55 protein-coding genes (2 of these 55 only partly in view) are annotated in these 56564 nt (G+C 63.3%); 27 read left to right on the top strand and 28 right to left on the bottom strand.

All coding sequences use genetic code 11. The features are described 5' to 3' along the window. A protein-coding gene (locus G9C89_RS02530; RefSeq protein WP_172144841.1) for a GlxA family transcriptional regulator crosses the window boundary here: on the top strand, window positions 1-125 show its 3' portion. The gene continues 781 nt to the left of window position 1, outside the view; only the last 125 of its 906 coding nucleotides appear in the window; its start codon lies off the left edge, out of view; it ends in the stop codon at window positions 123-125. A gap of 21 nt (window positions 126-146) precedes the next feature. Here the strand turns inward: G9C89_RS02530 and zapE are convergent, their stop codons facing one another. The 3 genes from zapE to G9C89_RS02515 all read right to left on the bottom strand — a co-directional run bounded on the left by zapE (window position 147) and on the right by G9C89_RS02515 (window position 3433). After that, complete coding sequence (zapE, locus tag G9C89_RS02525; RefSeq protein ID WP_172144114.1) at window positions 147-1241, bottom strand: cell division protein ZapE; 1095 nt, start codon at window positions 1239-1241, stop codon at window positions 147-149. Between the two features lie 187 nt (window positions 1242-1428). Then, the gene (locus tag G9C89_RS02520; RefSeq protein WP_172144112.1) at window positions 1429-2775 is read right to left on the bottom strand and encodes a tryptophan--tRNA ligase; all 1347 of its coding nucleotides are present in this window, start codon (window positions 2773-2775) and stop codon (window positions 1429-1431) included. Window positions 2776-2797: 22 nt separating this feature from the next. Next, entirely contained in the window at window positions 2798-3433 is a 636-nt protein-coding gene (locus G9C89_RS02515) for an alpha/beta hydrolase (RefSeq protein ID WP_172144110.1), read from the bottom strand. A 136-nt stretch (window positions 3434-3569) separates the two neighbouring features. On the opposite strand from G9C89_RS02515, the gene G9C89_RS02510 reads away from it, so the two are divergent. Beyond that, window positions 3570-4010 carry a YhcB family protein gene (locus G9C89_RS02510; RefSeq protein WP_172144108.1) on the top strand — a complete coding sequence of 147 codons (441 nt, stop codon included), beginning with the start codon at window positions 3570-3572 and terminating at the stop codon, window positions 4008-4010. 227 nt (window positions 4011-4237) lie between these two features. On the opposite strand, the gene cysN is transcribed toward G9C89_RS02510, so the two are convergent. From cysN to G9C89_RS02495, 3 genes are all read right to left on the bottom strand, one after another. Continuing rightward, window positions 4238-6139: a sulfate adenylyltransferase subunit CysN gene (cysN, locus tag G9C89_RS02505; RefSeq protein ID WP_172144106.1), complete on the bottom strand. Its 1902-nt coding sequence runs from the start codon at window positions 6137-6139 to the stop codon at window positions 4238-4240. A gap of 1 nt (window position 6140) precedes the next feature. Then, complete coding sequence (gene cysD / locus G9C89_RS02500) at window positions 6141-7058, bottom strand: sulfate adenylyltransferase subunit CysD (protein WP_172144104.1); 918 nt, start codon at window positions 7056-7058, stop codon at window positions 6141-6143. 143 nt (window positions 7059-7201) lie between these two features. Further along, window positions 7202-7960 (bottom strand): Nif3-like dinuclear metal center hexameric protein, encoded by a 759-nt coding sequence (locus G9C89_RS02495; protein WP_172144102.1) that lies wholly within the window; start codon window positions 7958-7960, stop codon window positions 7202-7204. Window positions 7961-8070: 110 nt separating this feature from the next. On the opposite strand from G9C89_RS02495, the gene algW reads away from it, so the two are divergent. The 3 genes from algW (at window position 8071) to G9C89_RS02480 (ending at window position 12141) form a co-directional block, all read left to right on the top strand. Further along, entirely contained in the window at window positions 8071-9213 is a 1143-nt protein-coding gene (algW, locus tag G9C89_RS02490; protein ID WP_172144092.1) for a Do family serine endopeptidase AlgW, read from the top strand. A gap of 82 nt (window positions 9214-9295) precedes the next feature. Then, the gene (locus G9C89_RS02485; RefSeq protein ID WP_315852747.1) at window positions 9296-11401 is read left to right on the top strand and encodes a TonB-dependent siderophore receptor; all 2106 of its coding nucleotides are present in this window, start codon (window positions 9296-9298) and stop codon (window positions 11399-11401) included. Window positions 11402-11424: 23 nt separating this feature from the next. After that, window positions 11425-12141, top strand: a complete 717-nt coding sequence (locus tag G9C89_RS02480; RefSeq protein ID WP_172144090.1) for a DUF4198 domain-containing protein — start codon at window positions 11425-11427, stop codon at window positions 12139-12141. 59 nt (window positions 12142-12200) lie between these two features. Here G9C89_RS02480 and hisC read toward each other — a convergent pair whose 3' ends face one another. From hisC to G9C89_RS02430, 10 genes are all read right to left on the bottom strand, one after another. Next, window positions 12201-13253, bottom strand: a complete 1053-nt coding sequence (hisC, locus tag G9C89_RS02475; protein ID WP_172144088.1) for a histidinol-phosphate transaminase — start codon at window positions 13251-13253, stop codon at window positions 12201-12203. 87 nt (window positions 13254-13340) lie between these two features. Then, a complete protein-coding gene (gene hisD, locus G9C89_RS02470; RefSeq protein ID WP_172144086.1) occupies window positions 13341-14651 on the bottom strand; it encodes a histidinol dehydrogenase in 1311 nt (436 codons plus the stop codon). 123 nt (window positions 14652-14774) lie between these two features. Beyond that, the gene (hisG, locus tag G9C89_RS02465) at window positions 14775-15410 is read right to left on the bottom strand and encodes an ATP phosphoribosyltransferase (protein ID WP_172144084.1); all 636 of its coding nucleotides are present in this window, start codon (window positions 15408-15410) and stop codon (window positions 14775-14777) included. A 78-nt stretch (window positions 15411-15488) separates the two neighbouring features. After that, window positions 15489-16754, bottom strand: coding sequence for a UDP-N-acetylglucosamine 1-carboxyvinyltransferase (murA, locus tag G9C89_RS02460; protein WP_172144081.1), 1266 nt, complete (start codon window positions 16752-16754; stop codon window positions 15489-15491). A 12-nt stretch (window positions 16755-16766) separates the two neighbouring features. Then, window positions 16767-17006: a BolA family protein gene (locus tag G9C89_RS02455; RefSeq protein ID WP_172144079.1), complete on the bottom strand. Its 240-nt coding sequence runs from the start codon at window positions 17004-17006 to the stop codon at window positions 16767-16769. Window positions 17007-17189: 183 nt separating this feature from the next. Next, window positions 17190-17498, bottom strand: coding sequence for an STAS domain-containing protein (locus G9C89_RS02450; RefSeq protein WP_172144077.1), 309 nt, complete (start codon window positions 17496-17498; stop codon window positions 17190-17192). After that, complete coding sequence (locus G9C89_RS02445) at window positions 17495-18127, bottom strand: MlaC/ttg2D family ABC transporter substrate-binding protein (RefSeq protein ID WP_172144075.1); 633 nt, start codon at window positions 18125-18127, stop codon at window positions 17495-17497. Before G9C89_RS02445 ends, G9C89_RS02450 begins: the two co-directional genes overlap by 4 nt. Window positions 18128-18138: 11 nt before the next feature. Next, window positions 18139-18612, bottom strand: coding sequence for an outer membrane lipid asymmetry maintenance protein MlaD (gene mlaD / locus G9C89_RS02440; protein WP_172144073.1), 474 nt, complete (start codon window positions 18610-18612; stop codon window positions 18139-18141). After that, on the bottom strand, window positions 18612-19409 hold the full coding sequence (mlaE, locus tag G9C89_RS02435; RefSeq protein ID WP_172144071.1) for a lipid asymmetry maintenance ABC transporter permease subunit MlaE: 798 nt from the start codon (window positions 19407-19409) through the stop codon (window positions 18612-18614). Before mlaE ends, mlaD begins: the two co-directional genes overlap by 1 nt. Continuing rightward, window positions 19409-20218 carry an ATP-binding cassette domain-containing protein gene (locus G9C89_RS02430; protein WP_172144069.1) on the bottom strand — a complete coding sequence of 270 codons (810 nt, stop codon included), beginning with the start codon at window positions 20216-20218 and terminating at the stop codon, window positions 19409-19411. The genes mlaE and G9C89_RS02430 overlap by 1 nt, the downstream gene beginning before the upstream one ends. Before the next feature lie 282 nt (window positions 20219-20500). Here G9C89_RS02430 and G9C89_RS02425 point away from each other — a divergent pair, with 282 nt between their 5' ends. The 10 genes from G9C89_RS02425 to G9C89_RS02380 all read left to right on the top strand — a co-directional run bounded on the left by G9C89_RS02425 (window position 20501) and on the right by G9C89_RS02380 (window position 27628). Continuing rightward, entirely contained in the window at window positions 20501-21475 is a 975-nt protein-coding gene (locus G9C89_RS02425) for a KpsF/GutQ family sugar-phosphate isomerase (protein ID WP_172144060.1), read from the top strand. 14 nt (window positions 21476-21489) lie between these two features. Further along, the gene (locus G9C89_RS02420; RefSeq protein WP_390623758.1) at window positions 21490-22014 is read left to right on the top strand and encodes a KdsC family phosphatase; all 525 of its coding nucleotides are present in this window, start codon (window positions 21490-21492) and stop codon (window positions 22012-22014) included. 9 nt (window positions 22015-22023) lie between these two features. Next, window positions 22024-22593, top strand: a complete 570-nt coding sequence (lptC, locus tag G9C89_RS02415; RefSeq protein ID WP_172144056.1) for an LPS export ABC transporter periplasmic protein LptC — start codon at window positions 22024-22026, stop codon at window positions 22591-22593. Beyond that, complete coding sequence (gene lptA / locus G9C89_RS02410) at window positions 22580-23122, top strand: lipopolysaccharide transport periplasmic protein LptA (RefSeq protein ID WP_172144054.1); 543 nt, start codon at window positions 22580-22582, stop codon at window positions 23120-23122. The genes lptC and lptA overlap by 14 nt, the downstream gene beginning before the upstream one ends. 2 nt (window positions 23123-23124) lie before the next feature. Continuing rightward, window positions 23125-23850, top strand: a complete 726-nt coding sequence (lptB, locus tag G9C89_RS02405) for an LPS export ABC transporter ATP-binding protein (protein WP_172144052.1) — start codon at window positions 23125-23127, stop codon at window positions 23848-23850. A 133-nt stretch (window positions 23851-23983) separates the two neighbouring features. Beyond that, complete coding sequence (locus G9C89_RS02400; protein ID WP_172144049.1) at window positions 23984-25492, top strand: RNA polymerase factor sigma-54; 1509 nt, start codon at window positions 23984-23986, stop codon at window positions 25490-25492. Window positions 25493-25684: 192 nt separating this feature from the next. Further along, the gene (gene hpf / locus G9C89_RS02395; RefSeq protein WP_172144047.1) at window positions 25685-25993 is read left to right on the top strand and encodes a ribosome hibernation-promoting factor, HPF/YfiA family; all 309 of its coding nucleotides are present in this window, start codon (window positions 25685-25687) and stop codon (window positions 25991-25993) included. Between the two features lie 15 nt (window positions 25994-26008). Then, the gene (gene ptsN / locus G9C89_RS02390; RefSeq protein WP_172144044.1) at window positions 26009-26482 is read left to right on the top strand and encodes a PTS IIA-like nitrogen regulatory protein PtsN; all 474 of its coding nucleotides are present in this window, start codon (window positions 26009-26011) and stop codon (window positions 26480-26482) included. A gap of 2 nt (window positions 26483-26484) precedes the next feature. Further along, the gene (rapZ, locus tag G9C89_RS02385) at window positions 26485-27342 is read left to right on the top strand and encodes an RNase adapter RapZ (protein ID WP_172144042.1); all 858 of its coding nucleotides are present in this window, start codon (window positions 26485-26487) and stop codon (window positions 27340-27342) included. 13 nt (window positions 27343-27355) lie between these two features. After that, window positions 27356-27628 carry an HPr family phosphocarrier protein gene (locus G9C89_RS02380; protein ID WP_172144040.1) on the top strand — a complete coding sequence of 91 codons (273 nt, stop codon included), beginning with the start codon at window positions 27356-27358 and terminating at the stop codon, window positions 27626-27628. A gap of 91 nt (window positions 27629-27719) precedes the next feature. On the opposite strand, the gene pmbA is transcribed toward G9C89_RS02380, so the two are convergent. Then, the gene (pmbA, locus tag G9C89_RS02375; protein WP_172144036.1) at window positions 27720-29066 is read right to left on the bottom strand and encodes a metalloprotease PmbA; all 1347 of its coding nucleotides are present in this window, start codon (window positions 29064-29066) and stop codon (window positions 27720-27722) included. A 103-nt stretch (window positions 29067-29169) separates the two neighbouring features. On the opposite strand from pmbA, the gene yjgA reads away from it, so the two are divergent. After that, window positions 29170-29688 carry a ribosome biogenesis factor YjgA gene (gene yjgA / locus G9C89_RS02370; protein ID WP_172144034.1) on the top strand — a complete coding sequence of 173 codons (519 nt, stop codon included), beginning with the start codon at window positions 29170-29172 and terminating at the stop codon, window positions 29686-29688. A 55-nt stretch (window positions 29689-29743) separates the two neighbouring features. Here the strand turns inward: yjgA and tldD are convergent, their stop codons facing one another. The 8 genes from tldD to mreB all read right to left on the bottom strand — a co-directional run bounded on the left by tldD (window position 29744) and on the right by mreB (window position 40797). After that, a complete protein-coding gene (gene tldD, locus G9C89_RS02365; protein ID WP_172144032.1) occupies window positions 29744-31186 on the bottom strand; it encodes a metalloprotease TldD in 1443 nt (480 codons plus the stop codon). 16 nt (window positions 31187-31202) lie between these two features. Further along, window positions 31203-32057 (bottom strand): carbon-nitrogen hydrolase family protein, encoded by an 855-nt coding sequence (locus G9C89_RS02360; RefSeq protein WP_172144030.1) that lies wholly within the window; start codon window positions 32055-32057, stop codon window positions 31203-31205. 92 nt (window positions 32058-32149) lie between these two features. After that, complete coding sequence (locus G9C89_RS02355; RefSeq protein ID WP_172144028.1) at window positions 32150-35992, bottom strand: YhdP family protein; 3843 nt, start codon at window positions 35990-35992, stop codon at window positions 32150-32152. Between the two features lie 31 nt (window positions 35993-36023). Beyond that, window positions 36024-37481: a ribonuclease G gene (rng, locus tag G9C89_RS02350; RefSeq protein WP_172144026.1), complete on the bottom strand. Its 1458-nt coding sequence runs from the start codon at window positions 37479-37481 to the stop codon at window positions 36024-36026. Between the two features lie 55 nt (window positions 37482-37536). Next, complete coding sequence (locus G9C89_RS02345; RefSeq protein ID WP_172144024.1) at window positions 37537-38157, bottom strand: Maf family protein; 621 nt, start codon at window positions 38155-38157, stop codon at window positions 37537-37539. 41 nt (window positions 38158-38198) lie between these two features. Beyond that, complete coding sequence (gene mreD, locus G9C89_RS02340; RefSeq protein ID WP_172144022.1) at window positions 38199-38687, bottom strand: rod shape-determining protein MreD; 489 nt, start codon at window positions 38685-38687, stop codon at window positions 38199-38201. Continuing rightward, entirely contained in the window at window positions 38684-39634 is a 951-nt protein-coding gene (mreC, locus tag G9C89_RS02335) for a rod shape-determining protein MreC (RefSeq protein WP_390623748.1), read from the bottom strand. Before mreC ends, mreD begins: the two co-directional genes overlap by 4 nt. Before the next feature lie 125 nt (window positions 39635-39759). Beyond that, on the bottom strand, window positions 39760-40797 hold the full coding sequence (gene mreB, locus G9C89_RS02330) for a rod shape-determining protein MreB (protein ID WP_079203152.1): 1038 nt from the start codon (window positions 40795-40797) through the stop codon (window positions 39760-39762). A gap of 301 nt (window positions 40798-41098) precedes the next feature. Between mreB and gatC the strand changes: the two genes are divergently transcribed. The 6 genes from gatC to G9C89_RS02300 all read left to right on the top strand — a co-directional run bounded on the left by gatC (window position 41099) and on the right by G9C89_RS02300 (window position 46923). Continuing rightward, window positions 41099-41386, top strand: a complete 288-nt coding sequence (gatC, locus tag G9C89_RS02325; protein WP_172144020.1) for an Asp-tRNA(Asn)/Glu-tRNA(Gln) amidotransferase subunit GatC — start codon at window positions 41099-41101, stop codon at window positions 41384-41386. Then, on the top strand, window positions 41383-42837 hold the full coding sequence (gatA, locus tag G9C89_RS02320) for an Asp-tRNA(Asn)/Glu-tRNA(Gln) amidotransferase subunit GatA (RefSeq protein ID WP_172144017.1): 1455 nt from the start codon (window positions 41383-41385) through the stop codon (window positions 42835-42837). The genes gatC and gatA overlap by 4 nt, the downstream gene beginning before the upstream one ends. Window positions 42838-42946: 109 nt before the next feature. Next, complete coding sequence (gene gatB, locus G9C89_RS02315; RefSeq protein WP_256674101.1) at window positions 42947-44410, top strand: Asp-tRNA(Asn)/Glu-tRNA(Gln) amidotransferase subunit GatB; 1464 nt, start codon at window positions 42947-42949, stop codon at window positions 44408-44410. 60 nt (window positions 44411-44470) lie between these two features. Further along, on the top strand, window positions 44471-44920 hold the full coding sequence (locus G9C89_RS02310; RefSeq protein ID WP_172144013.1) for a septal ring lytic transglycosylase RlpA family protein: 450 nt from the start codon (window positions 44471-44473) through the stop codon (window positions 44918-44920). Window positions 44921-45074: 154 nt separating this feature from the next. After that, a complete protein-coding gene (locus G9C89_RS02305) occupies window positions 45075-46169 on the top strand; it encodes a calcium/sodium antiporter (protein ID WP_172144011.1) in 1095 nt (364 codons plus the stop codon). 160 nt (window positions 46170-46329) lie between these two features. After that, a complete protein-coding gene (locus tag G9C89_RS02300; RefSeq protein ID WP_172144000.1) occupies window positions 46330-46923 on the top strand; it encodes a carboxymuconolactone decarboxylase family protein in 594 nt (197 codons plus the stop codon). Window positions 46924-47131: 208 nt separating this feature from the next. Here the strand turns inward: G9C89_RS02300 and G9C89_RS02295 are convergent, their stop codons facing one another. The 3 genes from G9C89_RS02295 to G9C89_RS02285 all read right to left on the bottom strand — a co-directional run bounded on the left by G9C89_RS02295 (window position 47132) and on the right by G9C89_RS02285 (window position 50206). Continuing rightward, window positions 47132-48073 (bottom strand): AEC family transporter, encoded by a 942-nt coding sequence (locus tag G9C89_RS02295; protein ID WP_172143998.1) that lies wholly within the window; start codon window positions 48071-48073, stop codon window positions 47132-47134. A gap of 305 nt (window positions 48074-48378) precedes the next feature. Then, on the bottom strand, window positions 48379-48939 hold the full coding sequence (locus G9C89_RS02290) for a response regulator transcription factor (protein WP_172143996.1): 561 nt from the start codon (window positions 48937-48939) through the stop codon (window positions 48379-48381). A 13-nt stretch (window positions 48940-48952) separates the two neighbouring features. Beyond that, the gene (locus G9C89_RS02285) at window positions 48953-50206 is read right to left on the bottom strand and encodes an ATP-binding protein (RefSeq protein ID WP_172143994.1); all 1254 of its coding nucleotides are present in this window, start codon (window positions 50204-50206) and stop codon (window positions 48953-48955) included. Between the two features lie 289 nt (window positions 50207-50495). Here G9C89_RS02285 and G9C89_RS02280 point away from each other — a divergent pair, with 289 nt between their 5' ends. From G9C89_RS02280 to G9C89_RS02260, 5 genes are all read left to right on the top strand, one after another. Then, window positions 50496-51209 carry an SIMPL domain-containing protein gene (locus tag G9C89_RS02280; RefSeq protein ID WP_172143992.1) on the top strand — a complete coding sequence of 238 codons (714 nt, stop codon included), beginning with the start codon at window positions 50496-50498 and terminating at the stop codon, window positions 51207-51209. A 212-nt stretch (window positions 51210-51421) separates the two neighbouring features. Beyond that, window positions 51422-53020 (top strand): ABC transporter substrate-binding protein, encoded by a 1599-nt coding sequence (locus G9C89_RS02275; protein ID WP_172143982.1) that lies wholly within the window; start codon window positions 51422-51424, stop codon window positions 53018-53020. Between the two features lie 110 nt (window positions 53021-53130). Beyond that, window positions 53131-54741: an ABC transporter substrate-binding protein gene (locus tag G9C89_RS02270; protein ID WP_172143980.1), complete on the top strand. Its 1611-nt coding sequence runs from the start codon at window positions 53131-53133 to the stop codon at window positions 54739-54741. 137 nt (window positions 54742-54878) lie between these two features. Next, window positions 54879-55889 (top strand): ABC transporter permease subunit, encoded by a 1011-nt coding sequence (locus G9C89_RS02265; protein WP_172143978.1) that lies wholly within the window; start codon window positions 54879-54881, stop codon window positions 55887-55889. Between the two features lie 216 nt (window positions 55890-56105). Beyond that, a protein-coding gene (locus tag G9C89_RS02260) for an ABC transporter permease subunit (protein WP_172143976.1) crosses the window boundary here: on the top strand, window positions 56106-56564 show its 5' portion. The gene runs 447 nt beyond the window's last position; only the first 459 of its 906 coding nucleotides appear in the window; the start codon lies at window positions 56106-56108; the stop codon falls past the right edge of the window.

Here is a 56564-nt window from a genome sequence, read left to right as displayed (position 1 = left end):
AGACCATCAGTTACGAAGTCGGTTACGACGACGCCAGCTTCTTCGCCCGCCTGTTCCGCCAGCACACGGAGCTGTCACCCAACCTGTATCGCCGACGCTTCCAGCACAAGGACGCTCGGGTGTAAGCACGCCGCGCAAACCGTCGTTTACGGCTTATGCGGCCGCGACAGAAATTCATGGGACTGCATCTCGAGCAGCCGGCTCAGGGTGCGCTGAAACTCGAAATTCAGGCGGCCGCCGCTGTAGAGGTCTTTCAGCTCGACTTCGGCCGAGATGATCAACTTGACGTTGCGATCGTAGAACTCGTCCACCAGATTGATGAAGCGCCTGGCCATGTCTTCCTTGGCCACGCCCATCTGCTCGACGTTGGCCAGCAGCACGGCATGGAAGATCTTGCCCAGCTCGATGTAGTCGTTCTGGCTGCGCGGACCGTCGCACAATTCGCGGAAATCGAACCAGGCCACATCGTCGCCGACCTTGCGCGCAGTCAGGCTGCGGTTCTCGACCATCAGCGCTTCGTTTTCCTGCACCACGCAGTGCTCGGGCAACAGGCTCCTGAAGCTCTTCTCCAGGCTCGCTTCGGCCGCCGCATCCAGCGGCCAGTGAAACAGCTCGGCCTGCTCCAGCGCGCGCAGACGGTAATCGATACCGCTGTCGACATTGACGACTTCGGTGTGTTCTTTCAGCAGGGCAATGGCCGGCAGGAAGCGCGCACGCTGCAGGCCGTCCTTGTACAGGCCGTCCGGCACTATGTTGGAAGTCGCCACCAGGCTTACACCGTTCTTGAACAGTTCCTCGAGCAGCGTGGCGAGGATCATCGCGTCGGTGATGTCGGAGACGAAGAACTCGTCGAAGCAGATCACCCGCGCCTCGTCGGCGAAGCGCTTGCCGATGATCACCAGGGGGTTCTTCTCGCCCTTGAGGGTTTTCATCTCCTCGTGTACGCGCTTCATGAAACGGTGGAAGTGCGTGCGCACCTTGCGCTCGAACGGCAGCGAGTCGAAGAACGTATCGACCAGATAAGTCTTGCCGCGACCGACGCCACCCCAGAAGTACAGGCCCTTGACCGGCCCCTGAGGCTTTCTGGCGAACAGCTTGCCGAACACCCCAGGGCTGCCCTTGTCAGCGGCAATCAGATCGTCATACAGGCGCTGCAGATGACGCACCGCCGTTTCCTGGGCCGCATCATGGAAAAAATCGGGCCGTTCGAGATCGGCCTGGTAGCGCGCAAGGGGAGTCATATTCGTTAGCCGGGCAAGTAAAACGGGGGCGTAACTTTAACGACGCCCCCGCGGCTTGGCAATCGGCCAGCAACGCTGACGGATGGAAATCCGACTAGTGCGCGGCAACCAAATTCGGAGATGGGTTGAGCCGGCGATCCCCATCAGCAGACGGCATGGGTATCACCACGCTCAACTCGCCCGTTGGTTATTCCGTCGGCGCCAGCGCCTCGCGCAAACGCTGGATAGCCGCCTCACGCGCGGTGGCATCGGCAAAGTTCGGGCTCTGCGCCACGCACTCGCCGTCCAGCCATACACCGAAGCCATCGCCCTCTTCGCGCAGATCCAGCGGCTCGCCCGCCTGCAGGCGCTTGTTCACCTGCCCGGCCGACTTGCCGTCGGCAAACGACCTGGACAGCAGCAGCTGCTCGCCGGCCGCATCCAGCAGGCGGAAGCGGAAACTGCCGTCCTCGTCGCGGAAACTGACGAAGCGCGCGCTCTTGCTCGCCTTCTTCTTGCCGCTCTCGGCACCAATGGGCTGGCTGCGGAACGAACGCAAGCCGACCGCCTCGCGCAGCTCGCCGAGGAACGGCGTGGCGATCTTGCGCGCCTTGGCCGCCCCGGCCAGGAGGATGTCCTCGAGATCAGCCGGCCGTTCGATCAAGGCGTGATAACGCTCACGCGCCTCGCCCAACTCGGCCTCGAGCAGCTGGAACAATTGCTGCTTGGCTTCGCCCCAGGCCAGCCCTCCTTCCAGCGCGGCGCGGAAATCCGCCTGCTGCGTCGGTGCGGCGAAGGCCTGATACAGGGTGAACAGATGGGAACTGTCCGGATCCTTCGCCTCGCCGGGCAGCCGGGAATCGGTGACGATGCGGGCGATGGCATCCTTGAGCTGCCTGGCACTGCCGAACAGCGGAATGGTGTTGTCGTAACTTTTGCTCATCTTGCGCCCGTCGAGACCCGGCAGGGTCGCCACATCCTCCTCGATCACCGCCTCCGGCAGGGTGAACAGCTCCTTGCCCTGGCCGAACAGGTGGTTGAAGCGCTGGGCGATATCGCGGGCCATTTCCACGTGCTGGATCTGGTCACGGCCGACCGGCACCTTGTGCGCGTTGAACATCAGGATGTCCGCGGCCATCAGGATCGGGTAGCTGAACAGGCCCATGGTGATGCCGGCATCGGGGTCTTCGCCCTGCTCGACATTCTTGTCCACCGAGGCCTTGTAGGCATGGGCGCGGTTGAGCAGGCCCTTGCCGACGACACAGGTGAGCAACCAGCACAGCTCGGGGATTTCCGGGATATCCGACTGGCGATAGAAGGTCGCCTTGTTCACGTCCAGACCGCAGGCCAGCCAGGTGGCGGCGATTTCCAGGCGCGAGCGCTGGATGCGTGCCGGCTCGTCGCATTTGATCAGCGCGTGGTAGTCGGCGAGAAAATAGAACGAATCCGCGTCGGCAGCGCGGCTGGCGACTATCGCCGGGCGAATGGCGCCGGCGTAGTTGCCGAGGTGCGGGGTGCCGGTGGTGGTGATGCCGGTAAGGATACGAGTGGTCATGGCTATCGCTTATAAGCTGCAATCAGTTCGAGAGGCGCGGCAGCAGCAGATCCTTGAGATCGGTCAGCTTGCCGTGAAAAAAGTGGCCGCATTCTGCCACTTTCAGCAGCTCATGGGCACGCCCCAAACCGGCGGACCAGGCATAAACCGCCTGCGGATCGATCACCTCATCGGCCTCGGGCTGGATCAGCGTCAGCGGACAGCGCTGCGCCGGCGGATTCTCGGCAGTCAGGCGGGAGACCGCTGGCGCCACCATGAATAAATGCGCCGGCTCCACGCCCTGGCTTTCCAGGCGCCCGCCGAGGCTGGCGGCGACAAAGCCGCCAAAGGAGAAACCCAGCAGGGTCAGGGGCAGTTGCGGGTATTGCCTGCGCAGCCAATGGGCCACGGCCTCCGCGTCATCCACCTCGCCACTGTGCATGTCATGGCTGCCGGCACTGGCGCCGACCCCCCGATAATTGAAACGCAGGGTAGCCAGACCGGCATCGCGGGCGCTGCGCTGCAGGGTCGAGACGACCTTGTTGAGCATGGTTCCGCCCTGCGCCGGATTGGGATGGCAGATCAGCGCAACGCCGCTCGCTTCGGCTACATTGAGAGACAGGGCTTCCAACTGGCCGCAGGGGCCATCGATAAAAACTGGGGTTTCGCGGGTGAGCAACGGTGAACTCCGTGACCTCTTAGAGGGTCGACTCGTCTAGCTGACAGCCTGCGCCGCACACATCGCGGCTATTGCGGTATACAGCGCAGGTTCCAGCCGTTAACGTAAAGCAAAGCCGTTTAGAGAGGAAGGACTCGTGGAACAGACGCTCACAGCCTGGTTGCTACCGGCCATCACCCTGGTAGCCGGCATCGCCATCGGCTTTCTGATTGCTCGCCTTGCGCCCAATGCAGCCCCCGGCCGCACACAACGCCAGCTGGACGAGATCCAGGAACGCTTCGACGCCTACCAAAGCGAAGTGGTAACCCATTTCAACACCACCGCCAATCTGGTGAAGAAGCTCACCCAGAGCCATCAGGACGTGCAGCAACACCTGTCCGAAGGGGCCAACCGTCTGGCACTCGACGAACTGACCCGCCAGCGCCTGCTGGCCAGCCTGCACGCAGAAGACGGCGGCGAACGACGCGAGCGCCTGAAGCCTCCGGCGTCCCAGGAAATGCCCAAGGACTATGCGCCGAAAAGCGCCGATGTACCGGGCATGCTCGACGAAAGCTATGGCCTGAAGAACAAACGCTGAGCGCACTCGGGCCGGCTGACACTCAAACCGGCCCACAAAGGGCTATGTACCAAGCTGTTGCGAATACTGCAGGCGCGCGGGGCTTCCTGTAGGAGCGCGATCCGAGCCCAACAGCATCGCCAGCAAGCTAGCTCCTACATGGCATTGCTCCATGCAACGCATAACGGGTACATAGTCAACAAAAAGCCCCGCTCAAGAGCGGGGCTTTTTGTTGTGCACAGGATCCGCTAGATCGCACCGCGCTCGCGCAACAATGCCAGCACCTGCTTGACGCCCTCTTCCAGCGACAGGCTCTGGGTGTCGATGACCAGGTCAGCATCCAGTGGCACGTCATAGGCAAAGGACAGACCCGGAATATTGTCGCCAGCCGCCGCGTACAAGCCCTGTGGATCACGCTCGGCACAAACCTGCGGAGAAGCCTGCACGTAGACGGTGATCAAGCGCTCGGCACCGAGCAGCGCCTTGGCCTGCTCGCGGCCTTCGGCGTCCGGCGCAACGAAGGCCGCCAGGGTCAGCAGGCCGGCCTCGTTGAACTGACGTGCCACATGGGCAGCACGCCGCCAGTTCTCGGTACGCCCGGCGCGATCCTGCGGCAAGCCCTTGTTCAAGTCGTGGCGCAGGTTCTGCCCGTCCAGCACATAGACCGCGCGGCCCATGTCGAACAGCTTGCGCTCCACGGCGTAGGCCAGGGTGCTCTTGCCGGCGCCGGACAGGCCGCTGAACAGCACGGTGGCCGGCTGCTGGCCGAAGCGCGCAGCACGCTCTTCGGTCGACACGTGAGCGAGCTTGCCGTGGTGGCCATCGGCATGCTGCGCACCGACCGGGTCGGCGATGATCATGCCGGCGCCCACGGTGCCGTTGGTCAAGCGATCGATAATGATGAAAGAGCCGGTGGTGCGGTTATGCGCATAACCGTCCAGCGCGATCGGTGCATCCAGAGCCACGCGGACCTGACCGATCTCGTTCAGGTGCAAGCTGCTCGCCGGGCCATGCTCCAGGGTGTTCACATCGACCCGGTGGGTGATGCTGGCAATCGAGGCCGGCACATAACTGGTGGCGCGCTTGATGTCGTATTTCTTGCCCGGCAGCATCGGCTCTTCGGCCATCCACACCAGCATGGCGTCGAAGCTGTCGACCACCTGCGGACGGTTGTCGGCGTGCACCAGCATATCGCCGCGGGACACGTCGATCTCGTCTTCCAGGGTCAGGGTAATCGCCTGGCCGGGACCGGCATGCTCCAGTTCGCCGTCATAGGTGACGATGGACTTGACCTTGCTGCTCTTGCCGGACGGCAACACCACCACCTCGTCACCCTTGCGCACGATGCCGCTGGCCAGGGTGCCGGCGAAGCCGCGGAAGTTGAGGTTGGGACGGTTGACGTATTGCACCGGGAAACGCAGGTCGGTGAAGTTGCGATCACCGGCGACTTCCACGGTCTCGAGGATTTCCATCAGCGACTGGCCGTCGTACCAGGGCGAACGCTCGCTGTGGTTGACCACGTTGTCGCCCTTGAGCGCCGACATCGGCACGAAGTGCAGCGAGCTTGGCTTGAGCGCGATACCTTCGGCGAACTTCAGGTAATCGGCCTTGATCTGCTCGAATACGCCCTGATCGAAGTCCTTCAGGTCCATCTTGTTGATGGCCACGACTATGTGCTTGATGCCCAGCAGGCTGGCGATGAAGCTGTGGCGCTTGGTTTGGGTCTGCACGCCATAACGGGCGTCGATCAGGATGATCGCCAGGTCGCAGGTGGAGGCGCCGGTGGCCATGTTGCGGGTGTACTGCTCATGGCCGGGGGTGTCGGCGATGATGAACTTGCGCTTGGCGGTAGAGAAATAACGGTAGGCCACATCGATGGTGATGCCCTGCTCGCGCTCGGCCTGCAGGCCGTCGACCAGCAGCGCCAGATCGACGTCCTCGCCGGTGGTGCCGGACTTCTTCGAGTCGCGGGTGATGGCTTCCAGATGGTCTTCGTAGATCATCTTCGAGTCGTGCAGCAGGCGCCCGATCAGGGTGCTCTTGCCGTCGTCGACGTTGCCGCAGGTGAGGAAGCGCAGCAGTTCCTTGCGTTCGTGCTGGGCCAGGTAGGCGAGGATGTCCTCGCTGATCAGATCGGATTGGTGCGACATATCAAAAATACCCCTGGCGTTTTTTCTCTTCCATCGAGCCTGCCCCATCGTGGTCGATGACTCGACCCTGGCGCTCGGAAGTACGGGTCAGGAGCATTTCCTGGATGATTTCCGGCAAGGAGGCGGCGGTGGATTCCACGGCGCCGGTCAGCGGGTAGCAGCCGAGGGTACGGAAACGCACCATCTTCTTCTGGATCCCGGCTTTTTCTTCGTCCGACAGGTGCTCGAGGATGCGCTCGTCGTCGATCATCACCAGGGTGCCGTTGCGCTCGATCACTTCGCGCTCGGCGGCAAAGTACAGCGGTACGATCGGAATGCTTTCCAGGTAGATGTACTGCCAGATGTCCAGCTCGGTCCAGTTGGACAGCGGGAACACGCGAATCGACTCGCCTTTCTTGACCTTGCCGTTATAGACGTTCCACAGCTCGGGACGCTGGTTCTTCGGATCCCAGCGGTGCTTGTTGTCGCGGAACGAGTAGACCCGTTCCTTGGCCCGGGACTTCTCCTCGTCGCGGCGCGCGCCGCCGAAGGCCGCATCGAAGCCGTACTGATCCAGAGCCTGCTTCAAGCCCTCGGTCTTCATGATGTCGGTGTGCTTGGCACTGCCGTGGGTGAACGGGTTGATGTTCTGCGCCACGCCGTCCGGATTGACGTGAGTGATCAGGTCCAGGCCCATTTCGGCGACCATCTTGTCGCGAAACGAATACATCTCCTGAAATTTCCAGCGCGTGTCGACGTGCATCACCGGGAACGGCAGCTTGCCGGGAAAGAACGCCTTGCGTGCCAGGTGCAGCATCACGGCGGAGTCTTTACCGATGGAATAGAGCATTACCGGGTTGTCGAATTCGGCGGCCACTTCACGAATGATGTGGATACTTTCCGCCTCCAGCTGTTTCAGGTGGGTCAGTTTATCGAGCATGGTTACTCACGATTTGCAGTGTAATTGGGCCGGCGGGCCGTGGACGATGGCGCACTCTAGCACAGCGCCCGCTTCTAATCAGGAGGCCAACTAGATCGAAACGATCTAGCTTTATACCCGCTGAATCGGCCCGCCATGCGGCATCAGATAGGATTGGGACAGTCGATAAACAGGTGCTCGATGGCGAACCGGCGCGCCAGGTAATCGCCCAGCGCCTGCACGCCATAACGCTCGGTGGCATGGTGGCCCGCGGCGATAAAGCTGATGCCGTTCTCCCGCGCACTGTGAAAGGTCTGCTCGGACGCCTCGCCGGTCAGATAGAGGTCAACGCCGGCGGCGATGGCCTGGTCGATATAGCCCTGACCGCCCCCGGTGCACCAGCCGATCCGGCGAACCACTTCGGCGCCTTCAACCAGCAAGGGCTCACGACCGAGCACTTCCTGCACCCGCCGGGCGAAATCACGCGGGCTCATGGGCTCGCGCAAGGAACCCAGCAAACCGACGGTGCGCGGATCTTCCGGGTCGAGTGGCCCTTCGACGGTAATATCCAGCTGGGCAGCCAGCTGCACGTTATTACCGACCTCCGGGTGCAGATCGAGCGGCAGATGATAGGCCAGCAAGCTGATATCGTTGCTCAGCAGGGTTTTCAAGCGGCGCTGCTTCATGCCGGTGATGCACGGATTTTCGCCTTTCCAGAAATAGCCGTGGTGCACCAGCAGCACATCGGCCTCAGCCTCGACCGCGGCATCGACCAGGGCCTGGCTGGCGGTTACTCCGCTGACGATACGCCGCACCTGGGGCCGCCCTTCGATTTGCAAACCATTCGGGCAGTAGTCACTGATCCGGCTGGCATTCAAGTAGCGCTGCGCTTCTTCCACCAGGGTGGTCAAGGCAATAGCCATATGGATTCCTTACCTGCTGTTGCTGGCCGCTGCCTTATTGGCGATCGGCCCTCTATAATGGCGCACCTTAAGGGGCGCATCAGCCCCCCGCAACCCTCAGGACTTCATCGATGTTCAAGGCCCTGCGTTTTCTTGGCTGGCCCCTGCTGGCCGGTGTGCTATCGGCACTGCTGATCATTCAGTACTTCCCCCAATGGGTTGGCCTGCCCATCCAGGATGTGCAACTGCGCCAGGCGCCTAGCTATGACCGCTCGCAGGAAGGTCCGGTGTCCTATGCCGATGCGGTGGCCACCGCCTCGCCGGCGGTAGCCAATCTCTACACCACCAAATTCGTCAACAAACCGGCTCTCCCAATGCTTGAGGACGAGCAGTTCCGCAAGTTCTTTGGCGACAACCTGCCCAAGCAGCGGCGCATGGAATCCAGCCTCGGCTCGGCGGTGATCATGAGCACGGAAGGCTACCTGCTGACCAACAACCATGTGGTCGCTGGAGCCGACCAGATAGTGGTGGCCCTGCGCGATGGCCGCGAAACCCTAGCCCGGATAATCGGCAGCGATCCGGAAACCGACCTCGCGGTGCTGAAAATCGATTTGCATGACCTGCCGGCGATCACCCTCGGTCGCTCGGACAACATCAAGATCGGCGACGTCACCCTGGCCATCGGCAATCCCTTCGGCGTCGGCCAGACCGTAACCATGGGCATCATCAGCGCCACCGGGCGCAACCAGCTGGGTCTCAACACCTACGAAGACTTCATCCAGACCGACGCGGCGATCAACCCCGGCAACTCCGGCGGCGCGCTGGTCGATGCCCACGGCAACCTGATGGGCATCAACACCGCGATCTTCTCCAAGTCCGGCGGCTCGCAGGGCATCGGCTTCGCCATCCCGGTGAAACTGGCGCTGGAGGTGATGCAGGCGATCATCGAGCATGGCCAGGTGATTCGTGGCTGGCTGGGCATCGAAGTGCAACCCCTGACCCCGGAGCTGGCGGAATCCTTCGGCCTGGAGGGACGCCCCGGCATCGTCGTCGCCGGCATCTACCGCGACGGCCCGGCGCAGAAGGCCGGCCTGCAACCCGGCGACCTGATCCTCAATATCGACGGCGAAGCGGCCGGTGATGGCCGCCGCTCGATGAACCAGGTGGCCCGCGCCAAGCCCGGCGAGAAGATCAGCATCGAGATCATGCGTAACGGCAAACTGCAGGAACTGAGCGCCGAAATAGGCGTGCGCCCGCCCGCGAACGGAGGCTGATCGCCACCACTCACAGGTAGACAGCAACTCTCTTGATAATTAATGTTATGTTATTACATAAATTATCAAGAGAGATCCTCGCTTGCGCCCGTCCTTCGCCCTACTCGTCAGCCTGCCGCTCAATCTACTCTGCCCCACCGCACATGCCACCAGCCCCGTCGCCCCCGCACAGCTGAGCGACAGCATCATCAGCGCCAGCCCGGAACTGGCCGATGGCCCGGTACAGGGTTACCGCGCCACCCGCTCGGCCAGCGCAACCCGGACCGACACCGCGCTCAGTGAAATCCCCCAGGCCATCAGCGTGATTCCCAGCGCCGTACTGGACGACCTCGGCAGCCACAGCGTCGAGCGCGCCCTGGACTTTGCCGGCGGCGTGTCCAGGCAAAACAATTTCGGCGGCCTGACCCTCTACGAATACAGCGTGCGCGGCTTCACCACGTCCGAGTTCTACAAGGACGGCTTCAGCGCCAACCGCGGTTACCCGAGCACGCCGGACGCGGCCAATATCGAACGCATCGAAGTGCTCAAGGGTCCCGCCGCCAGCCTCTATGGCCGCGGCGACCCCGGCGGCACGGTGAATATCGTGACCAAGAAGCCGCAGGCCGACACTTTCGCCCGCCTGCAAACCAGCGCCGGCAGTTGGGATCGCTACCGCAGCGCACTGGACGTCAATACGCCGCTGGATGAACAGGGCGACCTGCTGGCGCGCCTCAACCTGGCCGTGGAGGATAACCACAGCTTCCGCGACCATGTCGGTAGCCAGCGCGTGTTCGCCGCGCCCAGCCTGAGCTGGCAGCTCAGCCCGGATACCTTGCTACGACTGGAAGCCGAACTGGTGCGCCACCGCTCGGTACTCGACCGCGGCATAGTCGCGCCCGAGAACAAGCTGGGTAGCGTGTCACGCTCCACCTTTCTCGGCGAACCGAACGACGGCCATATCAGCAACGACAACAACCTGCTGCAGGCCAGCCTGGAGCATGCCTTGAACGACGACTGGCGGCTGCGCCTGGCCAGCCATTTCAAGGAAGGCAGCCTCGCTGGCTACGCCAGCGAGGCGCTGTCGCTGGCCAACGACGGGCGCACCCTGACGCGACGTTTCCGTGAACGCGACACCAACTGGCACGACAGCATCAGCCAGGCCGAACTGCACGGCGACCTGAGCATCGCCGGCATGCAGCATCGCCTGCTACTGGGCGCCGAATACGAGAACTACCGCAAGAACGAGCGGGTCACCGAGGTTCGTCCGCGCAGCACTATCGACATCTACGACCCGCTCTATGGCCGCCCACGCCCCGATGGCGCCCGCTCCGGCAGCGACGCCCACGAACAGGTGCAGAGCCAGGCGCTCAACCTGCAGGATCAGATTGCCTTCAGCGAGCGCCTGCGCGGCCTGATCGGCGTACGCATCGAGCGCTTCGAGCAGACCATCGACAACCAGGTCAACGGCGCGCGCAGCCAGCAGAATCACGATGCGATCACCCAGCGCGCCGGCCTGCTCTATCAACTGACGCCGGCCGTCGGCCTGTTCGCCAATGCCTCCACCTCATTCAAGCCGAATAACGGCCTGGATCGCAGCGACCGGGCGTTCGACCCGGAACAAGGTATCGGCTATGAGGCGGGCCTCAAGCTCGACCTGCTGGACGATCGCCTCAGCGCCACCCTGGCCGCCTTTCACCTGACCAAGGAAAACGTACTGACCGCCGACCCGGTCGACGCCAGTTTTCAGGCCGCGGCCGGGGAAGCGCGCAGCCAGGGCTTCGACCTGCAGGTCAGCGGCCAACTGAGCAACGCCCTGCGGCTGATTGGCGCCTTTGCCTTTATCGATGCAGAGGTCACCGACGGCGACCAAGCACTGCCGGCCGGCAGTCGCTTGCTCGGCGTTGCGCGGCAAAGCGGCAGCCTGCTGGGCGTCTACGAGTTCCAGGACGGCTGGCTGCGCGGCTCGGATATAGGCGCGGCCTTCAACTATGTCGGCGACCGCTCGGGCCAGGCAGGCAGTGATTTCAGCTTGCCGGCCTATCACACCGTCGACCTGCTCGCCCATTACGCCTTCAGCCCGCGGATAAAAGTCGGCGCCAACCTCAACAACCTGCTCGACGAAAAGTACTACGAACGCTCCTACAGCAATCTCTGGGTCATGCCCGGCGAGCCGCGCAACCTGGGCGTCAACCTGACCGTCGACCTTTGATTCCCTACAGCCCCGAGGCCCCCATGAAAAAAGTCTTCCCATTACTCGCCGCCGCCCTGTTTATCGGCCAGGTCGATGCCCACGGCCTGTGGACCGAACAACGCCGCGGCAATATCGAAACCATCTACGGCCACGGCGCCGAGGACAATGCCTTCAAGGCCGAGAAGATCAGCGGCGCCTGGGCCTATGACAGCCGCGGCAAGATGATCCCGGTAACGGTCAAGCGCCTGGCCGACCATGCCCGTCTGCAGCCGCTGAGCCCGCCAGCCATGGTCGCCGTGGCCCTGGATAACGGCCCCTGGTCGCTGACCCCGGACCAGCAGTGGATCAACCAGGGCCGCAGCAAGGTGCCCGCCTCGACCGAATCCTTGCACACCTTCAAATACAGCCTGGCGATCTACCAGCAAGGCGTCAGCCTGCCGGCGCTCGATCAGTTGAAGATGGTCATAGTGCCGGAGGCCGACCCGCTCGAAGTCGGCGTGGGTAAGCTGCTGCCGGTGCGCGTGCTGGTCGACGGCAAACCCGCCGAGGGAATCGAGCTGATCGGCGACTACCGTGGTGCGCCGCACCACATCAGCGCCAAGACCGACGCTGCCGGCCGCGCCCACGTCATGGTGCGCAACCAAGGGCTGAACATCATTGCCGCCGAGGTCGACTTGCCGGTGGCCAATGACCCGGATATCGAAACCCGCGGCCTGTTCACTTCGCTGACCTTTCTCGGCGAAGCCCACCGCGAATAACCTGCATCGCGGGCATAAAAAAGCCGGAGCACTGCTCCGGCATTTTTATGTCCTGGCGCTTACAGACTGCTCAAGGCATCCAGCAGCGCCTGGTTCTGCTCCGGCGCGCCGATGCTGATACGCAGGAACTGGGCGATCCGCGCCTGTGTGAAGTGGCGCACGATCACGCCCTGTTCACGCAAGCCGGCCGCCAGGGTCGCCGCATCCTTGTGCGGGTGACGGGCGAAGACGAAGTTGGCAGCCGAGGGCAGTACCTCGAACCCCAGCGCCTGCAGGCCAGCCACGGTGAGTTCACGACTCTCGATGACCTGCTGACAGGTACGCTCGAAATATTCGCGATCAGCGAAAGCGGCCGCGGCGCCGGCAATCGCCATGCGATCCAGCGGATAGGAGTTGAAGCTGTTCTTGATCCGCTCCAGCGCCTCGATCAGGTCCGGGTGGCCCACCGCCAGACCGACGCGCAGGCCCGCCAGCGAACGCGACTTGGACAGGGTCTGGGTCACCAGCAGGTTCGGATACTGGTCGACCAGGCTGATCGCCGTTGCGCCGCCGAAATCGATATAGGCCTCGTCGACCAGCACCACGCTGTCGGGATTGGCCTTGAGCACGTGCTCGATGGCCTCCAGCGCCAGCAGGCAGCCGGTAGGCGCATTGGGATTGGGGAAGACGATGCCGCCGTTGGGCCGGGCGTAGTCCTCGACACGGATCCGGAACTGCTCGTCCAGCGCGATCACCTCGGCGCTGATGCCGTAGAGGCCGCAGTAGACCGGGTAGAAGCTGTAGCTGATATCCGGAAACAGCAAGGGTTTGTCATGCTGGAACAAGCCGTGGAAGGCGTGCGCCAAGACCTCGTCGGAACCGTTGCCGACGAACACCTGATCGAGCCGCACGCCGTAGTAGTCGGCCACCGCCTGCTTCAGGCGCTCGCCATTCGGGTCCGGGTACAGGCGCAGGTTGTCGTTCAGTTCGGCCTGCATCGCCGCAATCGCCTTGGGCGATGGACCGTAGGGGTTTTCGTTGGTGTTGAGTTTGACCAGCTTGGCCAGTTTCGGCTGTTCACCGGGCACATAGGGCACCAGGTCTTTGACGAAGGGGCTCCAGAATTTGCTCATCTGCCCTTCTCTCCTCGAATTCGTTGGATGCGCCTAGCGCACCGATTCAAGGTGCGCACGGCCTAGGCAGCCCCGCGCACCCTACATTCAGTTCTTGATCCGGTATTCGGCGCTGCGCGCGTGGGCGGTCAGCGATTCGCCGCGGGCCAGCACCGAAGCGGTCCTGCCCAGATCGGAAGCGCCGGCGGCCGAGCAATGGATGATCGACGAGCGTTTCTGGAAGTCGTAGACGCCCAGCGGCGAGGAATAGCGCGCGGTGCCGGAGGTCGGCAACACGTGGTTGGGACCTGCACAGTAGTCGCCCAGCGCCTCGGCGGTGTAGCGGCCCATGAAGATCGCGCCGGCATGGCGAATCTGCGGCAGATACTGCTCGGGATCGGCGACGGACAACTCCAGGTGTTCCGGGGCGATGCGGTTGGCCACCTCGATGGCCTGGGCCATGTCGAGCACCTGAATCAAGGCGCCACGGGCCTCGAGGGAGGCGCGGATGATCTCGGCGCGCTCCATGCTCGGCAACAGCCTGGCGATGCTCTCGGCCACACGGTCGAGGAAAGCCGCATCCGGGCTGACCAGAATCGACTGTGCATCCTCGTCGTGCTCGGCCTGGGAGAACAGGTCCATGGCGATCCAGTCCGGATCGGTCTGACCGTCACAGACCACCAGAATTTCCGACGGTCCGGCAATCATGTCGATGCCGACCTTGCCGAACACGTGGCGCTTGGCGGTGGCCACGTAGATGTTGCCGGGGCCGACGATCTTGTCCACCGGCGGCACGCTCTCGGTGCCGTAGGCCAGCGCCGCCACGGCCTGGGCGCCGCCGATGGTGAACACCCGGTCGACCCCGGCGATGCAGGCTGCCGCCAGCACCAGCTCGTTGATCTCGCCGCGCGGGGTCGGCACCACCATCACCACTTCAGGCACACCAGCGACCTTGGCCGGAATGGCGTTCATCAGCACCGAGGACGGGTAGGAGGCCTTGCCGCCCGGCACATAGAGGCCGGCGCGGTCCAGCGGCGTGACTTTCTGGCCAAGCACGGTGCCGTCGGCCTCGGTGTAGGTCCAGGAATCCTGTACCTGCTTCTCGTGGTAGCTGCGCACGCGCTCGGCGGCCACGATCAGAGCCTGGCGCTGCGCCGGGGTGATGCGGGTCAGGGCCAGTTCCAGACGCTCGCGCGGCAGGATCAGGTCGGCCATGCTGGCGACCTCGAGGCCATCGAAACGCTGGGTGAATTCGACCAATGCGGCATCACCGCGCTCGCGCACGGCCTTGATGATCTCCAGCACACGATGGTTGACCGCATCGTCCGAGACACTTTCCCAGCTGAGCAGATGATCCAGGTGCTGGGCAAAGTCCTGGTCGGCGGCGTCGAGTCGGCGGATGGCGATGGGAGCGGTCATAGCGGGCCTCATGATTGGCAAATGCTCAAGCGCCCGTAGAGTACCAGCCACTCCGCGCGGGCACCTGAGAATTCTGGCTATGACACGGATAGGCGGGCGCGACGCAATGTCGCGCTGAGAGGGTCAGCTGGGGTGTCGTGCCTCGACCGCTTCGCGCAGGGTATCGATCAGCTCCTGGATGCGCGCGTGCTGCATCTTCATCGAAGCCTTGTTGACGATCAGCCGCGAACTGATGTGGGCGATCAGCTCCTGGGCTTCCAGGCCATTGGCGCGCAGGGTGTTGCCGGTATCGACCACGTCGATGATCTTGTCGGCCAGCCCCACCAGCGGTGCCAACTCCATCGAGCCGTACAGCTTGATGATATCGACCTGACGGCCCTGCTCGGCGTAGTAACGCTTGGCCACGTTGACGAACTTGGTGGCCACGCGCAGCCGGCCTTTCGGCTCGGGCGCGCCAACGGCACCGGCGGTCATCAGCTTGCACAGCGCGATGCGCAGATCCAGCGGCTCATAGAGACCCTGGCCGCCGTATTCGAGCAACACGTCCTTGCCGGCCACGCCGAGATCCGCCGCACCATGTTCGACATAGGTCGGCACGTCGGTGGCGCGCACGATCAGCAGGCGCACATCCGCCTGGGTGGTGGGGATGATCAGCTTGCGGCTTTTATCCGGATTCTCGGTCGGCACGATGCCTGCCGCGGCGAGCAGCGGCAGGGTGTCGTCGAGGATGCGGCCTTTGGACAGCGCAATGGTCAGCATGAAACACATTTCCTTTGGAACTGGAGCAGACCAGCCCTGGCGGGCTGGTTGTTGGGCATCGCTGCGCTCGGCACCAACCTAGCCCGGCACACGGCGAATTTTCGCACCGAGCATCTGCAGTTTTTCCTCGATGCACTCGTAACCACGGTCGATGTGGTAGATGCGATCGATCAGGGTATCGCCGTCGGCGACCAGGGCGGCGATGACCAGGCTGGCCGAAGCACGCAGGTCGGTGGCCATGACCGGGGCGCCCTTGAGCGTCTCGACACCGGTGACGATCGCGGTATTGCCCTCGACCATGATCTGCGCGCCCATGCGGGTCATTTCATAGACGTGCATGAAGCGGTTCTCGAACACGGTCTCGATCACCGTGCCGGTGCCTTCGGCAATCGCGTTGAGGGCGACGAACTGCGCCTGCATGTCGGTGGGGAACGCCGGATAGGGTGCGGTACGCAGGTTCACGGCTTTCGGCCGCTTGCCTTTCATGTCCAGCTCGATCCAGTCGGCGCCGCTGGTGATTTCCGCACCGGCTTCCTGCAGCTTGGACAGCACCGCCTCCAGAGTAGTCGGATCGACATCCTTGAGCTTGACTCGTCCGCCCGTCGCAGCCGCGGCCACCAGGTAGGTACCGGTTTCGATCCGATCCGGCATCACGCTGAAGCGGGCGCCGCCGAGACGCTCGACGCCATCGATGGTGATGGTGTCGGTACCGGCACCGGAGATCTTCGCGCCCATGGCGATCAGGCAGTTGGCCAGATCGACCACTTCCGGCTCGCGCGCGGCGTTTTCCAGCACGCTGCGGCCTTTGGCCAGGGTGGCGGCCATCATGATGTTTTCAGTACCGGTCACACTCACGGTATCGAAGAAGAAGTGCGCACCGCGCAAGCCGCCCTCGGGAGCCTTGGCCTTGATATAGCCGGCTTCCACTTCGATGATCGCGCCCATGGCTTCGAGGCCGCGGATGTGCAGGTCGACCGGCCGCGAACCAATGGCGCAACCGCCGGGCAAGGCGACTTCGGCATAACCGAAACGCGCTACCATCGGCCCGAGCACCAGGATCGAGGCGCGCATGGTCTTGACCAACTCGTAGGGTGCGATCAGCGTCTTGATTGCCCGCGCATCCACTTCCACGCTGAGCTTCTCGTCGATGACCGGCTCGATGCCCATGCGCCCGAACAGCTCGATCATGGTGGTGATGTCGTGCAGGTGCGGCAGGTTGCAGATGGTGACCGGCGCATCGCCCAGCAGGGTGGCGGCAAGAATCGGCAGGGCGGAGTTCTTCGCCCCGGAAATGCGGATCTCGCCATTCAGGCGCACACCGCCGGTAATAATCAGTTTGTCCATGACTCTCTCGATTTAGGAGCGCGCGGCCCAATCGGCACGGCTGAAGAATTTCATGCTCACCGCATGGATACTGCCATCGGCAATCCAGGGATTCAGGTGAGCGTAGACCTGCTGTTGACGTTTGACCGGACCCAAGCCAGCCAACTCATCACTAATCAGATTCAGCTGGAAGTTGCAGCCTTCGCCTTCAACTTCCACCTGGGTGTTCGGCAGTTTGGCCTCCAGGAGGCTTTTCACTTCTAAGGCCTGCATGCTCAACCTCGATCAACGCATTCATTAACGACAGCAGAGTCTTGGGAGCTGGAGGACTTTTCCGCAGCAGCACCGCGGCAAGCCCGACAAACAACGAAGCTCGCGGCCGCGCATCATACAAAAAAAGCCACTCGCCTGCGAACCCTACGCGGGCCTGTCCCGACCGGGGACCGCAGACCGGGTTCACGCCTCCAGCGGCAGCACGTCCAGCAGCCCGGAGACACTGGCGATCTCGCGCATGTCCTCGGGCAGACTGCGCACCACCAGGCTCTTGCCTGCAGCCTGGGCGTCGCGCATGAACGCCAGCAACAGCGACAGGCCTACGCTGCTGGACTTGTCCACAGCCGCACAATCGATCACACAGCTAGCCGCCTGACTGGCGGTAATCAACCGTCCGCCCTGTTCGCGCAAGAGCGGTCCACTGAGATAATCGAGCACGCCAGAGAGCTGAAACAGCCCCGACGACTGTTCGACGATAGCGGCCTGACTCACGACTCACCCTTGGCCTGACGAGCCTTGGCCACGGTATCGGCCCAGCTGTCGATGACCTTGTCCAGGTCATTGCTGTTGTTCTGCATGGATTGAGCGAACTGATCGCGGAACAACTTGCCGACGTTGATGCCATTGATGATCAGGTTGCGCATCTTCCAGCTGTCGCCCTGGTTGACCATGGTGTAGGACAACGGGTAGACGGTGCCATTGCCGTCCTTGATTTCCATGTTCACTGCAGCGCGCTGTGGATCCTGCTTGCCGCTGGGTGGCAGCACACGAATATCCTGATTGTTGTATTCGAGCAGGGCGTTGCCATAGAACTGCATCAGACTGCGCTTGAAGTTCTCCTGGAAACGCTGCATCTGCTCAGGCGTGGCCTGGCGCGAGTAGCGCACGGTCATCACCCCGCGGGAAATGCCGTCAACATCCACCACCGGACCGAGAATATCATTCAGGGCATTGTAGAAGGCCGCTGGATCCTTGCGGTATTGCTCTTTATTGACCTTCAGGTCTTCCAGCAGCGTGGTGGTGGTCTGCTGCACCACCTGATGGGCACTCGGCGCAGCCACAGCCAGCAGCGGCAAGGCCGCCAGCAGCGCGAACAGGCCGTTACGCAGGGTTTTGAGCATGGTGGGAGCCCTCATTGTTTGGCTTCGTCTTTATTGACCGAATTGAGCAGGAATTTACCGATCAGATCTTCCAGCACCAGCGACGACTGGGTGTCATGGATGGTACCGCCATCGACGAGCACCTCTTCGTCACCGCCAACACTGATGCCGATGTACTTCTCGCCGAGCAAACCGGCGGTCAGGATCGATGCAGTCGAATCGACGGGCAGGTTGTCCACGCTGTCATCCAGCGAGAGGGTGACACGGCCGGTGTAGCTGTCGCGATCCAGATCGATTGCGGTTACCTTGCCGATAGTCACCCCCGCCATGGTCACCTTGGCCCTTACGGTTAGACCGGCAATATTCTCAAAGTGCGCATAGATCTTGTAGGTATCGTTGGCGCTGCCCACCGTCAGACCACTGACGCGCAACGCCAGCAGCAGCAGGGCCAATAACCCGGCCAACAGGAACAGGCCGACACCAATCTCCAGGGTGCGGTTTTGCATCAGAAGTCTCCAAACATCAAAGCGGTCAGAATGAAGTCCAGCCCCAACACGGCGAGCGAGGCATAAACCACTGTTTTTGTGGTGGCGCGACTGATGCCTTCCGAGGTCGGTTCACAGTCATAGCCTTGGAAAACGGCGATCCAGGTAACGACAAAGCCGAACACGATGCTTTTGATCACCCCGTTGAGCACGTCTTCACGAAACGAAACACTGTTCTGCATATTGGCCCAGAACGACCCCTCATAAACACCGAGCCAGTCGATGGCAACCATCGCGCCACCCCAGATACCGACCACGCTGAAAATCACGGCGAGCAACGGCATCGAGATGAAGCCGGCCCACAGGCGCGGCGCGACGATGTACTTGAGCGGATCGACTCCGATCATTTCCAGGCTGGACAACTGCTCGGTGGATTTCATGTTGCCGATTTCCGCGGTCAACGCAGAACCCGCGCGCCCGGCGAACAACAAGGCGGTGACCACGGGGCCGAGCTCGCGCAACAAGGTCAGGGCGACCATCTGCCCGACTGCCTGCTCCGAACCGTAGTCGGACAGGATATTGAAACCCTGCAGCGACAAGACCATGCCGATAAAAATCCCCGAGACCACGATGATCGCCAGGGACATGACACCTACCGAGTACAGCTGTTTGATCAGCAACTGCAGCGGGTTGCCGGCCGAACTGCGGCCGAACAGCGCATGCAGCAGAAACACCGTCGAGCGCCCCAGCGTGGCAACCGCGTCGATGCCGGCGCGACCGAGCAGACGGATCCGTTCGAGCGTAGATGTCCTGCGCATCAGCGCCCCCCCAGTAAATCGTCGCGGTAGTCTGCCGCCGGAAAGTGGAACGGTACCGGCCCGTCGGGAATGCCCTTCATGAACTGGCGAACGCGCGGATCATCCGAGTTCATCAGCTCATCCGGCGTGCCCTGACCGAGCACCTTGGTATCCCCCACCAAGTAGATGTAGTCGGCGATGCTGGCGGTTTCCGCCAGGTCGTGGGACACCACGATGCTGGTGATGCCCAAGGCATCGCTGAGCAAGCGAATCAAACGCACCAGCACCCCCATGGCAATCGGGTCCTGGCCAACGAAAGGCTCGTCGTACATCAGTATCTGCGGATCGAGGGCAATCGCCCGCGCCAGCGCCACGCGGCGCTTCATGCCTCCGGACAGCTCATCCGGCATCAACTCGTACGCACCACGCAAGCCCACCGCCTGCAATTTCATCAGGACAATGTCACGAATCATTTCGTCAGGCAGCTGGGTATGCACACGCAGCGGAAAGGCGACGTTCTCGAACACATCGAGATCGGTGAACAGCGCACCGCTCTGGAACAGCACGCCCATCTGCTTGCGCATATCGAACAGCTCGCTGCGCGAGAGACCCGGCAAGTTCTGCCCATTGACCCACACATCCCCCTTGCTCGGCCTGAGCTGCGCGCCGATCAGGCGCAGCAGCGTGGTCTTGCCACAGCCGGAAGGCCCCATGATGCCGGTGACCTTGCCGCGCGGAATGCGAATGTCTATATCTTTGAAAATGTCCCGGTCGCCGCGCTGAAAACTGAGGTTTTTCAGCTCGACCGCATACTGTTGCTCGGCACTCATCTCGACTCCTTGGATGCAGCCTCCCTGACAGACGCCCGCCAGCGTTGCGAAGACACCGCAGCCGCGGGCCGGCCGAAAATGGCCGCGCACTATAACATTGCCGAATTACCCTGCCCAAGACCGAACATTTGTTTACAGAACGCCGACCACAGCGCTGCACATTTACCTGCAAGTGCCCCGAAAAAGCACTCACCTTCTGCCGCTGGACGATTCAAAGGTGAGCGAGGGAATCTTTCCCGCTATAATCGCCGCCTTTTACTCGACCTGCCTATTAAAGACGCCATGAGCCAGTCCAACGAGCTGATCAAGTCCGCACAACGCACCATTCGCCTGGAACTCGAGGCGATTGGAGAGCTGCTGCCACGCATCGACAGCAACTTCGTTCGCGCCTGCGAACTCATCCTGACCAGCAAGGGCCGCGTGGTGGTGGTCGGCATGGGCAAGTCGGGGCATGTCGGCAACAAGATTGCCGCCACCCTGGCCAGCACCGGCACCACTGCCTTCTTCGTCCATCCGGCCGAAGCCAGCCATGGCGACATGGGCATGATCACCCGCGACGATGTGGTGCTGGCCCTGTCCAACTCGGGCTCGACGGCGGAAATCATCACCCTGCTGCCGCTGATCAAGCGCCTCGGCATCACCCTGATCAGCATGACCGGCAACCCGGACTCAGCGCTGGCCAAGGCCGCCGAAGTCAACCTGGACGCCCGCGTCTCCCAGGAAGCCTGCCCACTCAACCTGGCACCGACCTCTTCCACCACCGCCTCCCTGGTGCTTGGCGACGCCCTGGCCATCGCCTTGCTGGAAGCCCGCGGCTTTACCGCCGAAGATTTTGCCTTCTCCCACCCCGGCGGCGCCCTGGGCCGACGCCTGCTGCTGAAAGTGGAAAACGTCATGCATGCCGGCGCCAGCCTGCCCAGCGTGCAGCGCGGCACCTCGCTGCGTGACGCCCTGCTGGAGATGACCCAGAAAGGCCTGGGCATGACCGTGGTCACCGAGACGGATGGCCGCCTGGCCGGGATCTTCACCGATGGCGACCTGCGCCGCACCCTGGATCGCGGTATCGACGTGCGTCAGTCGAAGATCGATGACGTGATGACCGTGCATGGCAAGACCGCCCGCGCGGAAATGCTCGCCGCCGAAGCCCTGAAGATCATGGAAGATCACAAGATCAGCGGCCTGGTAGTGGTAGACAATGACGACCGCCCCATAGGCGCCCTGAATATGCACGACCTGCTGCGCGCCGGAGTAATGTGATGAACCCTGATGTGATGAGCCCTGACCTGCAACAACGCGCACAGGCAATCAAGCTGGCGATTTTCGATGTCGACGGCGTACTCACCGACGGCAAGCTGTATTTCCTGGTCGACGGCAGCGAGTTCAAGACCTTCAACACCCTCGATGGCCACGGCATCAAGATGCTGATCGCCTCGGGCGTGCGCACTGCGATCATCAGCGGACGCACTACCCCGGTGGTCGAACGCCGGGCGAAAAACCTGGGCATCCAGCACCTGTACCAGGGCCGCGAAGACAAGTTGGTGGTACTCGACGAACTGCTTGGCGAACTCGGTCTAAGCTACGAGCAAGTCGCCTACCTGGGTGACGACCTGCCGGACCTGCCGGTGATCCGCCGAGTTGGCCTGGGCATGGCGGTCGCCAGCGCCGACGCTTTTGTGCGCCAGCATGCCCATGGCGTGACCCAGGCCCGCGGCGGCGAAGGTGCAGCCCGCGAATTCTGCGAGCTGATCATGCGCGCCCAAGGCAGCCTCTCCGCCGCCCAAGCCGCCTACCTGTAGAGCCCACTTATGCTGCGCAAACTGCTGACACCCGCCCTTTACGCTTTTGCCGCCGCGCTGCTGGCCGCCGTCGGCTATTGGAACATCAACCCCGACAGCTTTTCCGAGCGTCCGGCACAAGCCGAGGCCGAAAACGCCATCGACTTCTACGTCATCAATGCCACTACCGTGCAATACCAGGCCGACGGCAAGCTGCATTATGAAATGACCAGCGACAAGCTGGAGCACGTCAAGCGCAGCGACATCACCCTGCTGACCAACCCCTTCCTGCACCTGTATCGCGGCACCGAACTACCCTGGAAGGTCAATAGCGCGCGCGCCGAAGTGGCGCCGCAAGGCAAGGAAGTGGAATTGATCGACAACGTCCGTGTCGAACGCACCGATGCCAAGGGCCGCCCAACCATTCTGACCACCAGCCGCCTGACCGTAATCCCGGATAAGGAATATGCGCAGACCGAGCAAGCCGTTAGAATCGTCGCGGCCAATGGAGTGACCACGGCACAAGGAATGAAAGCGTACTTGAATGACGGCAGGATGCTCCTGCTGTCCAACGTAAGAGGCCAGCATGAGGTTCGTTAAAACCTTCCCCTTTTTGCTCAGTTTGAGCGCCGCGCTCGGAAGCGCCTGCGCTTGGGCGCTGCCCACCGACCGTGAGCAGCCGATCCGCGTACAGGCCGACAGCGCCGAACTCGATGATCGACAAGGCGTCGCAGTCTATCGCGGCGACGTGATCATCACCCAGGGCACACTGAAGATCACGGGCGACACCGTGACCATCACCCAGAACGCCCAGGGCGACATCGAGATTTTCACCTCGGTCGGCAAACCCGCCTATTACGAACAACAGCCATCTGCGGACAAGCAGATCGTCAAAGCCTACGGCCTGACCATCCAGTATTTCGCCGCCAATGAGCGGATCGTGCTGATCGACCAGGCCAAGGTGATCCAGGAAGGTAATACCTTCGAGGGCGAAAAAATCGTCTATGACACCCAACGCCAGATCGTCAATGCCGGTCGCGCCACAGGCACCAACGTCACCACGCCGCGCCCACGCATCGACATGGTGATCCAGCCGAAGAACCCACCAGCCGAACAGCAGGCGCAGTAGCAATGGCCACTTTGACAGCCCAGCACCTGGCCAAGAGCTACAAGGGCCGCCAAGTCGTGCGCGACGTCAGTCTTAGCATCGACAGCGGGCAGATCGTCGGCCTGCTCGGCCCCAACGGCGCGGGCAAGACCACCTGCTTCTACATGATCGTCGGCCTGGTGCAGGCCGACCAAGGTCGCATCCTGATCGACGACCTCGACGTCAGCCACCTGCCGATGCACGGCCGCGCCCGCGCCGGTGTCGGCTACCTGCCGCAGGAAGCCTCGATTTTCCGCAAGCTCAGCGTGGCCGACAACATCATGGCCATCCTCGAGACCCGCAAGGAACTGGATCGGGCCAGCCGGCGCAAGGAACTGGAAAGCCTGCTGCAGGAATTCCATATCAGCCACATCCGCGACAACCTCGGCATGAGCCTGTCCGGCGGCGAACGCCGGCGCGTGGAAATCGCTCGCGCCCTGGCCACCGCACCAAAATTCATCCTGCTCGACGAACCCTTCGCCGGGGTCGACCCGATCTCGGTCGGCGACATCAAGCAGATCATCCACCACCTCAAGGCCAAGGGCATCGGTGTACTGATCACCGACCACAATGTCCGCGAGACCCTGGATATCTGCGAAACCGCCTACATCGTCAGCGATGGCCAACTGATCGCCGAAGGCGATGCCGACGCTATTCTGGCCAACCAACTGGTCAAGGATGTCTACCTGGGGCACGAGTTCCGCCTGTAACAGCGGTTTTTCTCAACCGAACAGCAGCCAGAGCTAGGCAAACCACTGTAGATCAGGCATATAATTTGCTTCCTTGTGGCGCTACGGCGCCCTGTAGTGGATTGCGCACAGACGCCGGCAAATAAGGTCTGCAATGAAACCATCGCTAGTCCTGAAAATGGGCCAGCAGCTGACGATGACCCCGCAGCTGCAACAGGCCATTCGCCTACTCCAATTGTCTACCCTGGATCTGCAGCAAGAGATCCAGGAGGCTCTGGAGTCCAACCCGATGCTCGAGCGCGAAGAAGACGGTGACGACTTCGACAACTCGAACCCCCTGGCCGACGGCGCCGAAAACCAGGCGCCCCCCCCTCAGCAGGAAGAGTCCTACCAGGACAACAGCCACCAGGAAACCCCACAAACCGTGGACAACCTGGAAGAGGGCGAATGGAACGAACGCATTCCCAACGAACTGCCGGTCGACACCGCGTGGGAAGACGTCTACCAGACCAGCGCCAGCAGCCTGCCGAGCAACGACGATGACGAGTGGGACTTCACTACCCGCACGTCGTCTGGCGAAAGCCTGCAGAGCCACCTGCTCTGGCAGCTCAATCTGGTGCCGATGTCCGACAAGGATCGGCTGATCGGGGTCACCCTGATCGACTGCATCAACTATCAGGGCTATCTGGAAGAAAGCCTCGAGGAAGTCGTCGCCGCCTTCGACCCGGACCTGGACATCGAACTCGACGAAGTGGAAGCCGTACTGCACCGCATCCAGCAGTTCGAGCCAGCCGGCATTGCCGCCCGCGACCTGCGTGAATGCCTGCTCCTGCAACTGCGCCAGCTGCCAGCCAAGACAACCTGGCTGGCCGAGGCTCAACGCCTGGCCAACGACTACCTCGACCTGCTCGGCAGCCGCGATTACAGCCAGCTGATGCGCCGCATGAAGCTCAAGGAAGACGAGCTGCGCCAGGTCATCGAACTGATCCAGAGCCTCAATCCGCGCCCCGGCTCGCAGATCGAGTCGAGCGAACCGGAATACGTGGTGCCCGACGTCATCGTGCGCAAGCACAACGAGCGCTGGCTGGTGGAGCTGAACCAGGAAGCAATGCCGCGCCTGCGGGTCAATGCGCAATACGCCGGTTTCGTCAAACGCGCCGACACCAGTGCCGACAACACCTTCATGCGCAACCAGCTGCAGGAAGCGCGCTGGTTCATCAAGAGCCTGCAGAGTCGCAACGAAACCCTGATGAAGGTCGCTACCCAGATCGTCGAGCACCAGCGCGGCTTTCTCGACTACGGCGACGAGGCGATGAAGCCCCTGGTCCTGCACGACATCGCCGAAGCGGTGGGCATGCATGAATCGACCATTTCGCGGGTCACCACGCAAAAGTTCATGCACACCCCGCGTGGTATCTACGAGCTGAAATATTTCTTCTCCAGCCACGTCAGCACCTCCGAAGGCGGCGAATGCTCGTCGACGGCGATCCGCGCCATCATCAAAAAACTGGTCGCAGCGGAAAATGCAAAAAAGCCGTTGAGTGACAGCAAGATCGCTGGTTTACTGGAGGCACAGGGCATACAAGTAGCCCGCCGCACAGTCGCAAAATACCGTGAATCGCTTGGTATAGCGCCCTCCAGCGAGCGCAAGCGATTGATGTAAGGTGGCACTCGACGAAAGACCAACAAACAAGGCATACACCGCACCCGGCCTCGCTCTCTCGCTAGCAGCCACACTGCCAAGACCCGAAGAGCGACTGGTCCAAGTTCGGTTTGCCGACGTCTTTCACGCCAAAGTATTCCGGTGGCAGGCCCGATAGCCTGTCTCTCATACGCGGCAACAAGGAGAAACGGTATGCAAGTCAACATCAGTGGACATCAGCTGGATGTGACCGACGCCCTGCGCGACTATATCGACGAAAAACTCGGTCGATTGGAGCGCCATTTCGACAAGATCACCAACGTGCAAATCACCATGGAGGTCGAGAAGCTCAAGCAGAAAATCGAAGCGACCCTGCATATCGCCGGCGGCGAAGTGGTCGCCAATGCCGAACACGACGACATGTACGCAGCCATCGACCTACTGACCGACAAACTCGACCGTCAACTCATCAAGCACAAGGAAAAGCAGATCGACCGCCAGCAGGGCGCTACGGCCCGCTGAGATCGCCTCCCTCCTATGATCCGACTCGAAAATATCCTGACCCCCGGCCGTTCCCTGGTGAACGTGCCGGGAGGCAGCAAGAAACGTGTACTCGAACAGATAGCCAACCTGGTGGCACGCGAACTGCCCGACCTGGATGGCCAAGACATTTTCGAAAGCCTGATCGCCCGCGAAAAACTCGGCTCGACCGGTTTCGGTAATGGCATTGCCATTCCGCACTGTCGCCTGCCGGGCTGTAACGCGCCGATCAGTGCTCTGCTGCGTCTGGATGCAGCGGTGGACTTCGACGCCATCGACGGCGCGCCTGTCGACCTGCTGTTCGTCCTGCTGGTACCGGAGGCGGCCACTGATGAACACCTGGAATTGCTGCGGCAGATCGCCAGCATGCTCGACCGCAGCGATGTGCGTGAGCGTTTGCGCCAAGCCCAGAGCAGCGATGCGCTGTATCAGGTCGTGGTGGACGTACAAAGCCAGCTCAACCGGCCCTGACCATGCGCCTGATCATCGTCAGCGGTCGCTCCGGCTCCGGCAAAAGCACCGCCCTCGACGTCCTTGAGGACAACGGCTTCTACTGCATCGACAACCTGCCGGCTGGCCTGCTCCCCGAACTGGCGGAGCGCACCCTGCAGGATACCGAACTGCTCCACCCGCAAGTCGCCGTGTCGATCGACGCGCGCAACCTGCCGAGCCAGCTCAAGCGTTTCCCGGAAATCCTCGAGGAGGTGCGGGCGCGGCATATCAAGTGCGACGTGATCTACCTGGATGCCGATGAGGAAACCCTGCTCAAGCGTTTTTCCGAGACTCGCCGGCGCCATCCGCTGACCAACGAGAACCGCTCGCTGGCCGAGGCGATCGCCGATGAAAGCCTGCTGCTCGGACCGATCACCGACCTCGCCGACCTGCAAATCGACACCACCCATCTCAACCTCTACCAGTTGCGCGACAGCCTGAAACTGCGCCTGCTCAATCAGCCGGAGCCAGGCACGGCCTTTTTGGTCGAGTCGTTCGGCTTCAAGCGCGGCATGCCGGTGGATGCCGACTTGGTGTTCGATGTACGTTGCCTGCCCAACCCTTACTGGAAGCCGGACCTGCGCGATTTCTCCGGGCTCGACCAGCCGGTGGCCGACTACCTGGCGGCTCAGGCAGATGTCGAAGAAATGTTCCAGGACATCCTCACCTACCTGAAGAAATGGCTGCCGCGCTTCGCCGCTAGCAACCGCGCCTATGTCACCGTGGCAATAGGCTGCACTGGCGGTCATCACCGCTCGGTATACCTGGCCAATCGCCTGGGCGAGACCCTGAAACCCATTCTGAAAAACGTCCAGGTTCGCCACCGCGACCTTAGCTAAGGATCCTGCCGCGATGCCTTCCTGCGAAATCACCATCATCAACAAGCTGGGTCTGCATGCACGCGCAGCAGCCAAGTTTGTCGGTGTCGCCGGGCGCTACCCCTGTCAGGTCAAGGTCGGCCGCGCCCCGGAGAGCCTGGTGGATGGCAAAAGCATCATGGCTGTGATGATGCTGGCGGCCGGCAAAGGCACACCGATTCACCTGCACACCGAAGGCGAGCAGGACGATGACGCACTCAACGCCCTGATCGAACTGATCAACAACTACTTCGACGAAGGCGAATAGCCAGGATCACTCGCAGGGTGCGCCGCGCGCACCCTGACTTAGAAACCTGGTGCGCGCAGCGCACCCCACAAGGGCCGGCTGCACAATAGCCCTAGCTGCCCGCCACCGTCATCTTCTCGATCAACACCGAGCCGGTGCGGATATTGCTGCGCAGCTCGAGATCGTTACCCACCGCGACTATCTGCTTGAACATGTCGCGCAGGTTGCCGGCGATGGTCACTTCCTGCACCGGGAACTGGATCTCGCCGTTCTCCACCCAAAAGCCGCCTGCCCCACGCGAATAGTCACCGGTGACCATGTTCAGGCCCTGCCCCATCAACTCAGTGACCAACAGGCCGCGACCCATGCGCTTGAGCAGCGCCGGCTGATCTTCCGCACCATGGCTGACGAACAGGTTATGCACGCCACCGGCGTTGGCCGTACTCGGCATCCCCAGCTTGCGCCCCGAGTAGGTGCCCAGCACGTAAGAGACCAGCTCGCCGCCCTCGACAAAGGGCTTGGCATAGGTGGCCAGGCCATCACCGTCGAAGGCCGCACTGCCCAGGGCACGGGGAATATGCGGACGCTCATCGAGCGTCAGCCAGTCGGGAAACAACTGCTGGCCCAGGGCGCCCTCAAGGAAAGATGACTTGCGGTACAGGTTGCCACCGGAAATAGCCGCGAGGAAATGCCCGAACAGTCCCGTCGCCAGCTCAGCGGAAAATAACACCGGCACTTCGCAGGTCGGCACCGGGCGCGCGCCCAGCCGGCTGACCGCCCGCTGCGCGGCCCGCTGACCGATGCCCGCGGCATCGGCCAGCAGCTCGCCCTGACGATTGACGTCATACCAGTAGTCGCGCTGCATCTGCCCGCCATCTTCGGCGATCATCACGCAGCTCAAGCTGTGCCGGGTGCTGGCATAGCCCGCGATGAAACCATGACTATTGCCATACACCCGACAACCCTGGTGGGTATTGAGGGTGGTGCCGTCGGCATTTTTGACCCGCGTATCCGTGGCAAAGGCTGCCGCTTCGCAGCGCAGCGCCTGCTCGATGGCCTGCTCCGGGCTGATGGCCCAGGCGTGATACAGATCCAGCTGCGGCAGCTCGCGCGCCATCAGCGCGGCATCGGCCAAGCCTGCCGCCTCATCTTCCGAGGCATGCTTGGCGATGGCCAGGGCCGCTGCCACGGTTTCCCGGATGGCGGCATCGCCACTCGCCGAGGTACTGGCCGAGCCCTTGCGCTGACCGACATACAGGGTGATGCCGAAGCCCTGGTCACGGTTGAACTCGACGGTCTCGACCTCGCCCTGGCGAACCGAGGTGGACAAGCCTTGCTCCACCGATACGGCCACCTCGCAGGCACTGGCGCCCTGCTTCTTGGCCTCGGCGATAATCTGTTCGACCTGCGCCTGCAACTGCGGCACGGCCTCGGGGCCGACACTATCTACTGCACTCATAAAAACTCCTGAACGATTATCGGCGCGTTGACGAGATCGGGCCGAACGCTTGCAATTGGAAACTTGCTGCTATCATGGCGGCGTTTTCCATTGGACCACCCCCATGCCTGAATATCTTGACGACTTCTCCGGCGAGAAGAGTAAAACCCAGGTCAAACGCGAGCTGCATGCCCTGCAAGACCTGGGTCAACGCCTGACCACCCTGAAGCCCGACCTGCTCAACAAACTGCCGTTGACCGACGAATTGCGCCGCGCCCTCGCAGAGGCGCCCAAGCACACGGCCAATTCGGCGAAAAAACGCCATGTGCAGTTTATCGGCCGGCTGATGCGCGACCAGGACATCGAAGCGATTCTTACCCTGCTCGACCAGCTTGATGCCTCTACTCGCCAGTACAACGAACGCTTTCATGGCCTGGAGCGCTGGCGTGACCGTCTTATCAACGGCACCGACGACACCCTGGAAGCCTTTGTTGGCGACTATCCTGAAGCAGACCGGCAACACCTGCGTCAGTTGATCCGCCAGGCCCAGCACGAACTGGCACAGAACAAAGCGCCAGCGGCCTCGCGCAAGATCTTCAAATACATCCGTGAACTGGACGAAGCCCAACGCGGGCTGCGTTGATCCTGGCGTGATGGCGGGTTACGCCTTCGGCTAACCCACCCTAGGCCCGAGCGTTTCAGGCTCCTGTGCCACCGACGGTAATCGCATCGATTTTCAGCGTCGGCTGGCCGACGCCGACCGGCACCGACTGACCGTCCTTGCCGCAGGTGCCGACGCCGCTGTCCAGGGCCAGGTCGTTGCCGACCATCGACACCCGACTCATCGCCTCCGGGCCGTTGCCGATCAGGGTGGCGCCCTTGACCGGCGCGGTGATCTTGCCGTTCTCGATCAGGTAGGCCTCGCTGGTGGAGAAGACGAACTTGCCGCTGGTGATGTCGACCTGACCACCGCCGAGGTTGGCGCAGTAGATGCCTTTCTTCACCGAACGGATGATTTCTTCGGGGTCGCTTGCGCCGGCCAGCATGTAGGTGTTGGTCATGCGCGGCATCGGCAGGTGCGCATAGGATTCGCGGCGACCGTTGCCAGTACGCGCCACGCCCATCAGGCGGGCGTTCAGCTTGTCCTGCATATAGCCCTTGAGCACGCCGTTCTCGATCAGCGTGGTGCACTGGGTCGGGGTGCCTTCGTCATCCACGCTGAGCGAACCACGGCGCCCGGCCAGGGTACCGTCGTCGACGATGGTGCACAGACTCGAGGCGACCTTCTCGCCCATGCGCCCGCTGTAGGCGGAACTGCCCTTGCGATTGAAGTCGCCTTCCAGGCCATGGCCGACCGCCTCGTGCAGCAGCACCCCAGACCAGCCGGCACCCATCACCACCGGCAGGGTGCCGGCCGGTGCGGGAATCGCCTCGAGATTGACCAGGGCCTGGCGCAACGCCTCGCGGGCGTAACCCATGGCGCGATCCTCGCTCATGAAGTAGCGGTAGTCGGTACGCCCACCACCGCCATGGCCGCCCCGTTCGCGGCGGCCATTCTGCTCGACGATCACGCTGACATTGAAGCGCACCAGCGGGCGAATATCGACGCCCAGGCTGCCGTCCTGCGCCGCCACCAGGATGCGATCCCAGACCCCGGCGAGGCTGACCGTGACCTGCTTGATCCGCGGATCGAGCGCACGCGTGGCCACATCGACCTGCTTGAGCAACTCGACCTTCTGCGCCCGGCCGATCACGTCCAGCGGGTTTTCCGGTGCATACAAGGCGGTGACCTGCGGGCTGCTGAAGGCCTGCACCCGCACGTTCTGTCCGGCCCGGGCAATCGAGCGGGCCGCGCGGGCGGCCTGGGTCAGCGCCTCGGCGGTGATGGCGTTGCTGTAGGCAAACCCGGTTTTCTCGCCGGACTGGGCACGCACGCCCACGCCCTGGTCGAGGTTGAAACTGCCTTCCTTGACGATGCCGTCCTCCAGCACCCAGGTCTCGGACACCTGGCTCTGGAAATACAGATCGGCAGCATCGATACCGGGGCCGGACAACTCGCCCAGTACCCCGGGCAGATGGTCGAGGGTCAAGCCGCCCGGGCCCAACAGGTGCTCACTGACGGATAACAACATCTCGCTCATAACTGTTTCATCTCGTTCATGACTGTTCCAAACCCGGCAACCGTGGTTCGGCCGCTGCAAAAAATCGTTTATGCCGGCTCACCGGCATGCGTTGGCGAATCGCCGCCTGCTCGACGGCATCGCGACCAGCCAGCAAGACCGCCTCGCCGTGCGCCTGCTCGGCCAACACCCGGCCCCAGGGATCGACGATGGCCGAATGGCCGAAGGTCTCGCGCCCGCCCGGATGAGTGCCGCCCTGGCCGGCGGCCAGCAGGTAGCACTGGGTCTCGATGGCCCGGGCGCGTACCAGTATCTGCCAGTGCGCCGCACCGGTCAGCGCGGTAAAGGCCGCCGGCACGCTGATCAACTCCGCTCCGGCTTCACGCAGGGCGCCATACAACTCAGGAAAACGCAGGTCGTAGCACACCGTCAAACCCAGGCGCCCAACGGGCGTATCCGCCACCACGATCCGGCTGCCATGGGCAAAATCATCGGACTCGCAATAACGGCCCTGGCGGTCGCCGACCTCCACATCAAACAGGTGCAGCTTGTCATAGCGCGCCACCTGCTCGCCATGCTCGTCGAGCAACAGGCAACAGGCCCGCGCCTTGGCCTCGGGCTGGCCCGCAGGCGGCAAGGGCAAGGTGCCGGCCACTATCCATAACCTGAGGTCGCGAGCAGCCTGTTTCAACCAGGGCAGGATCGGGCCCTCACCCCGCGCTTCGCAGCGACCCAGTGCCGCCAGGTCGCGGCGGCCCATGGCGGCGAAATTTTCCGGCAATACCGCCAGGCGTGCCCCGCCCGCCGCAGCCTGCTCGAGCAGCCGCCGGGCCTGGACCAGGTTGGCCGGCACATCGGCATGGCTGACCATTTGAATCACCGCGAGGCTCATGCATGCTCCTGCTCGGCGGATGGTTGGGTCTTCAGCTTACAAGCCATGGCCATCGACTGCATCGTCTGGCGCAGCCGATTTGCAATGGCCTGTCAGCGCGGCTTCTCGAAGGGCTTGTCGAAGCTGATCTGCGGATCCTGCCAGCGACCCTTGACGCTGTATTGCACACTGGCAAAACGTGCCACACGATCGCCCAGCAGTTTGTCCACCACGAACAACGCCCCACCGATGGCTGGCGCGCCGACGATCAACGCCGCCAGCGGCAGATTGTTGCCCACCGGCAAGGTCACCAGCAGCTTGGCATCGATCAGGTCATCGGCCAGGTTCAGGGTACCGTCCAGCTCCAGATTGCTCGATGGCCCGGTCACGGTAATGGGGGTACGGGTAACGTACACCCCATCGCTGGCGACCAGCAGCCCCTTGACCCGGTCATAGCTCCACCCCTTGCCGAACAGGTCGGAAAAATCCAGGCGCAGGCGGCGGCTAATCGAGTTGAAGTTGAGCAGGCCAAATACCCGCAGCGCCGATGCAGAGCCTTGTACCTCGGTGAACTGTCCCTTGCGCAAGGTTGCATCCATGCTGCCGGAAAAGCGCTTGAGACTGACCCAAGCCGGCGAACCGGGCCAACGGCCATCGACATCCATGTGAAAGCTTTCACTACTGACCGTCGGCGCAAAGTTCCAGGCCAGCAGCACATCGGCCAGTTGCTTGCCCTGCATGCGCCCCTCGTACCAACTGCTGCTGGCCTCTGCCGTGCCCTGCCAACCGGCGCTGCCGGTCAGCTGCAGACCTTTCAGCTCCAGGTTCAGGTCGCTGAACTGTACCCCGGTGGCGTTCGGACGCGCTTTCAGCGACCACGCCCCCAGCGCCTCGGCACCTTGCAACACCTGGGCAATGCGCAGATCGAGGGCGGGAATCAGCCGCGGATCGACGCCAAGCAGCGGATCCGGCTTGTCCTCGACCACGGCACCCTCAACCACGGCCTCCTTGGCGGCGGCCGCCGGCAAACGCAGGTACTCCAGATTGACCGCGATAGGCGTCGCGCCGGCATCCGGCAAATCGACCCGCCCCTTCAGCAGCTGGCTATCCAGGTTGAGCGCCCAGGCCGCCGGCGCACGCTTGAGCTGTATCGCCAGGTCGTCGACCGTGCTGCCAAAGCCGCTGAACCGGCCAATCTTCAGTTGCGCATCCTTGAACACCTGCTGCGCATCCGCGCGCGCCACACCGGCATAAGGTTTCAGCGCCGCCTGCCAAGCCGCCCAATCCAGCTCGCTGACTTGTCCGCGCAAGCGCACACCCTTCGCCGCCGGCAACAGTGCCGGGCCATCCCCCAGGCGCAGCTCGCCGCGGCCCTCGGCAAGCTGACCGGGCGGAGCCGCGAAGGCCAGGCTCGCCAGATCGGCATAATCCAGCCAATAGCGCCGCTCGCCGCCATTCAGGGTCATGCGCCAATCGGCATAACCTTCATCGTTGGCACTTTTGCCAAAAGGCGCCGGTAGCGCGACGGCCACCCCCTGAAGATTGGAATCCACCCGCAACTGACTGTCGGCACCGTCCAGACTCAAACGCAAGCGATAGGGCAAGGTACCGCTCACAGGTAATGTTGCAGTCACGCCCAGCCAGGCCGTCAGGTTGCTCAGCGGTACCTGACCGCTGGCCTCGATCCGCGTTTGCGCCCGGCCGCGCACACCTTCTGCTATGGCCTTGCCCCGCACGGCATGGCCGAGGGCTTGAGCGCGAATATCCGGGGCGCTCAAGCCGCTGGCCGTGTTGTAGCGAAAGGCGCCCTGCAGCTGACTGAGCTCCAGCTCGGGATTGCTCAACTTGAGCCGCGCCCCCTGGGTGGCGAAGTCGACTATCACGTCCGGCGCCAACCCTTTGCGCAGCGGCAGATCGAGCTTGAGCCGGCCCGATAGCGGCCCCTCGCCCTGCCAGCCGGCGAAGATCTCGGCAGTGCCCATGGGCGCATCCTGGAGAATCTTCAGGGCATCGACGACACTGCTTTGCAGCTCGCTGTTGAGCAGCAGCCGCGGAACCTGCCCCGGCGCCGTGTGGGCAATATCCGCCGCGGCGTTGCGCACCCGGCTATCGAGGATACGGCCCTCGACCACCCGCACCCGCACCCCGCTGTCCTCGATGAACACATCGCCACGCGCCTCGCGCAGTGCCGGCCAACCCGGCTGGAAGGCCAGTTCGGCGTCTTCCACGGCAAAGAACAGGCTGAGACTGCGCGCCGCATCGGCGGCGCCCTTGTTCAGCGAACCCTGGAATTGAAAATAGCCTTCGTTGACCTTGCCGCCGCGAATCGCGGTCTTCAGCCAGTTAGCCAGTTCCGCGCTCAAGCCGGGTGCGCGGGTCGGCAGGTATTTCTCGGTATAACGCGCATCGCCGTCACGCAGGCCGACGCGCAGGTCCATGTAGTCCTCGGCCTCAGGATCGAACATCAGGCGAATCAGGAAGTCACCGGCAACCGGCCCCTCTTCGCCGAGCACCTGCAGATAGGGGCTGCGCAGGGTGAAAGCCTGCTCATTCAGTTGCCAGGTCAGCCGGGCATTGGCCTGCTTATACAGCCAGGGCTCGGGGAACAGGGTGGCCAGGTGCAGGGAGAAATTTTCGCTCGCCAGGCGCAGTTCGCCCTGCCCCAGGTCACCGGCCACACTGCCGCTGATGTTTGCTGCCGCCGGCGAGGCCAGGTAGGCGGCGAAACCGATGCGCTCGAGATTGGCGGCAAACTGCAAGCGCTTGTCGCCCTCGACCCGGGGCCGGTAGTCCACCTGGATATTGCGCAAGGCACCCTGCGGCTGCAGGCTGTCGAGCAGTGCCAAACCCTTGTCCGGCAAGGGCAGCAGGGCTTTGACCAGCGGCAGCAGCGGCGCCAGATCGAGGCGATCGGCGCCGAGCGACCACTGTTCTTCGGCGTCGTGGCTGTCCTGACGATGACTGATGGCCAGCTGCACCTCGCCCCAGCGGGTCTCGCCCTGGCTCAGCGCCAGATCGTCCAGCAGCAGCTCGAAGCCCTGTTCGGTCCGCTCGAAATAGGCGTTGAGGGCGAGGTTCTGCACCTGCGCCGCCTCGCGCTCGAGATAGGCAGCCGCCACTTGCGGTGCGTGCAGGCGGCTGACCGCACGCTGCAAGGCGCCATCGGCCCAGGCCAGCCAGACTTCGCCGCCGGCCTGCAACTGCTCGAGACGCCATTCGTGCGTCACGCTCGGCGGCAACCAGCGTGCCCAATCGCTTTGCGGCAGGCTCAGGTACAGCTCGGCCTGCACCTCGCGCCAGCGCTCGGCTTGCATACGGCTGCGCAACTGCAGCGCCACGGGCTGGCCGTCGGGCAGCAGCAGGCGCGCATCCAGACGCTGACGACTCGCGCCATTGCGCAGGGTCAGGTTGACGTACGTCAGGGTCACGGCCGGCAGTTCATGGGCTTCCAGCGTCACCTGGCTGTTGAGCAGCGATAGACGACTCACCGCTTGCAACTGCTGCAATACCTGCGCGACATCCAGGGCCGCAGGCGCGCCGCGCTGCGGCAGCCCCTTCAAGGTCCAGGCGCCCTGCTCGTCCTGGTGCAGGCTGAACTGCAAGCCATCCAGCTCCAGCTTGGCCAGCCGCGGCTTACGCTCCGACAGGCTGGCGAGCACGTCCGGGACCAGGCGCACCTGATCCAGGCGCAGTGCGCTGGCACCCTCGCCCAATTGCACGTCATGGGCGACCAGCAGTGGCGCGAAGCCCTGCCAGCGCCCCTCCAGCCGACCGATCCGCAGCGGCATACCGAGCGCCGCGGAGGCCTGGTCTTCGGCTTCCAGGCGATACTCGGCGACCCACGGCACCAGCTCGCGACCGAGACTGACATACAAGGCTGCGAGCACCAGGCCCAGCGCGAACAAGCCCAGGCCCCAGCGCAGCGTCACGATCAACCAACGAGCCAGACGCGCCATTCAGTTCATACCCTGAACACGACGGGCCGATTCACAGAAGCACCACATCGTATTGCTCCTGGGAGTAAATCGTCTCGACCTGAAACTTGATGGTCCGGCCGATAAAGGCTTCGAGGTCGGCGACATTGCCCGACTCTTCGTCGAGCAGGCGATCCACCACTTTCTGGTTGGCCAGCACCCGATAGCCCTCCGCCTGATAGGCCCGCGCCTCACGCAGGATCTCGCGGAATATCTCGTAGCAGGTGGTTTCCGGGGTCTTCAGCTTGCCGCGCCCCTGGCAGCAGCTGCAGGGTTCGCAGAGGATCTGCTCAAGGCTCTCGCGCGTGCGCTTGCGGGTCATCTGCACCAGGCCCAGTTCGGTGATGCCGATGATGTTGGTCTTGGCGTGATCGCGCTCCAGCTGCTTCTCCAGGGTACGCAGCACCTGGCGCTGGTGCTCTTCGTCTTCCATGTCGATGAAGTCGATGATGATGATGCCGCCGAGGTTGCGCAGGCGCAGTTGCCGGGCGATGGCGGTGGCCGCTTCGAGGTTGGTCTTGAAGATGGTCTCTTCGAGGGTGCGGTGACCGACGAAGGCGCCGGTATTGACGTCGATGGTGCTCATCGCCTCGGCCGGGTCGATGATCAGGTAACCACCGGACTTCAGCGGCACCTTGCGCTCCAGCGCGCGCTGGATCTCGTCTTCGACACCGTACAAGTCGAAAATCGGCCGCTCGCCCGGGTAGTGTTCCAGGCGATCGGCGATTTCCGGCATCAGTTCGTCGACGAACTGGGTGATCTTCTGAAAGGTTTCCCGCGAGTCGATGCGGATCTTCTCGGTGCGCAGGCCGACCAGGTCGCGCAGGGTGCGCAGGGCCAGGCTGAGGTCTTCGTAGATCACCGACGGGGCCGGCGCGCTCTGCTTCTGCGCCGCGATCTGATCCCACAGGCGCCGCAGGTAGCGGATATCGACCAGAATTTCGTCGGCGCCCACACCATCGGCGGCCGTGCGCAGGATAAAGCCGCCAGCCTCGGCGATGCCTTCGGCCGCGACGCAGTCGGCCACCACTTGCTTGAGACGGTCGCGCTCGGCTTCGTCCTCGATTTTCAGGGAAATGCCGACATGACTGGTACGCGGCATGTACACCAGGTACCGCGAGGGGATCGACAGCTGGGTGGTCAGCCGCGCGCCCTTGCTGCCGATCGGGTCCTTGGTGACCTGCACCACCAGGGCCTGGCCTTCATGGACCAGGGCGCTGATGCTTTCCACCGCGCTGCCTTCACGACTGGAAATTTCCGAGGCATGGATAAAGGCGGCGCGATCCAGGCCGATGTCGACGAACGCCGCCTGCATGCCCGGCAACACCCGCACCACCTTGCCCTTGTAGATATTGCCGACGATACCGCGCTTCTGCGTACGCTCGACATGCACCTCTTGCAGCACGCCGTTTTCCACCACCGCCACGCGCGACTCCATCGGCGTGATATTGATCAGGATCTCTTCACTCATGGCTCTATCTCTGGTCCGACGAAGCGGCAAGCCGGGCAGCGCCAGCCTTCGGCGCTCACTCGCGACCTGCACCCTCTTGACTGTGGACTGGCAATGGCTGCCAGCACGGAATAGCAAATTCTGCGAGCAACTCGGCGGTTTCACACAGGGGCAAGCCCACCACGGCCGAGTAACTGCCCTGCAACTGGCTGACGAACACTGCCGCCAACCCTTGAATACCATAACTGCCGGCCTTGTCCCGGGGCTCGCCGGTGGCCCAATAGGCCTCGATCTCCGCGCGCGTCAACCGGCGAAAGCGCACCCGACTGCTGACCACCCGCGCGGCCACCTTGCCGGTCGACGCCAGGGCTACCGCGGTCAGTACCTGATGCTCGCGAGCGGACAGCGCACTCAGGGTCGCCACGGCTTCGTCGCGGTCCTGCGGCTTGCCGAGAATCCGCCCATCGAGAACCACGGCGGTATCGGCACCGAGCACTACAGCATCACGCGGATCAGCCAAGGCGGCCAGTCCCGCCTGCGCTTTGGCACGGGCCAGACGCTCTACATAGGCGCGGGGAGACTCTTCTGGCAATAGATTTTCATCGACGGGGACGATTAGCGGGCTAAAGGGCACGCCGATCTGGGTCAACAATTCGCGACGTCGCGGCGACCCGGAAGCCAGATAAAGCGTGCTCATGCGGACGTCTCCCTGTCGAGTTAGTGCAGGGCCAGCCGCACTCAATTAACGCTGAGGCGCTTGTGCACACCACGCAGGATGACACAGACCCACGGCCACAGCAGTGCGCTGACCAGTGCCGGCAAGACGAACGCCAGGGTCGGCGGACGGCTACCGGTCAAGGCATTGAGCCACAGCTGAACCAGTTGGGCCAGACCGAACACCACCAGCAGCACCATGCTCTGCTGCCACATGGGGAACATGCGCAAGCGCTGATGCAGGCTCAGCACCAGGAAGGTCACCAGGGTAAGAATCACGGCATTCTGCCCCAGCAGCGTGCCGTTCAGCACATCGGCCAGCAGGCCGACGCACCAGGCCGTGGTCATGCCCACCCGATGGGGCAAGGCCAGCACCCAGTAGGTCAGGATCAACGCCAGCCACAGCGGCCGGCCGACCTCCATGAACTTGGGCAGGCTGGCCACGCTGAGGAGCAGGGCCAGGGCCAGGCTGAGCCAGATCACCCAGACGTTGCGCGCACGCAGAGCGATCATTGGCGAGGTTCCGCTACAGGGGTTGGGAAAGTAACTGGCGCATCGCTCGTGGCAGCAGGGACTGCAGGCACTAGCGAGGGTGTGCTCATCGATTGCTCGCGGGCCTGACGATCCGCCTCCTCCTGCGCCTCGGCCGAATCGCTGGCGCGCTGCTCGGGGGTACGTGGATCGGTGAATACCAGGAGCATGTAGCGGCTGCGGTTCAGGTTGGCGGTCGGCATGGCGCGGACAATCGCGAACGGCTGGCCGGAGTCGTGAATCACCTCGGTGACCACCGCCACCGGGTAGCCTGCGGGAAAACGCTGGCCCAGCCCGGAGCTGAGCAGCAGGTCGCCTTCCTTGACGTCCGCGGTATCGGCCACATGGCGCAACTCCAGGCGTTCCGGGTTACCGGTGCCACTGGCGATGGCGCGCAGGCCGTTGCGGTTGACCTGCACCGGAATGCTGTGGGTGGTATCGGTGAGCAACAACACCCGCGAGGTGTAGGGCATCACCTCGACCACCTGGCCCATCAGGCCGCGCGCATCGAGCACCGGTTGACCGAGCAGCACGCCATCTTTGCTGCCCTTGTCGATCAGGATGCGGTGGGTGAAGGGGTTGGGGTCGATGCCGATCAGCTCGGTGGCCAGCACATCGTCGTCGACCAGCGCCGACGAATTGAGCAGCTCGCGCAAGCGCACGTTCTGCTCGGTCAACGCCGCCAGCTTCTGCAGACGCCGCTGCAGCATCAGGCTTTCGGCCTTGAGTTTCTCATTCTCGGCGGCCAGGTCGCTGCGCGAACTGAGCTCCTGAGTGGCGCTGTCCCACAGGGTCACCGGCAAACGGCCGAGCCAATAGACCGGCTCGACAATCAGACCCAACTGGCTGCGCAGCGGCTGCAACACGGTAAATCGCGCATCCACCACCATCAGCGCAGCCGATAGCACGGTGAACACCAGCAGGCGCACACCGAGCGAAGGACCTTTGGCAAATAGCGGTTTTATGGCGAGTTCCTCTCAAGCGTCAAGCAGCAAACAAAAAGCTGCAAGCGAGTGGAAACCCGGCTTGCAGCTCGAGACTTGGCGCAGACGGCTCACTCCGTGGACAGCAGGTCCATGGTGTGGCGATCCATCATGTCCAGGGCCTTGCCGCCGCCACGGGCGACGCAGGTCAGCGGGTCTTCGGCAACGATCACCGGCAGACCGGTTTCCTGGGCCAGCAACTTGTCCAGATCACGCAACAAGGCACCGCCACCGGTCAACACCAGGCCACGCTCGGCGATATCCGACGCCAGCTCCGGCGGCGACTGCTCCAGCGCGCTCTTGACCGCCTGGACGATGGTCGCCAGGGATTCCTGCAGGGCTTCCAGAACCTCATTGGAGTTGAGGGTGAAGGCGCGCGGCACACCTTCGGCCAGGTTGCGGCCGCGCACGTCGACTTCGCGAACTTCGCCGCCCGGGTAGGCGGTGCCGATTTCCTGCTTGATCCGCTCGGCGGTGGACTCGCCGATCAGCGAACCGTAGTTGCGCCGCACATAGGTGATGATGGCTTCGTCGAAACGGTCGCCACCGACCCGTACGGATTCGGCGTAGACCACGCCATTCAGCGAGATCAGGGCAATTTCCGTGGTGCCGCCGCCGATATCGACGACCATCGAGCCACGTGCTTCTTCCACCGGCAGGCCGGCACCGATAGCGGCGGCCATCGGCTCTTCGATCAGGAACACTTCGCGGGCACCGGCACCCAGGGCCGACTCACGGATGGCGCGGCGCTCCACCTGGGTGGACTTGCACGGCACGCAGATCAGCACGCGCGGCGAAGGCTGCAGGAAACTGTTCTCGTGCACCTTGTTGATGAAGTACTGCAACATCTTCTCGCACACGCTGAAGTCGGCGATCACGCCATCCTTCATCGGCCGGATAGCCGCGATATTGCCGGGGGTGCGACCGAGCATGCGCTTGGCTTCGGTACCGACCGCAACGACGCTCTTCTGGTTGCCGTGGGTACGGATGGCTACGACCGACGGCTCGTTCAGGACGATACCGCGCTCGCGCACATAAATCAGGGTATTGGCAGTGCCCAGGTCGATCGACAGATCGCTGGAAAACATGCCACGCAGTTTTTTGAACATGGGAGAGGGACCCTAGGCAACGCGTGGGTAAAAGCAACGCGCGGGTAACGCGCAGGTAATCAACCGCGCGGCGACGCGCGAAAACAACCGTGCGGCGACGCGCAGATAAAAAGTGCGGCAAACTCTAACAACGACAGGGATTTTGAGCAAGGCGGCAATATGTTAGATTGTCTGTTTTTCGGGGCTATACGACCCATCATCGCGGCCTTTGACCACCCGCTCACAGAATCCGTTCCCTGCACAGCTCAGACATGGCGACCCGCGCACATTTCTATTGGCTGCCCTCTACTGGAGAACCTCAATGGCGCTTGAACGCTCCGAGGTGGAAAAAATCGCCCATCTGGCCCGATTGGGCCTGAATGAAAGCGAAATTCCACGTACCACCGAGACCCTCAACAACATTCTCGGCCTGATCGATCAGATGCAGGCGGTCGACACCACGGGTATCGAGCCACTGGCCCACCCCCTGGAAGCGACCCAGCGCCTGCGCGCCGACGTGGTGACCGAAGAAAACCACCGCGACGCCTACCAGGCGATCGCCCCGGCCGTGGAGAACGGCCTGTATCTGGTTCCCAAGGTGATTGAGTGATGCATCGACTGACCCTGGCTGAAATCGCCCGCGCCCTGGCCGCCAAACAATTTTCCGCCGAGGAACTGACCCGCGGCCTGCTGCAACGCATCGCGCAACACGACCCGCAGCTCAACAGCTTCATCAGCGTGACCGACGAGCTGGCCCTGCAGCAGGCCAAGGCCGCCGACGTCCGCCGCGCCGCTGGCGAAACCGGCGCCCTGCTCGGTGCGCCAATCGGCCACAAGGACCTGTTCTGCACCAAGGATGTGCTGACCAGCTGCGGCTCGAAAATCCTCCAGGGCTTCAAGGCGCCCTACAACGCCACCGTGGTGGAGAAACTCGCCGCGGCCGGCAGCGTGACCCTGGGCAAGCTGAACATGGACGAGTTCGCCATGGGCTCGGCCAACGAATCCAGCCACTATGGCCCGGTGCACAACCCCTGGGACCTGACCCGCGTACCCGGCGGCTCCTCGGGCGGCTCGGCGGCGGCGATCGCCGCGCGCCTGCTGCCGGCTGCCACCGGCACCGACACCGGCGGCTCGATCCGCCAGCCGGCGGCGCTGACCAACCTCACCGGGATCAAACCGACCTACGGCCGCGTCTCCCGCTGGGGCATGATCGCCTACGCCTCCAGCCTCGACCAGGGCGGCCCCTTGGCGCGCACGGCCGAAGACTGCGCCCTGATGCTGCAGGCCATGGCCGGTTTCGACCCGAAAGATTCCACCAGCGTCGACCAGCCGGTCGACGACTACCTGGCGGCCTTGAACAAACCGCTGCATGGCCTGCGCATCGGCCTGCCCAGGGAGTACTTCAGTGCCGGCCTCGATGCACGCATCGGCGAGAAGGTGTTGGCGGTGGTCGAGGAACTGAAAAAACTCGGCGCCAGCGTCAAGGACATCAGTCTGCCAACCATGCAGCATGCAATTCCAGCCTATTACGTGATCGCCCCGGCCGAAGCCAGCTCCAACCTGTCGCGCTTCGATGGCGTACGCTTCGGTTACCGCTGCGAAAACCCGGTCAACCTCGAAGACCTGTACAAGCGCTCGCGCGGCGAGGGCTTCGGTGCCGAGGTCAAGCGCCGGATCATGATCGGCACCTACGCCCTGTCGGCCGGCTACTACGATGCCTATTACCTGAAGGCGCAGAAGATCCGCCGGCTGATCAAGAACGACTTCGTGTCCGCCTTCAACGAGGTCGACGTGATTCTCGGCCCGACCACGCCGAACCTGGCCTGGAAGCTCGGCGAGAAGAACAACGACCCGGTCGCCGCCTACCTGGAAGACATCTACACCATCACCGCCAACCTGGCCGGCATCCCCGGCCTGTCGATGCCCGCCGGCTTCGTCGACGGCTTGCCGGTGGGCGTGCAACTGCTCGCCCCTTACTTCCAGGAAGGCCGCTTGCTCAACGTCGCCCACCAGTACCAACAGGTCACTGACTGGCACACACAAGCTCCGGCTGGATTCTGAGGACGACCGACATGCAATGGGAAACCGTGACTCGTGATCTGCCTGGAAATTCACGCCCAGCTCAGTGCCAGCAGGTCACTGACTGGCATCAACAAGTCCTGAGCGGATTCTGAGGAGCACTGATATGCAATGGGAAACCGTAATCGGGCTGGAAATTCACGCTCAGCTCAGCACCCAATCGAAGATTTTCTCCGCCAGTGCCATCGCCTTCGGCGCCGAGCCCAACACCCAGGCCAGCCTGGTCGACCTGGGCATGCCCGGCACCCTGCCGGTGCTCAACGCCGAAGCGGTGCGCATGGCCTGCAAGTTCGGCCTGGCCATCGACGCGCACATCGCGCCACAGAACGTCTTTGCCCGTAAGAACTACTTCTACCCGGACCTGCCCAAGGGCTACCAGACCAGCCAGATGGATCACCCCATCGTCGGCAAGGGCTTCCTCGACATCACCCTGGAAGACGGCACGCAAAAGCGCATCGGGATCACACGCGCGCACCTCGAAGAAGACGCCGGCAAGAGCCTGCACGAAGACTTCCACGGCATGAGCGGGATCGACCTCAACCGCGCCGGCACCCCGCTGCTGGAGATCGTTTCCGAGCCGGACATCCGCTCGGCCAAGGAAGCGGTGGCCTACGTCAAGGCCATCCACGCGCTGGTGCGCTACCTCGGCATCTGCGACGGCAACATGGCCGAAGGCTCGCTGCGCTGCGACTGCAACGTCTCGGTGCGACCGGTCGGCCAGGCCGAGTACGGCACCCGCGCCGAGATCAAGAACGTCAACTCGTTCCGCTTTATCGAGAAGGCGATCAACCATGAAGTGCAACGGCAGATCGAGCTGATCGAAGACGGCGGCAAGATCGTCCAGGAAACCCGCCTGTACGATCCGAACAAGGACGAAACCCGCTCCATGCGCAGCAAGGAGGAAGCCAACGACTACCGTTACTTCCCCTGCCCCGACCTGTTGCCGGTGGTGATCGAACAGAGCTTCCTCGAGGATATCCGCGCCAGCCTGCCGGAGCTGCCGGTGCAGAAGCGCGCGCGCTTCCAGGCGCAGTTCGGCCTGTCCGCCTACGACGCCGACGTGCTGGCCGCCAGCCGCGAGCTGGCCAACTACTTCGAGGCGGTCAATGCGGTGTGTGGCGACGCCAAGCTGGCCGCCAACTGGGTCATGGGCGAACTGTCCAGCCTGCTCAACAGCGGAAACCTTTCGATCGAGCAGTCGCCGGTTTCCGCCGAGCAGCTGGGCGGCATGATCCTGCGCATCAAGGACAACACCATCAGCGGCAAGCTCGCCAAGATGGTGTTCGAGGCCCTGGCCGCCGGCGAGGGTGCGACGGCTGACGAGGTGATCGAGAACAAGGGCCTCAAGCAGGTCACCGACTCCAGCGCCATCGAGTCGATGCTCGACGAGGTGCTGGCGGCCAACGCCGAGCAGGTCGAACAGTACCGCGCCAGCGACGAAGCCAAGCGCGGCAAGATGTTCGGCTTCTTCGTCGGCCAGGCGATGAAGGCCTCCAAAGGCAAGGCCAACCCCGGCCAGGTGAACCAACTGCTGAAGAACAAACTCGAAGGGTGACAACCTGCCCCCATCGACGCCGGGCTTGCCCGGCGTTTTTCTGCGTGGAGAAGTGGATCTATGCCGACTCGTAGCCCGGATGCAATCCGGGAACCAGCAAGCCCGCGGAGTGCATCCGGGCGCCGCCCCCGCACGCCGATCCGCAATGGCCTGATCCTCGCCACCCTGTTCGCCCTGCTCGCCGGCTGCGCCAGCCAGGGCATCGACCGCCAGGGATACCGCGCCGAAGGCAAGGCCTCGTATTACGGGGCTCGCCACCATGGCAGGAAAACCGCCAGCGGCGAGCGTTTCGACCAGCATGCCCTCACCGCCGCCCACCGCAGCCTGCCCTTCGGCAGCCGCGTATTGGTGACCAACCTGCGCAACGAGAAAAGCGTGGTGGTGCGTATCAACGACCGTGGCCCCTATGCCAGGGGACGGATTATCGACCTGTCGCAGCAGGCTGCCGAGCGCCTCGACATGCTCCGCGCCGGTGTGGTGCCGGTGCGCGTCGAGCAACTGGCTGACTGAGCGGTTGTGGAAAAACTCTCGCCCACGGCGGCGCTCGATATTTTCACGACATCAACGCCGGCCTGGGCAACCCCCGGCAAATACAGGCGCGCGCCCCTCTGGCGCGGCGCCCGCGGATGATTAAACTAGCCGCACTTTTCTGGAGCCCCTTGCAATGACCCCGATGACCTTCGTCTACCTGATTGCCGGCCTGGTATTGCTGGTGGCCGGCGCCGAGGTGCTGGTGCGCGGCGCCGCCAAACTGGCGGCGCAATTCGGTATTCCGCCCCTGGTAATCGGCCTGACCGTGGTGGCCTTCGGCACCAGTGCGCCGGAAACCGCAGTCAGCGTACAGGCCGCAATGAACGGCAGCGGCGACCTGGCCATCGGCAACGTGGTCGGCAGCAATATCGCCAACGTCCTGCTGATCCTCGGCATGACCGCCCTGATTGCGCCGCTGATCGTCTCGCGCCAACTGATCCGCCTCGATGTGCCGATCATGATCGGCGCCAGCCTGGTGGTGTACGCCCTGGCCTGGGACGGCGGCCTGAGCAGACTCGATGGAGCCCTGCTGTTCGCCGGCGTGGTGGCCTACACCGGTTTTCTGATCATCAGCAGCCTGAGGGACAAGAGCAGCGCCGAGGATGATGAGTTTGCCAAGGAGTTCGGCCTGCACCAAGCGCCCAAGCCCTATGCCTGGCTGATCAACCTGGCCCTGATCGTCGCCGGCCTGATCTTGTTGGTGAGCGGCTCCAACTTCCTGGTCGAAGGCGCCGTCAGCCTGGCCCGCGCCCTCGGCCTGTCCGAACTGATCATCGGCCTGACCGTGGTGGCTATCGGCACTTCGCTGCCGGAGCTGGCGACCTCGATTCTCGCCGCGATCCGCGGCGAACGGGATATCGCCGTGGGCAATATCGTCGGCAGCAACATCTTCAACCTGCTCTGCGTACTCGGCCTGGCCTCGCTGGTGTCGCCGCTGCCGGTCTCGGTATCGCCGAACGCCCTGGCCTTCGACTTCCCGGTGATGATCGCCGTGGCCGTGGCCTGCCTGCCGATCTTCTTTGCCGGCTACCGCATCAATCGCTGGGAAGGCCTGCTGTTCCTCGCCTACTACCTGGCCTACACCCTCTACCTGGTGCTGTTCGCCACCGGCCGACCGTTCGCCCAGACCTTCGGCGACGCCATGCTCGGTTATGTGCTGCCGCTGACGGCGGTGACCCTGGTGGTGATCGCCGGACGCGCCTGGCATAAACAACGTATGGGCTGTTAGGCCCCAGGAACCGTCCTCTCGTCCTCAATTTGAAGTTTTGAGGCTGGACGGAAAAATAAAAACATTATAGGATGTTTTAAATTTATCCGGCATGACCTGCCTGAAGTGAGTGGCGCCAGGCCAATCTGCATTACAAATCAATAACAGAGAGTCGGAAGCCATGAGTCGAATCAGCAAGATTGAGCCTGCCGATTGGGACGCAGATCTGCGCCGCCAGTTCCATGCCGATGAAGCAACAGAACTGGAGCTGGGGCTTATGCGGATGTTTGCCCATCGCCCGGCGATCGCCAAAGGCATTGTCGCCCTTGGTTCCGGTATCAAAGCCGATATGTCCCTGTCGCCACGGCTGGTTGAGCTGGTGCGTTTACGTATTGCCTTCCACAACCAGTGCCGCAGCTGCATGGCCATCCGCTACCAGGAGGCGGTGGATGCCGGAGTCAGCGAAGAGTTGGTGTGTTCCCTGGAAAAACCTATGGAAGCCCCAGATCTCACGGCAGCAGAAAAAGCTGCCCTGGCCTACGGGGATCGTTTTGCCACTGACCATCTATCCATCAATGACGCCATGTTCGATGATTTGCGCCAGCATTTCACGGAACAACAGCTGGTGGAGCTGGGTGTGTGGGTTGCCTTTTGTGTGGGGTTTGGTCGCCTTGGTGCGGTGTGGGACATGACGGAAGAATTGCCCACAGCCTACCAGGACAAATCCGCAGGTCCGGTGACGCCATGGAGTGGGGAGCCTGTTGTAGTGCGTTAATCAGGACGACTTGCCGTAAATGAATTGCAAAAAAGCCCCCCTCAGATTGAGCAAATCCCTTTCGGGTCCGGCTGTTTGTCAATATCCATGGAAAAGTCGATCGCGCTGAGCAAGCCTCACCGGGCGGGACTCCCGGATTGTGCTGCCCCTTATCATTGGGCTACGCCGCTGATTGACCGGTGATCTGGGCTGCCGATGAGTATCACAGCTAGATCCAATCGGCCCACTGCAACAGCAGCAAGCCGATATTGGTGGTCAGCACCGCCGCCAGGGTGGTGATCACGATGATCGCCGCCGCCAACTGATGGTTGCCATTCACCGCCCGCGCCATGACGAAGCTGGCGGCAGCCGTGGGGCTGGCGAAATAGAGGAAGAGGATCGCCAGATCCGCGTCACGGAAGCCCCACAGCCAGGCGCCCAGGGTTGCCAGCAAGGGCAGCCAGACCATCTTCATCAGGCTGGCACTGACGGCAATGCCGCTGCTCTTGCGCAACGACGCCAGGCTCAGGGTACCGCCGATGCAGATCAACGCCAGCGGCAGGGTCATCTGCGCGAAGTACTGGGTCGAGATCATCAGCCAACCCGGTAGCGGCAGTCGCCAATAGGCGATCGGCATGGCCGCCAGCACGCCGATGATCAGCGGATTGCTCAGGATGCTCTTGCCGATGGCCCAGGGACCGGACTTGACGTGCGGACTGTAGATCGCCAGGACGATGGCCGAGAGGGTGTTGTAGCAAAGGATCACCACCCCGCCCAGCACCGCGCCGACCGACAAGCCGTAGTCGCCATACAGACTGGTGGCCAGCGCCAGACCGACGATGCCGTTATTGCCGCGAAACGCGCCCTGGGTGTAGATCCCGCGATCCACCTGCGGACAACGCCAGATGGCCCAGCCCCAGGCGATCAGGAAACACGCCAGGGTCGCCAGCACGAAATAGCCGAGCAGCGCCGGCTGCAGGGCCGTGCTCAGGTCCGCCTTGACGATGCCGAGAAACAGCAGAGCCGGCATGGTGCCGCGAAACACCAGCGACGACGCGGTATTGATAAAGGCATCATCGATCCAGCCCAGGCGCTTGAGCCCCACGCCGAGAAACAGCATCGCGAAGACCGGCGCGGTGATGGCGAGGGTTTGCTGGACGACGGCGAACATGGCGGCCCTGGGCAGACGGTTTACTTAGGGGGCTAATCATAACAACAGAAGAGGTACGACAACCTAACAGTATCTACCTCGGCATGAATCCGGGCTCAGCGTGGGGCAGACCTGACCTCAGCGGTTGTGAAAATATCGAGCGCCGTTGCGAGCTCGTCGCCAGGCGTGCCGCGCCGAGTAACCAATGGGGCGCTGCCTGCGGCGAGTGATATACACCCTACGGATCGCCGCTTGCTTGAAGTCATTGGTCGGCGCGTAGGGCGCTTGCAGACTCCCGCGGTAGGCGGGAGTTTTCTCACCGCCTCTCAGCGCTTGACCGGACGCTTCTGCAATTTGCGCTGCAGGGTGCGTCTATGCATGCCGAGGGCGCGGGCGGTGGCGGAGATATTGCCTTCGTGCTCGCTGAGCACGCGCTGGATATGCTCCCACTGCAGGCGGTCCACCGACATCGGGTTTTCCGGCACCAGGGTGTCCAGGTCGGCGTGCTGGGTCAGCAGCGCGGCCAGCACATCGTCGGCATCGGCCGGCTTGCACAGGTAGTTGCAGGCGCCGCGCTTGATCGCCTCCACCGCGGTGGCGATGCTCGAATAGCCGGTGAGGATCACCACGCGCATCTCCGCATCCAGCTCCAGCAGCTTGGGCAGCAGCACCAGGCCGGAGTCGCCTTCCATCTTCAGATCGAGCACCGCGTAATCCGGCAGATCCTGCTCGGCCAGGGCCAGGCCTTCCTCGGCCGAGCCGGCGGTGGACACGCGCAGACCGCGCCGGCTCATGGCCCGCGCCATCACCCGGGTGAAGGTCGGGTCGTCATCGACCAGCAGCAGATGGGGCTGCTCTTCGCCTTCGAATAGGACTTCGTCACTCATACTCAATGCTTCCTCAGGCTCTGCCATAGGCGCGCGGCAACTTGAGCTCGGTGAGCGTGCCGCCTTCTTCGTGGTTATACAGCTTTACCGTGCCGCCGGCACGGGTGACGCTGGCCTGGCTGAGGAACAGTCCCAGGCCGAAGCCCTTGCCCTTGGTGGTGAAAAACGGTCGACCGAGCTGTTCGGCGATGGCCAGCGGCACGCCGGCGCCGAAGTCGCGAATGCTCAGACGCAGCCACTGGTGATCCCAATCGAGGCGAATGTCCAGCTTGTCCGGGCAGGCGTCGGCGGCGTTGTTCAGCAGGTTGAGCAGCGCCTGGGTCAGGTCCGCCGGCGGCATGATGCGCGGCGGCGTGCCCAGCCCCAGGCACTGATAGCGATAGCTGGCCTCGGGGCGCATCAGGTGCCAGCGATTGAGGGTGGTTTCCAGCCACTCGACCGACGACTGCTCGATCACCGCCTGGCGCCGGTCCGCCTCGGCGGCGCGCACCAGCTGTTGCAGGGTTTCCTTGCACAGCTTGACCTGCTCCTGCAGTACCGCCAGGTCTTCCTGCAACAGCGGATCCTGATGTTCGCGGCGCAGTTCCTTGATCAGCACGCTCATGGTCGCCAGCGGCGTACCCAGCTCATGGGCGGCACCGGCGGCCTGGGTGGCGACCGCCAGCAACTGCTGGTCGCGCAGGCCTTCCTCGCGGCGTTCGGCGCGCAGTTCTTCCTGATCGCGCAGCTCCTCGGCCATCTTGGCGACGAAGAAGGTGATCAGCCCCGCGGCCAGGGCGAAACTCAGCCACATGCCGTAGATCAACAGGCTCTCGCGCGGGCCTGGCGGCAAGTCCAGCGGGTGCGACCACACCAGCAGCAGGGTGTAGCCGGCCAGCGCCAGCCCCGACAAGGTAATGGTGAACATCCAGGGCAGGGTCGCCGCGGCGATGGTCAGCGGCACCAGGTAATAGGAGACGAAGGGGTTGGTCGAGCCACCCGAGTAATACAGCAGCACGCTGTGGATAATCAGGTCGCAGCCGAGCTGTACCGCGTACTCCACCTCGGTGACCGGCCAGGGTCCGCGCAGGCGCAAGGCGGTCAGCAGGCACAGCAGCAGCGAAACACCGAGGGTGATGCTCAGTTCCTGCCAGGGCAACGGCAGCAACCCGGAATTGTAGGCCAGGCCCACCGAGCCAGCCTGGGCGGCCAGCACCAGGATACGGATCAGGGTCAGGCGCCAGAGGTTTTGCCGGCTGGCCGACAGCAACTGCACGGGTGCGAGCATGGGCTCTCCAAAAAAGGCTCGGGGACCGAGCCCGGCGAGTATAACCAAGGCTCCGCCCGGCCCGCTGCGACAACTGGCCGCAGCCATGGCAGCAGCGCAGGGCGGGCAGGAGGCGATCAGCCTCCGCCCACGCAAGAGCGCAACCACTGCGAACGGGACTCGCGAACCTGCACAGCAGCCAGACACGGCAAAGAGCCGGATTTAATTTAACCCGAACAGGCGAAGCGCTACGTCTACCCTTAGCAACACGCCTAACTCTCTGTATCCACATTGCTCACAAGGAATCGTCATGCAGCCATTGTCCCGTCTTGCCAGTGCCCTGGTCATCAGCGCCGCTGGCCTGCTCAGCCTCGCGGCCCATGCCGAACAGGCCCGCTACAACCAGATCTCCCTGCGCGCCGAGGTCAATCAGGAAATCGCCCACGACCTGATGCACGTCACCCTCTACAGCGAGGCGCAAGACAGCGACCCGGCCGCCCTCGCCGCGCAGATCAGCAAGACCCTCAACGCCAGCATTGCCCAGGCGCGCCAGGTCAAGGGCGTCAGCGTGGCCATGGGCAGCCGTAACAGCTACCCGGTCTACGATGACAAAGGTCAGCGGATCACCGCCTGGCGCGAGCGTGCCGAACTGCGCCTGCAAAGCGCCGACTTCAGCGCCCTGTCCAAGCTCACCGGCGAGATGCTGCAACAGCTGAAGATGGGCGGGATGAACTTCAGCATTGCCGACGCCACGCGCAAGACCCACGAAGACGCCCTGCTCAAGGAGGCCGTCGCCGCGTTCAAGGCCCGCGCGCAACTGGCCACCGACGCCCTGGGCGGCAGCGCTTACAAACTGGTCAGCCTGAGCCTGAACAGCGGCGGCTTTCAGCCACCGATGCCGCTGCGCATGAGCGCGATGAAAGGCGCGGAAATGATGGATGCCGCGGTGACGCCGGACATCGAAGCCGGCACCAGCCAAGTGACGATCAATGCCGATGGCGTGATCGAAGTGCAGATGCCCTGAAAGCAGGCAGCGCCGTTGTCGCCAGGTAGCGGCGTATTGCCAGCTTTATCCACGAAAATTGCTTAAATGCGACAGCCACGTACAACTCGCCCGCAGTTGCTACGCTGAATGGGTCATACCCCTTGCCTGCGGCACATGCCGTGCATAGCTTCATCCGAGGTCTCCACAAGAGGCCCCTCACGCGAATAACCACAATAATCAATGAGGTCACTATGCGTAAAAATGCCTTCATCCAGGCTTTTGTCGTTGCCGGGCTGCTCGCCGGCACCCCGCTGGCCCAGGCCGCGAGCAACCTGGTGTTCTGTTCCGAAGGCAGCCCGGCCGGGTTCGACCCGGGGCTGTACACCACCGGCACCGACTTCGATGCCGCCGCGGAAACCGTGTTCAACCGCCTGACCCAGTTCGAGCGCGGCGGCACCGCGGTCATCCCAGGCCTCGCGGAAAAATGGGACATCGCCGCAGACGGTCTGAGCTACACCTTTCACCTGCGCCCCGGGGTCAAGTTCCACACCACCGACTACTTCAAGCCGAGCCGCACCTTCAACGCCGACGACGTGCTGTTCACCTTCCAGCGCATGCTCGACAAGGACCATGCGTTCCGCAAGGCCTACCCCAGCGAATTCCCCTACTTCACCGACATGGGCATGGACGCCAATATCGCCAAGCTCGAGAAGCTCGACGAGCTGACCGTCAGGTTTACCCTCAACGAGGTGGACGCCGCCTTTATCCAGAACCTGGCGATGAGCTTCGCCTCGATCCACTCGGCCGAATATGCCGGGCAGTTGCTCGAAGCCGGCAAGCCCGCCGAGATCAACCAGAAGCCGATTGGCACCGGCCCCTTCGTGTTCAGCCGCTACCAGAAAGACTCGCAGATCCGCTTCAAGGGCAACCCGGACTACTGGAACCCGGACGAGGTCAAGATCGACAACCTGATCTTCGCCATCAACACCGATGCCTCGGTGCGCATGCAGAAGCTCAGGGCCGGCGAATGCCACGTCACCCTCAACCCGCGGCCGGCCGATCTCGATGCGCTGGCCAAGGACCCGAATATCCAGATGCCGTCGCAGCCCGGGTTCAACGATGGCTATATCGCCTACAACGTCAGGCACAAGCCGTTCGACCAGCTCGCCGTGCGCCAGGCCCTGGACATGGCGGTGAACAAGCAGGCGATCATCGACGCGGTCTACCAGAGCGCCGGCCAGCTGGCGGTCAACGGCATGCCGCCGACCCAATGGTCGTATAACGACAGCATCAAGGACGCCGCCTACGACCCGGAGAAAGCCAGGCAGCTGCTCAAGGCCGCCGGCGTCGCCGAGGGCACCGAGATCACCCTGTGGGCCATGCCGGTGCAGCGCCCGTACAACCCCAACGCCAAGCTGATGGCCGAGATGCTGCAATCCGACTGGGGCAAGATCGGCCTCAAGGTGAAGATCGTCAGCTACGAATGGGGCGAGTACCTCAAGCGCTCCAAGGCCGGCGAACACGACGCCATGCTGATCGGCTGGAGCGGCGACAACGGCGACCCGGACAACTGGCTGGGCACCCTGTACGGCTGCGATGCGGTGGACGGCAACAACTTCTCCAAGTGGTGCGATGCCGAGTACGACAAGCTGATCAAGGCGGCCAAGCGCACCACCGACGTGGCCGAGCGCACCAAGCTGTACCAGCAGGCCCAGGTGATTCTCAAGCGCGAAGTGCCGATCACCCCGATCGCCCACTCCACGGTGTATCAACCGATGCGCAAGAGCGTAAAGGACTTCAAGATCAGTCCCTTCGCGCTCAACGCCTTCTACGGGGTAAGCGTCGAGTAATCTCCCTCTAGCTTCACCCGGACCGGTTATCCGTCGGCCCGGGTTTCGTGCCAGCCGTGGCCTATCCGGTCACGCCTGATTCGCACCGCCGTAGTTTGGGAACAGCGAAGATGTCCAATGCCCTGCGTCCGTTTCTCCGCCTGCTGCTCTGTGGCGCCCTTGCCGCGGCCAGCCAGGCTTATGCCGCCGGCGCCAGCCTGGTGGTGTGCACCGAGGCCAGCCCGGAAGGTTTCGACATCGTCCAGTACACCGCGGCGACCACCGCCGATGCCACGGCGGAAACCGTCTTCGAGCGCCTGATCGGCTTCGCCCCCGGCAGCACCGAGCTGATCCCCGCGCTGGCCGAGCGCTGGCAGGTCAGCGCCGATGGCCTCAGTTACACCCTGCAGCTGCGTCAGGGGGTCAAGTTCCACCGCACCGCCTGGTTCGCCCCGAGCCGCGAGCTGAATGCCGACGACGTGCTCTGGAGCTTTCAGCGCCAACTCGACCCGCAGCACCCCTGGCACAAGCTGTCCGTGCGCGGCTTCCCCTATGCCGAAGCCATGGCCATGGCGCACCTGATCGAACGCATCGACAAGCTCGACGAGCACCGCGTGCGCTTCGTCCTCAAGCACCCCGAGGCGCCCTTCCTGGCCAATCTGGCCATGGGCTTCGCCTCGGTCTATTCCGCCGAGTACGCCGGGCAACTGCTCGCCCAGGGCAAGAGCGAACAGCTCAACCGCCTGCCGGTCGGCACCGGACCCTTCGTCTTCGAACGCTACGCCAAGGACGCCCAGGTGCGTTTTCGCGGCAACCCGGACCACTGGGCCGGCGTGCCGGCGCTCGAGCGGCTGATCTTCGCCATTACCCCCGAGCCCAATGTGCGCCAGCAGCGGCTCAAGGCCGGCGACTGCCAGATCGCCCTGTACCCGCGCCCGGTGGATATTCCCGCGCTCAAGGCCGACCCGGCATTGCAGGTGCTGGAGCTGGATTCGCTGCTGGTCGCCTATATCGGCATCAACACCCGCCACCCGCCGCTGGACGACGTGCGCGTGCGCCAGGCGCTCAACCTGGCCTTCGATAAAAGCGCCTACATCCGCGCACAATATGGCGCAGGTGGCGCCAGCCCGGCCGTGGCGCCCTACCCGCCGACGCTCTGGGGCCACGATCCCGAGCTGTCCGGCTGGCCCCATGATGTCGCGCGGGCCAGGCAGTTGCTGGCCGAGGCCGGGCATGCCGACGGCTTCGAGCTGTCGATCTGGACCCGCCCCGGCGGCGGCCCGACCAATCCCAACCCGGGTATCGGCGCGCAGATGCTCCAGGCCGATCTCGCCACCATCGGCATCCAGGCCGAGATCCGCATGTTCGAGTGGGGCGAGCTGATCAAGCGGGCGAAGAACGGCGAGCACGACCTGGTGTTCATGGGCTGGGCCGGCGACAACGGCGACCCGGACAACTTCCTCACGCCCAACCTGTCCTGCGCCGCCGCCGAATCCGGCGAGAACCAGGCCGGCTGGTGCCACGCCGAATTCGACGTCCTGATCGCCCAGGCCCGCCAGGTGCCAGACCAGGCGCAACGGGCCGCGCTGTATCGTCAGGCCCTGGCGATCTTCCATGAGCAGGCACCCTGGATCCCCCTGGCCCACCCCAAACAATTCAGCGCCCTGCGCCGGAACGTGCAGGGTTTCGTCCTCAGCCCCATGGGCTCGAACAATTTCTCTAAAGTGAAATTTGACCCGTAGGAGCGGGCCATGCCCGCGAACAACTATCGCGGGCATGGCCCGCTCCTACGCCGTCATTGATGAATGTCTGCCCAGAAAAACAGCGCCGGGCCACGCAGCCCGGTGCACCGAGCCAACCGTTGGAGTGCCTATAACTCATGTTGTCTTTTATCGCCAGACGTCTGGGGCTGCTGATCCCCACCTTTTTCGGCGTCACCCTGCTGACTTTCGCCCTGATCCGCATGATCCCCGGCGACCCGGTGGAGGTGATGATGGGCGAGCGCCGGGTCGACCCGGTCATGCACGCCGAGGCCATGGAGCGCCTGGGCCTGAACAAGCCGCTGTACGCCCAGTACCTCGACTACATCGGCCAACTGGCCCAGGGCGACCTCGGCCAGTCGCTGCGCACCCGCGAAAGCGTGTGGAGCGAATTTCTCACCCTGTTCCCGGCGACCGTCGAGCTGGCCCTCGCCGCCCTGCTGTTCGCCGGCAGCCTGGGCCTGATCGCCGGGGTGGTGGCCGCGCTCAAGCGCGGCTCGCTGTTCGACCACGGGGTGATGGGCATTTCGCTGGCAGGCTACTCCATGCCGATCTTCTGGTGGGGTCTGCTGCTGATCATGTTCTTCTCGGTGTGGCTGGGCTGGACCCCGGTGTCCGGGCGCATCGACCTGCTCTACGACATCCAGCCGGTGACCGGCTTCATGCTGATCGACAGCCTGCTCAGCGGGGAGGAAGGCGCCTTCGTCGACGCCCTGCGCCACCTGATCCTGCCGGCCATCGTGCTCGGCACCATTCCGCTGGCGGTGATCGCCCGCATGACCCGCTCGGCGATGCTCGAAGTGCTACGCGAAGACTACGTACGCACCGCCCGCGCCAAGGGCCTGTCGCCGGCGCGGGTGGTGTTCGTGCATGGCCTGCGCAACGCGCTGATCCCGGTGCTGACGGTGTTCGGCCTGCAGGTCGGCGCCCTGCTGGCCGGCGCGGTGCTGACCGAGACCATCTTCTCCTGGCCGGGCATCGGCAAATGGTTGATCGAGTCGATCGGCGCCCGCGACTACCCGGTGGTGCAGAACGGCATCCTGCTGATCGCCTGCCTGGTGATCCTGGTCAACTTCGTGGTGGACATCCTCTACGGCCTGGCCAACCCCCGCATTCGCCACCAGCGCTGAGGAAATCTCCATGCATAGCCCCGCACAACACCCCGTAGGGTGGATGACGCCTCACCCATCCACCATCGCATCACACCATCGGTGGATGAAAAGAACGTCATCCACCGGGTGGCCGTCCACCACCACGCGGCACTCATGGTGGATGAAAAAGGCGTCATCCACCCTACGGGGCGCAAGCCACGAGATATGTGAACGACCTAACGGGGAGGCGCGCCCATGACCGCGACCACCACTCCGCTCGACCAAGCCCTGCTCTATCCCTCGCCGCTGAAGGAATTCTGGCAGGCCTTCGCTCATAACAAGGGCGCGGTCGCCGGCATGCTGTTCATGGTCTTGCTGGTGTTCTGTGCGCTGTTCGCCCCCTGGCTGGCGCCGTTCGATCCCAGCGAGCAATTCCGCGAGTTCATGCTGACCCCGCCGGCCTGGCTGGAGGGCGGCCAGTGGCAGTTCCTCCTGGGTACCGACGAGCTGGGCCGCGACCTGCTCTCGCGGCTGATTCACGGCGCGCGCCTGTCGCTGCTGATCGGCTTGGCCTCGGTCGTGCTGTCGCTGCTCCCCGGCATCCTGCTCGGCCTCATCGCCGGCTTCTTTCCGCGCCTGCTCGGCCCCTCGATCATGCGCCTGATGGACATCATGCTGGCGCTGCCGTCCTTGCTGCTGGCGGTGGCCATCGTC

This window comes from Pseudomonas tumuqii, from assembly GCF_013184545.1.
Lineage (GTDB): Bacteria > Pseudomonadota > Gammaproteobacteria > Pseudomonadales > Pseudomonadaceae > Aquipseudomonas > Aquipseudomonas tumuqii.
This window is presented reverse-complemented; position numbering and strand designations above follow the sequence as displayed.

What these genes read in the sequence shown, in the direction of transcription:
- G9C89_RS02425 (WP_172144060.1), top strand. Translation starts at nt 20,501, where the DNA reads ATGAGCCAGTCCAACGAGCTGATCAAGTCCGCACAACGCACCATTCGC.
- G9C89_RS02285 (WP_172143994.1), bottom strand. Translation starts at nt 50,206, where the DNA reads ATGCTCGCACCCGTGCAGTTGCTGTCGGCCAGCCGGCAAAACCTCTGG.
- G9C89_RS02495 (WP_172144102.1), bottom strand. Translation starts at nt 7,960, where the DNA reads ATGGCTATTGCCTTGACCACCCTGGTGGAAGAAGCGCAGCGCTACTTG.
- G9C89_RS02305 (WP_172144011.1), top strand. Translation starts at nt 45,075, where the DNA reads ATGACCCCGATGACCTTCGTCTACCTGATTGCCGGCCTGGTATTGCTG.
- G9C89_RS02310 (WP_172144013.1), top strand. Translation starts at nt 44,471, where the DNA reads ATGCCGACTCGTAGCCCGGATGCAATCCGGGAACCAGCAAGCCCGCGG.
- ptsN (WP_172144044.1), top strand. Translation starts at nt 26,009, where the DNA reads ATGATCCGACTCGAAAATATCCTGACCCCCGGCCGTTCCCTGGTGAAC.
- G9C89_RS02480 (WP_172144090.1), top strand. Translation starts at nt 11,425, where the DNA reads ATGAAAAAAGTCTTCCCATTACTCGCCGCCGCCCTGTTTATCGGCCAG.
- G9C89_RS02445 (WP_172144075.1), bottom strand. Translation starts at nt 18,127, where the DNA reads ATGCTCAAAACCCTGCGTAACGGCCTGTTCGCGCTGCTGGCGGCCTTG.
- rng (WP_172144026.1), bottom strand. Translation starts at nt 37,481, where the DNA reads ATGAGTGAAGAGATCCTGATCAATATCACGCCGATGGAGTCGCGCGTG.
- G9C89_RS02380 (WP_172144040.1), top strand. Translation starts at nt 27,356, where the DNA reads ATGCCTTCCTGCGAAATCACCATCATCAACAAGCTGGGTCTGCATGCA.
- G9C89_RS02420 (WP_390623758.1), top strand. Translation starts at nt 21,490, where the DNA reads ATGAGCCCTGACCTGCAACAACGCGCACAGGCAATCAAGCTGGCGATT.
- G9C89_RS02275 (WP_172143982.1), top strand. Translation starts at nt 51,422, where the DNA reads ATGCGTAAAAATGCCTTCATCCAGGCTTTTGTCGTTGCCGGGCTGCTC.
- hisG (WP_172144084.1), bottom strand. Translation starts at nt 15,410, where the DNA reads ATGCTGACCATTGCGCTGTCCAAAGGCCGCATCCTCGACGACACCCTG.
- hisC (WP_172144088.1), bottom strand. Translation starts at nt 13,253, where the DNA reads ATGAGCAAATTCTGGAGCCCCTTCGTCAAAGACCTGGTGCCCTATGTG.
- G9C89_RS02400 (WP_172144049.1), top strand. Translation starts at nt 23,984, where the DNA reads ATGAAACCATCGCTAGTCCTGAAAATGGGCCAGCAGCTGACGATGACC.
- G9C89_RS02520 (WP_172144112.1), bottom strand. Translation starts at nt 2,775, where the DNA reads ATGACCACTCGTATCCTTACCGGCATCACCACCACCGGCACCCCGCAC.
- mlaD (WP_172144073.1), bottom strand. Translation starts at nt 18,612, where the DNA reads ATGCAAAACCGCACCCTGGAGATTGGTGTCGGCCTGTTCCTGTTGGCC.
- gatC (WP_172144020.1), top strand. Translation starts at nt 41,099, where the DNA reads ATGGCGCTTGAACGCTCCGAGGTGGAAAAAATCGCCCATCTGGCCCGA.
- mreB (WP_079203152.1), bottom strand. Translation starts at nt 40,797, where the DNA reads ATGTTCAAAAAACTGCGTGGCATGTTTTCCAGCGATCTGTCGATCGAC.
- mlaE (WP_172144071.1), bottom strand. Translation starts at nt 19,409, where the DNA reads ATGCGCAGGACATCTACGCTCGAACGGATCCGTCTGCTCGGTCGCGCC.
- cysD (WP_172144104.1), bottom strand. Translation starts at nt 7,058, where the DNA reads ATGCTCGATAAACTGACCCACCTGAAACAGCTGGAGGCGGAAAGTATC.
- pmbA (WP_172144036.1), bottom strand. Translation starts at nt 29,066, where the DNA reads ATGAGTGCAGTAGATAGTGTCGGCCCCGAGGCCGTGCCGCAGTTGCAG.
- hpf (WP_172144047.1), top strand. Translation starts at nt 25,685, where the DNA reads ATGCAAGTCAACATCAGTGGACATCAGCTGGATGTGACCGACGCCCTG.
- G9C89_RS02265 (WP_172143978.1), top strand. Translation starts at nt 54,879, where the DNA reads ATGTTGTCTTTTATCGCCAGACGTCTGGGGCTGCTGATCCCCACCTTT.
- mreD (WP_172144022.1), bottom strand. Translation starts at nt 38,687, where the DNA reads ATGATCGCTCTGCGTGCGCGCAACGTCTGGGTGATCTGGCTCAGCCTG.
- zapE (WP_172144114.1), bottom strand. Translation starts at nt 1,241, where the DNA reads ATGACTCCCCTTGCGCGCTACCAGGCCGATCTCGAACGGCCCGATTTT.
- G9C89_RS02455 (WP_172144079.1), bottom strand. Translation starts at nt 17,006, where the DNA reads ATGCAGGCCTTAGAAGTGAAAAGCCTCCTGGAGGCCAAACTGCCGAAC.
- hisD (WP_172144086.1), bottom strand. Translation starts at nt 14,651, where the DNA reads ATGACCGCTCCCATCGCCATCCGCCGACTCGACGCCGCCGACCAGGAC.
- lptA (WP_172144054.1), top strand. Translation starts at nt 22,580, where the DNA reads ATGAGGTTCGTTAAAACCTTCCCCTTTTTGCTCAGTTTGAGCGCCGCG.
- G9C89_RS02270 (WP_172143980.1), top strand. Translation starts at nt 53,131, where the DNA reads ATGTCCAATGCCCTGCGTCCGTTTCTCCGCCTGCTGCTCTGTGGCGCC.
- lptC (WP_172144056.1), top strand. Translation starts at nt 22,024, where the DNA reads ATGCTGCGCAAACTGCTGACACCCGCCCTTTACGCTTTTGCCGCCGCG.
- lptB (WP_172144052.1), top strand. Translation starts at nt 23,125, where the DNA reads ATGGCCACTTTGACAGCCCAGCACCTGGCCAAGAGCTACAAGGGCCGC.
- G9C89_RS02430 (WP_172144069.1), bottom strand. Translation starts at nt 20,218, where the DNA reads ATGAGTGCCGAGCAACAGTATGCGGTCGAGCTGAAAAACCTCAGTTTT.
- G9C89_RS02290 (WP_172143996.1), bottom strand. Translation starts at nt 48,939, where the DNA reads ATGAGTGACGAAGTCCTATTCGAAGGCGAAGAGCAGCCCCATCTGCTG.
- G9C89_RS02355 (WP_172144028.1), bottom strand. Translation starts at nt 35,992, where the DNA reads ATGGCGCGTCTGGCTCGTTGGTTGATCGTGACGCTGCGCTGGGGCCTG.
- algW (WP_172144092.1), top strand. Translation starts at nt 8,071, where the DNA reads ATGTTCAAGGCCCTGCGTTTTCTTGGCTGGCCCCTGCTGGCCGGTGTG.
- murA (WP_172144081.1), bottom strand. Translation starts at nt 16,754, where the DNA reads ATGGACAAACTGATTATTACCGGCGGTGTGCGCCTGAATGGCGAGATC.
- G9C89_RS02360 (WP_172144030.1), bottom strand. Translation starts at nt 32,057, where the DNA reads ATGAGCCTCGCGGTGATTCAAATGGTCAGCCATGCCGATGTGCCGGCC.
- yjgA (WP_172144034.1), top strand. Translation starts at nt 29,170, where the DNA reads ATGCCTGAATATCTTGACGACTTCTCCGGCGAGAAGAGTAAAACCCAG.
- G9C89_RS02280 (WP_172143992.1), top strand. Translation starts at nt 50,496, where the DNA reads ATGCAGCCATTGTCCCGTCTTGCCAGTGCCCTGGTCATCAGCGCCGCT.
- G9C89_RS02295 (WP_172143998.1), bottom strand. Translation starts at nt 48,073, where the DNA reads ATGTTCGCCGTCGTCCAGCAAACCCTCGCCATCACCGCGCCGGTCTTC.
- G9C89_RS02345 (WP_172144024.1), bottom strand. Translation starts at nt 38,157, where the DNA reads ATGAGCACGCTTTATCTGGCTTCCGGGTCGCCGCGACGTCGCGAATTG.
- cysN (WP_172144106.1), bottom strand. Translation starts at nt 6,139, where the DNA reads ATGTCGCACCAATCCGATCTGATCAGCGAGGACATCCTCGCCTACCTG.
- tldD (WP_172144032.1), bottom strand. Translation starts at nt 31,186, where the DNA reads ATGAGCGAGATGTTGTTATCCGTCAGTGAGCACCTGTTGGGCCCGGGC.
- G9C89_RS02300 (WP_172144000.1), top strand. Translation starts at nt 46,330, where the DNA reads ATGAGTCGAATCAGCAAGATTGAGCCTGCCGATTGGGACGCAGATCTG.
- rapZ (WP_172144042.1), top strand. Translation starts at nt 26,485, where the DNA reads ATGCGCCTGATCATCGTCAGCGGTCGCTCCGGCTCCGGCAAAAGCACC.